The organism is Citreicella sp. C3M06, assembly GCF_018860705.1.
GTDB lineage: Bacteria > Pseudomonadota > Alphaproteobacteria > Rhodobacterales > Rhodobacteraceae > Salipiger.
This window is the reverse complement of sequence record NZ_JAHKQA010000073.1, coordinates 109,784-154,382: the sequence shown is the minus strand read 5'-3', so window position 1 is coordinate 154,382 and position 44,599 is coordinate 109,784. Positions and strand designations below refer to the sequence as shown.

General features: G+C 65.6%; 40 protein-coding genes and 1 pseudogene (1 of these 41 only partly in view). 23 read left to right on the top strand and 18 right to left on the bottom strand.

Features of this window, described 5'->3' with window-relative positions:
• Positions 1–72 precede the first annotated feature (72 nt).
• Positions 73–740, bottom strand: a pseudogene (locus KO516_RS24350) (transposase); the annotation flags it as partial.
• 243 nt (positions 741–983) lie between these two features.
• Between KO516_RS24350 and KO516_RS17595 the strand changes: the two are divergent.
• Complete coding sequence (locus KO516_RS17595; protein ID WP_216005097.1) at positions 984–1,343, top strand: hypothetical protein; 360 nt, start codon at positions 984–986, stop codon at positions 1,341–1,343.
• A gap of 1,024 nt (positions 1,344–2,367) precedes the next feature.
• Positions 2,368–3,552 carry a LamG domain-containing protein gene (locus tag KO516_RS17590; RefSeq protein ID WP_216005096.1) on the top strand — a complete coding sequence of 395 codons (1,185 nt, stop codon included), beginning with the start codon at positions 2,368–2,370 and terminating at the stop codon, positions 3,550–3,552.
• A gap of 49 nt (positions 3,553–3,601) precedes the next feature.
• On the opposite strand, the gene KO516_RS17585 is transcribed toward KO516_RS17590, so the two are convergent.
• The gene (locus tag KO516_RS17585; protein WP_216005095.1) at positions 3,602–3,916 is read right to left on the bottom strand and encodes a DUF6476 family protein; all 315 of its coding nucleotides are present in this window, start codon (positions 3,914–3,916) and stop codon (positions 3,602–3,604) included.
• On the opposite strand from KO516_RS17585, the gene KO516_RS17580 reads away from it, so the two are divergent.
• The 3 genes from KO516_RS17580 to KO516_RS17570 all read left to right on the top strand — a co-directional run bounded on the left by KO516_RS17580 (position 3,915) and on the right by KO516_RS17570 (position 6,858).
• Positions 3,915–4,946, top strand: a complete 1,032-nt coding sequence (locus tag KO516_RS17580) for an RluA family pseudouridine synthase (RefSeq protein ID WP_216005094.1) — start codon at positions 3,915–3,917, stop codon at positions 4,944–4,946. The genes KO516_RS17585 and KO516_RS17580 overlap by 2 nt on opposite strands.
• 260 nt (positions 4,947–5,206) lie before the next feature.
• Positions 5,207–6,103 (top strand): RNA polymerase sigma factor RpoH, encoded by an 897-nt coding sequence (gene rpoH / locus KO516_RS17575; RefSeq protein ID WP_216005104.1) that lies wholly within the window; start codon positions 5,207–5,209, stop codon positions 6,101–6,103.
• A gap of 59 nt (positions 6,104–6,162) precedes the next feature.
• Complete coding sequence (locus KO516_RS17570; RefSeq protein ID WP_216005093.1) at positions 6,163–6,858, top strand: SDR family NAD(P)-dependent oxidoreductase; 696 nt, start codon at positions 6,163–6,165, stop codon at positions 6,856–6,858.
• 42 nt (positions 6,859–6,900) lie between these two features.
• On the opposite strand, the gene ilvD is transcribed toward KO516_RS17570, so the two are convergent.
• Positions 6,901–8,730, bottom strand: a complete 1,830-nt coding sequence (gene ilvD / locus KO516_RS17565) for a dihydroxy-acid dehydratase (protein WP_216005092.1) — start codon at positions 8,728–8,730, stop codon at positions 6,901–6,903.
• Between the two features lie 199 nt (positions 8,731–8,929).
• Positions 8,930–10,336, bottom strand: coding sequence for a 30S ribosomal protein S6--L-glutamate ligase (rimK, locus tag KO516_RS17560; protein ID WP_216005091.1), 1,407 nt, complete (start codon positions 10,334–10,336; stop codon positions 8,930–8,932).
• A 272-nt stretch (positions 10,337–10,608) separates the two neighbouring features.
• Here rimK and KO516_RS17555 point away from each other — a divergent pair, with 272 nt between their 5' ends.
• Positions 10,609–11,967: a dicarboxylate/amino acid:cation symporter gene (locus KO516_RS17555; RefSeq protein WP_216005090.1), complete on the top strand. Its 1,359-nt coding sequence runs from the start codon at positions 10,609–10,611 to the stop codon at positions 11,965–11,967.
• 37 nt (positions 11,968–12,004) lie between these two features.
• On the opposite strand, the gene KO516_RS17550 is transcribed toward KO516_RS17555, so the two are convergent.
• From KO516_RS17550 to KO516_RS17540, 3 genes are all read right to left on the bottom strand, one after another.
• Positions 12,005–12,415: a DUF6636 domain-containing protein gene (locus KO516_RS17550; protein ID WP_216005089.1), complete on the bottom strand. Its 411-nt coding sequence runs from the start codon at positions 12,413–12,415 to the stop codon at positions 12,005–12,007.
• 66 nt (positions 12,416–12,481) lie between these two features.
• Entirely contained in the window at positions 12,482–12,886 is a 405-nt protein-coding gene (locus KO516_RS17545; RefSeq protein WP_216005088.1) for a DUF6636 domain-containing protein, read from the bottom strand.
• 101 nt (positions 12,887–12,987) lie between these two features.
• Positions 12,988–13,947: an L-malyl-CoA/beta-methylmalyl-CoA lyase gene (locus KO516_RS17540; RefSeq protein ID WP_216005087.1), complete on the bottom strand. Its 960-nt coding sequence runs from the start codon at positions 13,945–13,947 to the stop codon at positions 12,988–12,990.
• Positions 13,948–14,233: 286 nt separating this feature from the next.
• Between KO516_RS17540 and KO516_RS17535 the strand changes: the two genes are divergently transcribed.
• From KO516_RS17535 to dgcA, 3 genes are all read left to right on the top strand, one after another.
• Positions 14,234–14,683 (top strand): GFA family protein, encoded by a 450-nt coding sequence (locus tag KO516_RS17535; protein ID WP_216005086.1) that lies wholly within the window; start codon positions 14,234–14,236, stop codon positions 14,681–14,683.
• Positions 14,684–14,952: 269 nt separating this feature from the next.
• A complete protein-coding gene (dgcN, locus tag KO516_RS17530; protein WP_216005085.1) occupies positions 14,953–15,954 on the top strand; it encodes an N-acetyltransferase DgcN in 1,002 nt (333 codons plus the stop codon).
• A 93-nt stretch (positions 15,955–16,047) separates the two neighbouring features.
• On the top strand, positions 16,048–17,010 hold the full coding sequence (gene dgcA, locus KO516_RS17525; RefSeq protein ID WP_216005084.1) for an N-acetyl-D-Glu racemase DgcA: 963 nt from the start codon (positions 16,048–16,050) through the stop codon (positions 17,008–17,010).
• A gap of 6 nt (positions 17,011–17,016) precedes the next feature.
• On the opposite strand, the gene KO516_RS17520 is transcribed toward dgcA, so the two are convergent.
• Entirely contained in the window at positions 17,017–18,003 is a 987-nt protein-coding gene (locus tag KO516_RS17520) for a DUF5671 domain-containing protein (protein ID WP_216005083.1), read from the bottom strand.
• Between the two features lie 137 nt (positions 18,004–18,140).
• Here KO516_RS17520 and KO516_RS17515 point away from each other — a divergent pair, with 137 nt between their 5' ends.
• Entirely contained in the window at positions 18,141–19,004 is an 864-nt protein-coding gene (locus KO516_RS17515; RefSeq protein WP_216005082.1) for a D-amino-acid transaminase, read from the top strand.
• A gap of 104 nt (positions 19,005–19,108) precedes the next feature.
• Here the strand turns inward: KO516_RS17515 and KO516_RS17510 are convergent, their stop codons facing one another.
• Positions 19,109–20,296 (bottom strand): TIGR03862 family flavoprotein, encoded by a 1,188-nt coding sequence (locus KO516_RS17510; RefSeq protein WP_216005081.1) that lies wholly within the window; start codon positions 20,294–20,296, stop codon positions 19,109–19,111.
• Positions 20,297–20,370: 74 nt separating this feature from the next.
• On the opposite strand from KO516_RS17510, the gene KO516_RS17505 reads away from it, so the two are divergent.
• Together KO516_RS17505 and KO516_RS17500 are read left to right on the top strand one after the other, a co-directional pair.
• On the top strand, positions 20,371–20,673 hold the full coding sequence (locus KO516_RS17505; RefSeq protein WP_216005080.1) for an HNH endonuclease: 303 nt from the start codon (positions 20,371–20,373) through the stop codon (positions 20,671–20,673).
• A gap of 120 nt (positions 20,674–20,793) precedes the next feature.
• Positions 20,794–21,660: a hypothetical protein gene (locus tag KO516_RS17500; RefSeq protein WP_216005079.1), complete on the top strand. Its 867-nt coding sequence runs from the start codon at positions 20,794–20,796 to the stop codon at positions 21,658–21,660.
• 8 nt (positions 21,661–21,668) lie between these two features.
• On the opposite strand, the gene KO516_RS17495 is transcribed toward KO516_RS17500, so the two are convergent.
• Positions 21,669–22,928 (bottom strand): glycosyltransferase, encoded by a 1,260-nt coding sequence (locus KO516_RS17495; protein WP_216005078.1) that lies wholly within the window; start codon positions 22,926–22,928, stop codon positions 21,669–21,671.
• A gap of 264 nt (positions 22,929–23,192) precedes the next feature.
• On the opposite strand from KO516_RS17495, the gene KO516_RS17490 reads away from it, so the two are divergent.
• The 5 genes from KO516_RS17490 (at position 23,193) to KO516_RS17470 (ending at position 28,092) form a co-directional block, all read left to right on the top strand.
• Complete coding sequence (locus KO516_RS17490; protein WP_252737680.1) at positions 23,193–24,365, top strand: Xaa-Pro peptidase family protein; 1,173 nt, start codon at positions 23,193–23,195, stop codon at positions 24,363–24,365.
• Entirely contained in the window at positions 24,362–26,146 is a 1,785-nt protein-coding gene (locus tag KO516_RS17485) for a gamma-glutamyltransferase family protein (RefSeq protein WP_216005076.1), read from the top strand. Before KO516_RS17490 ends, KO516_RS17485 begins: the two co-directional genes overlap by 4 nt.
• A gap of 9 nt (positions 26,147–26,155) precedes the next feature.
• Positions 26,156–26,506 (top strand): RidA family protein, encoded by a 351-nt coding sequence (locus tag KO516_RS17480; RefSeq protein ID WP_216005075.1) that lies wholly within the window; start codon positions 26,156–26,158, stop codon positions 26,504–26,506.
• 59 nt (positions 26,507–26,565) lie between these two features.
• Entirely contained in the window at positions 26,566–27,627 is a 1,062-nt protein-coding gene (locus KO516_RS17475; protein WP_216005074.1) for a methylglyoxal synthase, read from the top strand.
• 105 nt (positions 27,628–27,732) lie between these two features.
• Positions 27,733–28,092 (top strand): hypothetical protein, encoded by a 360-nt coding sequence (locus tag KO516_RS17470; RefSeq protein ID WP_216005073.1) that lies wholly within the window; start codon positions 27,733–27,735, stop codon positions 28,090–28,092.
• Between the two features lies 1 nt (position 28,093).
• Here KO516_RS17470 and KO516_RS17465 read toward each other — a convergent pair whose 3' ends face one another.
• From KO516_RS17465 to KO516_RS17455, 3 genes are read right to left on the bottom strand one after another with little or no spacing between them, the layout of a single operon-like run.
• On the bottom strand, positions 28,094–28,753 hold the full coding sequence (locus tag KO516_RS17465) for an SOS response-associated peptidase (protein WP_216005072.1): 660 nt from the start codon (positions 28,751–28,753) through the stop codon (positions 28,094–28,096).
• A gap of 1 nt (position 28,754) precedes the next feature.
• Complete coding sequence (locus tag KO516_RS17460) at positions 28,755–29,363, bottom strand: enoyl-CoA hydratase/isomerase family protein (protein WP_216005071.1); 609 nt, start codon at positions 29,361–29,363, stop codon at positions 28,755–28,757.
• Positions 29,360–30,109 carry an SDR family oxidoreductase gene (locus KO516_RS17455; RefSeq protein WP_216005070.1) on the bottom strand — a complete coding sequence of 250 codons (750 nt, stop codon included), beginning with the start codon at positions 30,107–30,109 and terminating at the stop codon, positions 29,360–29,362. The genes KO516_RS17460 and KO516_RS17455 overlap by 4 nt, the downstream gene beginning before the upstream one ends.
• A gap of 128 nt (positions 30,110–30,237) precedes the next feature.
• Between KO516_RS17455 and KO516_RS17450 the strand changes: the two genes are divergently transcribed.
• Positions 30,238–31,767, top strand: a complete 1,530-nt coding sequence (locus tag KO516_RS17450) for a DUF2125 domain-containing protein (RefSeq protein WP_216005069.1) — start codon at positions 30,238–30,240, stop codon at positions 31,765–31,767.
• A gap of 3 nt (positions 31,768–31,770) precedes the next feature.
• Here the strand turns inward: KO516_RS17450 and KO516_RS17445 are convergent, their stop codons facing one another.
• Both KO516_RS17445 and KO516_RS17440 read right to left on the bottom strand, forming a co-directional pair.
• Entirely contained in the window at positions 31,771–32,526 is a 756-nt protein-coding gene (locus tag KO516_RS17445; RefSeq protein WP_216005068.1) for an SDR family NAD(P)-dependent oxidoreductase, read from the bottom strand.
• A 227-nt stretch (positions 32,527–32,753) separates the two neighbouring features.
• On the bottom strand, positions 32,754–34,007 hold the full coding sequence (locus KO516_RS17440; protein ID WP_252737679.1) for a UbiH/UbiF/VisC/COQ6 family ubiquinone biosynthesis hydroxylase: 1,254 nt from the start codon (positions 34,005–34,007) through the stop codon (positions 32,754–32,756).
• Positions 34,008–34,054: 47 nt separating this feature from the next.
• On the opposite strand from KO516_RS17440, the gene KO516_RS17435 reads away from it, so the two are divergent.
• The 3 genes from KO516_RS17435 (at position 34,055) to KO516_RS17425 (ending at position 40,428) form a co-directional block, all read left to right on the top strand.
• Positions 34,055–35,404, top strand: a complete 1,350-nt coding sequence (locus tag KO516_RS17435; RefSeq protein WP_216005067.1) for an amidase — start codon at positions 34,055–34,057, stop codon at positions 35,402–35,404.
• A 241-nt stretch (positions 35,405–35,645) separates the two neighbouring features.
• Entirely contained in the window at positions 35,646–36,824 is a 1,179-nt protein-coding gene (locus KO516_RS17430) for an aminotransferase class I/II-fold pyridoxal phosphate-dependent enzyme (protein WP_216005066.1), read from the top strand.
• 67 nt (positions 36,825–36,891) lie between these two features.
• Positions 36,892–40,428 (top strand): DNA translocase FtsK 4TM domain-containing protein, encoded by a 3,537-nt coding sequence (locus KO516_RS17425; protein ID WP_252737678.1) that lies wholly within the window; start codon positions 36,892–36,894, stop codon positions 40,426–40,428.
• A gap of 66 nt (positions 40,429–40,494) precedes the next feature.
• Here KO516_RS17425 and ald read toward each other — a convergent pair whose 3' ends face one another.
• Entirely contained in the window at positions 40,495–41,607 is a 1,113-nt protein-coding gene (ald, locus tag KO516_RS17420; RefSeq protein ID WP_216005064.1) for an alanine dehydrogenase, read from the bottom strand.
• 129 nt (positions 41,608–41,736) lie between these two features.
• Here ald and KO516_RS17415 point away from each other — a divergent pair, with 129 nt between their 5' ends.
• Positions 41,737–42,195 (top strand): Lrp/AsnC family transcriptional regulator, encoded by a 459-nt coding sequence (locus tag KO516_RS17415; RefSeq protein WP_216005063.1) that lies wholly within the window; start codon positions 41,737–41,739, stop codon positions 42,193–42,195.
• Between the two features lie 70 nt (positions 42,196–42,265).
• A complete protein-coding gene (locus KO516_RS17410; RefSeq protein ID WP_216005062.1) occupies positions 42,266–43,846 on the top strand; it encodes a GMC family oxidoreductase in 1,581 nt (526 codons plus the stop codon).
• Between the two features lie 178 nt (positions 43,847–44,024).
• On the opposite strand, the gene ccoS is transcribed toward KO516_RS17410, so the two are convergent.
• Together ccoS and KO516_RS17400 are read right to left on the bottom strand one after the other, a co-directional pair.
• Positions 44,025–44,186 (bottom strand): cbb3-type cytochrome oxidase assembly protein CcoS, encoded by a 162-nt coding sequence (gene ccoS, locus KO516_RS17405; RefSeq protein WP_216005061.1) that lies wholly within the window; start codon positions 44,184–44,186, stop codon positions 44,025–44,027.
• 17 nt (positions 44,187–44,203) lie between these two features.
• Positions 44,204–44,599 carry the final stretch of a heavy metal translocating P-type ATPase gene (locus KO516_RS17400; RefSeq protein ID WP_216005060.1) on the bottom strand. It continues 1,785 nt past the right edge of the window, so the window shows 396 of its 2,181 coding nt (coding positions 1,786–2,181); its start codon lies beyond the right edge, outside the window — the gene reads right to left on this strand; it ends in the stop codon at positions 44,204–44,206.

The window sequence follows — 44,599 nt, the reverse complement described above, 5'->3', positions numbered from 1 at the left end:
CTGCCAAACATGATCTCGATCACTGCACGGCCAGGACGAAGGCCGCGCATTGCCAGCAATGTCACAAGGGTGATATTTCACGGTTGTCTTGCGTTTCTTTCTGACATGACTGCAGGCGTGTAACCCTTTGTTTTGAAAGGCGTCACGGAGCCAGTCGGCGTCGCAGCCCTGGTCCTCGAGCAGCCAGTCGACATTCGGGAGACTGCCGAGAAGTGCCCGTGCCCCGATGTAATGCCCGGCAGAGGCGAACACGTTGGTCGGGCGGCCTTTGCTCTCACAGATGGCATATTGCGACGTGTTCATGCCGCCTTTGGCGCGACCAATCAGGCCCCCCTTTTGACGCCTAGGCTGGATACGGTGCCCCTCTCACACATGCTTTGCATGTGCTGCCGGGCAGTGGATGGACCTTCAATTTCGTTGCGTCGATAATCACGGTCGTCTCCTCACCGTTCTCGGCCACCAAACCCGCCATGATCCGCGCGAAGACCCCCGTTCATGGCCGCATTCGAACCAATGGCGCTTGGCCATTCACCTCCACCGTTTCCAGCGGGGTGCGAGCGACTTGTGTGGACCATATTCGTTCGGCGCATTACGTCACCGCAAGCCATTGCAATTGATGAATATAATTCTGCTCAGCACGCGCCGGTCATCAAGTCGAGGCTTGCCGTGAGACTTGGGAAAGTAGGGCTCCAGACGTGCCACTGCGCATCGTTCAACCAGAAGAGATCTAACGTGTTCACCGCTCGTTTTCGAACGGTGAATCACGCTCGACCAACCATAATAATGATCCTGAGCCTTCTGCACCCCGGCGCTGCTATTTTACCCCCGTCCCCTTTCTCGGCCGAGGTAGGTGACGAGGGGGTGTATGGGGTCTGGGCCTTGTGGCCTGACCACGTCTTCTAGCGCGCCGGCGCCGTCTCTCTTTCATCATCCCGAACAGTTGGATACGCCCGACATGGATCGCGGAGCAGAAAGAGGAGAGCATGAGCGCGCTATCATCCGAACAGGCCATCGGCATAGACGTCTCGCGCGACTGGCTGGATATCCATTGCCTGCCCGATGCGACGCGCCTTCGGTTGCCGAACACATCGGAGGGCCATGCCCGGGTGGCGTCTCTCGCGCTGCGGCGTGGCGCCCTAGTCTGCTTCGAAGCTACCAGCGGGCAGAAGTGGCGGTTACGGGCTTCGCTCGACGCGCTGCGGATCGTCGCGCGTCAATTGCCGCCAGCCGTGGTACCCGGGCCAAGACGGATCGATGCGGAACTCATCGCCTGCGTCATGGTGTGCGCCTCGAGGCGGGAGGTAGCCATCCGGCCGGAAAGTTGTGCGGGATCAGAGCTTTGACATCGAAGCGAGCGCAACTTGTCGAAATGCGAAAGCGGCTACCTACCCAGATCAATTCACACGAAACCGCGCGAGCGCTGGACTGTTCACCGGCATGGAGTTGAAGGCTCCGCTCGAACCCAGGATCTCGGAGCTGGAAGCGTGCATCGAGCAAGCCGTCGCGGCCGACTGAACACTGGTCGAAACCGCCGGTACCCTGCGCTCCATTCCCGGGGGTGGGCCCGTTGTCAGCGCTATGCTGATCGCCGACCCGAGCTCGGGGCCATATCCGCAGAACAGCCGCAGCCCTGACGGGGCTCGCCTCCCATAGCGCACGACGGCGGTGCGTTGAGGGGCAAACGAGCCATCGCCGAAGGACAGCGCGCCCTGCGGCATGTCTTGTGCCAAGCCGCCCTCGTCGCTGCCCGCCCCTGAAAGCCTGCGCGCAGCGACTGCGCGACGCCGGAAATTCGCACAAGGTCATCATCACTGCGGTCGCACGAAAACTCGTCAATATCGCTAACGCTCTATGCAAAGCGCGCAAACTACGGGGCCTTCAAGGCATCTGACGGAAACAGTTGCTAGCAAGACGTCCGATTGTCGGGGCCCCCTTGATGCCTTGCGGCGCGATGGATGCAGGTTGGGTTTGTCGAATGCTGCAAGATCCGGCCGTGGGAGGAGTGGCCGAGCGAGCAGCTGTCCGCCAAGCTGCGCCATGCCAGCGAGCAGGTAGACGCCAACAATCGCCGCCCCGGCACCAGACCCGGCGGGCGTACCCATCAGCGGAATCATCAGCGGTTTATTCAGGACCAGTCCCTGAACACACCGAACCTATAGCTGCGGACTCGCCGGGCAGTGCCTCAAGCCCAAAGGATTGCCGCACCGCGGCGTTGCACAGGGGCCGGCCGATGCTCGCAGGAAGCCTTAATCACCCCGTCGGAGAATTTGCCCCGTAACGCTATGTCATTCCGCAGCGAGGTGAAGCATGTTCGGACTAGGTATCAGCACTTTCAGCTTCGTGGCTGGTTGGGGTGTCGGAGTGGGGATGGCGACCCGTGCCACAGGTCTGCTGACCGGGGGCGACAGTCTCATGGCGGGCGCGTCTGGCGTATCGCTCTGGGAAACGCTCGATGCCGCCAGCGGGCTGAGCATCAACAACATCGCGGTGGGCGGCAATAACATCACCGCGGTCCGATCCGAGTTCACGGAGCTGACAAACACCGATCTGCTGGCCTATCCGGTTGTGATCTGGGATGGATCCTACAACGGCTATGACGATCTGGAGGGGGACAAAACCGTCGCCTATGTCGACCTGATTGCCGAGGCCATCGCCGAAATCCCGCATGATCGCTGGCTGGTTGTTCCACCGATCAATCCTTATGGTTCGAGCTATGCTGGCTCCATACAGGAGGCGATCTGGCTTGAGATGCAGTCGCGCTGGCCCGGGCATGTCTTTCACTGGTCAAATGGGCTGAACCATGACGCCTTCTCGATCGCGACCGATCAATTCGTCGATCCTCCGGCCGATGTCTTTCACCTGTCGCAACTTGGCGCGGACAACATGTCTGCGGCGCTGCTTGCCGAGCTGCGCGCGCGCGGCTGGATCGTGACGCAGCGGTTTCACCCGACCGATCTGGCTGGGCTGGTGGCGCTGTACTTGCCGACGGCGGATGCGTCGATCCTTGCTGACAGCAGCGGCGGCAGCGCCGATCTGACGGCGGTGAACGCAGCGAGCTACAGCGCCGGAATGCTGAGTTTCGACGGCTCAGACGACCATTACGCCGGCGGTCCTGTGCATGGCGCCGAGCGCACCATTGGCGTCGGTTTCCGAAAGCAGGACAGTCAAATGCGCATCCTTTACGGAGGCCGGTCGTCGACCGATGCGCGATCCTATATCAGCTACAGGGCGACGGGTACGGCGATGTCGGTCGGATCGAATTCGCAGGCGGTGCTGGTGCCGGTGATCAACAGCAATTGGCAGGCCGCGGTCGGCACGCATGACGGCAGCGAGGTCAGGATGCTGATCAACGGCTCGAAGATCTACAAAGCGGCACAGGCCGGTGTGACCACGCCGGGGGTGCCTGCGATGCTGGGAACACTGAATGACAACGGCGCGCCACTGAATGCCTATCACCGTGGGGATCTGTCGGTTGCGGTGGAATATGACAGGGCGCTGAGCGACGAAGAGATGCGCAGCCTGTGCAGCTGGATCCGGCGACAGCACAGCTGAGGCCACGCCGCGTCTCCGGCTTTGCCCCGGAGACGCGGGCAACGCTGCCTCAGGGGTGCGGCTCGATCAGGATGGTTTGGCGAAGTTTTCCACTGGTGCGATCAAAGATCAGGATGCGGTTTTCATCGGTCACGACGGCGTACCAGTTGGGGCCTTGCGTATAGGCGGTGGCCGTCGCGCCGTCCGGCAGGGTGATGACATCGGGCAGCGGCGCACGCGTTGTCGTGTTCCGGATGACAACCAGCCCGAGGAGCGTTATCAGCCCGAGGATCATCACGCCCGTCAGCACCGTAACCAGAAGACGCAGGAAGCGCAGGTTTGGCGGCTCGGGCAGCTGTTCTTCGGGGTCGGGAGCCTGTGACATGGAAAATCCTCTGCGCATCGTCATCGGGGAGGCCCCGCCTGCGCGTCTTGATAAGGCGCTCGCCCGCGATGTGCCAGAGGAGGCGGCACTCTCGCGGACGCGGCTTGCAAAGCTTATCGCCGATGGCGCGGTGATGCGCCGGGGCGAGGTGCTGAGCGATCCCAAGGCAAAGGTCGTCGAGGGCGACGAGATCGCCATCATCCTGCCCAAGGCCGAGGAAAGCCATATTGGCCCCGAGGACATCCCGCTCGACATCGTCTGGGAAGATGCCGACCTTGTGGTCGTCAACAAGCCGGTCGGCATGGTGGTGCACCCTGCGCCCGGCACGCCGAAGGGCACGCTGGTCAACGCCTTGCTGCATCATTTCGGCGGCGCGCTGTCGGGGGTGGGTGGCATCGCCCGTCCCGGCATCGTGCACCGTATCGACAAGGACACATCCGGCCTGCTGGTGGTGGCGAAATCCGACCGGGCCCATCACGGGCTTGCCGCGCAATTCGAAGCGCATAGCGCCGATCGGGCCTATCTGGCGCTGTGCCATGGCGCACCCAATGCGGGCGATCCGCGTTTGCTGGGCACGCGGGGCGTTTCGATGGAATCGGGCAATGTGATCCGCATCCAGTCCGGGCTCGCCCGCCACAAGACCGACCGGCAACGTCAGGCAGTGTATTTCGACGGGCAGGGCCGACATGCGGTGACCCGGGCGCGGGTGCTTGAAAGCTTTGGCACGCCAGCGTCGCTGGCGCTGGTGGAATGCCGGCTCGAAACCGGGCGCACGCACCAGATCCGCGTCCACATGGCCCATGCCGGGCATGGGCTGGTCGGCGATCAGACCTATGGCGGGCGGCGCAAGCCCTCGCCAGCCGCCTTGGGCGAAGCCGCCGCCGCAGCGGTCACCGGGTTTCCCCGCCAAGCGCTGCACGCCGCCGAGCTGGGGTTCGACCATCCCGTGAGCGGCGAACAATTGCTGTTCGAGGCACCTTTGCCCGAAGATATGGCCAGACTTCTATCCGTGCTTCGCGGTGAAGTCTGAGCGCATACGCACATATGGGCTGCATTATTTCCGAATTCCGCTCCGTGCGCACAACTGACATAGTATTCCCGATACCGTGAGTCAGGAAATAATGCGAACCCGGCGACGGAGTTTCGCGTTACCCTCGTAACACTCAAAGATGGTCCTGTTCGGTGGCGGCATCGCGCTACCGCCGGGCGGACCCTTGAAAAACGATCCGGGCCTTCCCATCTGGGATGTTAAGCCCCATAACATTGGAGGTAACAGGGCACGTGAGCAATATGAGCAAATACGCCAATCTTCCGGCTCCGTCGCCGGAAGCAGGCCTAAGCCGCTACCTGTCCGAGATCCGGAAGTTTCCGCTTCTGGAACCCGAAGAAGAATACATGCTGGCCAAGCGCTGGGTCGAGGATGGCGATTCCGCCTCGGCGCACCGGATGGTCACCTCGCATCTGCGGCTGGCCGCCAAGATCGCCATGGGCTATCGCGGCTACGGTCTGCCGCAGGCCGAGGTGATCTCCGAAGCCAATGTCGGCCTGATGCAGGCGGTGAAACGCTTTGACCCGGAAAAAGGCTTCCGCCTTGCCACCTATGCGATGTGGTGGATCCGGGCGTCGATCCAGGAATACATCCTGCGGTCGTGGTCGCTGGTCAAGCTGGGCACCACATCGGCGCAAAAGAAGCTGTTCTTCAACCTGCGCAAGGCCAAGTCGCGCATCGGCGCGCTTGAAGAGGGCGATCTGCGCCCCGAGCATGTCGAGAAGATTGCCACGGATCTGGGCGTGACCGAGGCCGAAGTCATCTCGATGAACCGGCGTCTGTCGGGGGGCGATGCCTCGCTAAACGCCACGGTCGGCAGCGACGACGATGGTTCGATGCAATGGCAGGACTGGCTGGAAGACGAAAGCGCCGATCAGGCCACCGATTACGCCGAGCGCAACGAGCTCGACGCGCGGCGCGCCCTGTTGGCAGAGGCGATGGACGTGCTGAACGAGCGTGAACGCGATATCCTGACCCAGCGCCGTCTGGCGGAACAGCCGGTGACGCTCGAGGATCTGTCGGGCGTCTACGATGTCAGCCGCGAACGCATTCGCCAAATCGAAGTGCGGGCGTTCGAAAAGCTGCAAAAGCGCATGCGCGAACTGGCGCGCGAGCAAGGCATGATGGCCACGGCCTGATCTGATGACACGGCCCTCCGGAAACGGGGGGCCTTTTTTCATCCACAGCGAGGCGCAGTATGCCAAGGGTTGTTCTGGTCACCGGCGGTGCGCGTGGCATCGGCCATGCCATCGCCGCAGAGTTCGCCCGCGATCATGCGGTCGCCATCACATGGGCCACCACTGTTCCAAAAGGCCTGCCGGACAAAACGCTGGCAATTCGCGCCGATCTGCTGGCGCAAAGCGCCGCCGAGGCAATTGTGTCGCAGGTTTTGAACCGGTTCGGTGCACTTGATGTGATCGTCAACAATGCCGGGCAGATCGGCATGTCGCCAGCGCAGGACTTCGATGCTGCGGCCCTGCAAGACATGCTTGGCGTCAATCTTCTGGCGCCGCAGGCGCTGCTTGCGGCGGCTTTGCCACATCTGAAGCCGGGCGCGGCCATCGTGAATATCTCGTCGGTGAATGCCGTGCTGCCGCCGTACGGCGCGTCGATCTATGGCGCCAGCAAGGCGGCGCTGAACCTGTGGACCCGCGCCATGGCCAAGGAATTGGGCCCGCAGGGGATTCGCGTCAACGCGGTTGCACCGGGAGCCATCGACACGCCGGAATCCCCGCGCTCCGATGATCTCAAAGGGCTGTTCGTGAAGGACACCGCGCTTGGGCGGATCGGACAGCCACAGGATGTCGCGCGCGCGGTGCGCTTCCTTGCCAGCGAAGAGGCCGGGTTCATCACCGGCGAAATCCTCACCGTCTCGGGCGGCTATCGACTGTAGCGAAGACACCCCGCCGCCGGTTCGCGGCGGCGGGGCATTGGCTCAGATCTGGCGAACAGCGCCCTTTGCGGCGCTGGTGGTTAGCGCGGCATAGGCCTTGAGCGCTTTGGACACCTTGCGCTTGCGCTTTTCCTCGGGCTGCCAGCCGGCTTCGTCGCGCTTGAGGCGGCGCTCGGCGATCACCGCATCATCGACGGCAAGATGGATCTTGCGGGCCGGGATGTCGATCTCGATCAGATCGCCTTCCTCGACAAGGCCGATGGCGCCGCCCTCGGCCGCCTCGGGCGAGACATGGCCGATGGACAGGCCCGAAGAGCCGCCGGAGAACCGCCCGTCGGTGACCAGCGCGCAATCCTTGCCCAGCCCCTTCGATTTCAGGTAGCTCGTCGGATACAGCATTTCCTGCATCCCCGGCCCGCCGCGCGGCCCCTCATAGCGGATCAGCACCACGTCGCCGCGATGGATCTTGCCGGTCAGGATCGCGCTGACAGCCGTGTCCTGCGATTCAAAGATCCGTGCCGGGCCGGAGAAAACGAGGATCGATTCGTCGACCCCGGCGGTCTTCACGATGCAGCCATCCTCGGCGAGGTTGCCGTACAGTACCGCAAGCCCGCCATCCTTGGAAAAGGCGTGCTCTGCATCGCGGATGACGCCGTTCTGGCGGTCGAGATCCAGCGTTTCGAAACGCCGATCCGTCGAAAACGCCTGCGTGGTGCGCACGCCGCCGGGCGCGGCGCGGAAGAAGTCATGCACCGTTTCGGAATTGGTGCGCGACACATCCCAGCGATCCAGCGCATGGGCCATGGTTTCGGCATGCACGGTGGGCACCGAGCTGTCGATCAGGCCCGCCCGGTCGAGCTGGCCGAGGATCGCCATGATGCCGCCGGCGCGATGCACGTCTTCCATGTGCACGTCGTCCTTGGCCGGTGCGACCTTGCACAGCACCGGAACATTGCGCGACAGCTTGTCGATGTCGGTCATATCAAAAGCGACCTCGCCCTCGCTGGCGGCGGCCAGCAGGTGCAGCACCGTGTTGGTCGATCCGCCCATGGCGATATCCAGCGTCATCGCGTTCTTGAACGCCTCGAAAGTGGCGATGGAGCGCGGCAACACCGACGCGTCGTCCTGCTCGTAGTAGCGCTTGGCAAGATCCACGATCAGATGACCGGCTTCGACGAACAGGCGCTGGCGGTCGGCATGGGTGGCAAGGGTCGACCCGTTGCCCGGCAATGACAGGCCAAGCGCTTCGGTCAGGCAGTTCATAGAGTTGGCGGTGAACATCCCCGAGCAGGACCCGCAGGTCGGGCAGGCGGCTTCCTCGATCGCCTGCACCTGTGCGTCGGTGTACTTGTCGTCGGCGGCAGCGACCATGGCGTCGACGAGATCGAGCGCCTTTTCCTCGTCGTCCCAGACCACCTTGCCCGCTTCCATCGGCCCGCCGGACACGAACACCACCGGGATGTTCAGCCGCATCGCCGCCATCAGCATGCCCGGCGTGATCTTGTCACAGTTCGAGATGCAGACCATGGCGTCGGCGCAGTGGGCGTTGACCATGTATTCCACGCTGTCGGCGATGATCTCGCGCGAGGGCAGGGAATAGAGCATGCCGTCATGGCCCATGGCGATGCCATCATCGACCGCGATGGTGTTGAATTCCTTGGCGACACCGCCAGCCTTCTCGACCTCGCGCGCGACCATCTGGCCGAGGTCCTTCAGGTGCACATGGCCGGGCACGAATTGGGTGAAGCTGTTGACGATGGCGATGATCGGCTTGTTCCAGTCGCCGTCGGTCATGCCTGTGGCACGCCACAGGCCGCGGGCGCCGGCCATGTTGCGGCCGTGGGTGGTGGTGCGGGAACGGTAGGCGGGCATGGGTCTCCCCCTTCTTGGCTGTATCGGCGTTGTGTAACGCCCGGCGACCGTTGCGGCAAGGGTGCCGCCGAAAGGGGGGCCAGCCCCCCTCGGCCTTGCGGCCTCACCCCCTGGGATATTTCCTGCCAGAAGAAGCTGGGCGCCGCGCTCTGGTTTCTTCTGGCCTAAAAATATCCCCGCCGGAGGCTGGCCGTCGCTCTCAGCTCGCGGGGCTGTCCGGAACGGTGCGCCGCGCCCGCGCGCGGGAGGGCCGGGGGGCGACCTTTGCTTCGATGTGGTCGATCACCATTCCGGCGATGTCCTTGCCGGATGTGCGCTCGATGCCTTCGAGCCCCGGAGAACTGTTGACCTCGAGTACCTTCGGTCCGTCATCACCGCGCAGCAGGTCGACTCCGGCCACGTCGAGTTTCATCGCGCGGGCGGCGCGGATCGCTATCTCGCGTTCTTGTTTCGAGATCTTCGCCGACTCTGCCGTGCCGCCCTGGTGAAGGTTGGAGCGGAAATCGTCGGGCTTGCCGATGCGGCGCATTGCGGCGACCACCTTGCCGCCAACGACAAAGCAGCGGATGTCTTCGCCCGCCGCTTCCTTGACGAAGCTCTGCACGAGGAAGTCCGCGCGCAGGCCCTGAAAGGCCGAGATCACCGATTCCGCCGCCTTCTTGGTTTCCGCCAGAACCACGCCCTTGCCTTGCGTGCTTTCCAGCAGCTTGAGCACCAGCGGCGCCCCGCCGACAAGGCTGATGACATTGGCCGAATCCTTGGGGCTGCGCGCAAAGGCCGTGGTCGGCATGCCGATGCGGTGGCGTGCCAGCACCTGATGGGCGTGCAGCTTGTCGCGGGAGGTGGTGATGCCTTCGGAGCCGGCAAGGCAATAGGTGCCGATGGTCTCGAACTGGCGCACCACCGCCGTGCCGTAGGAGGTGATCGACGCCCCGATGCGGGGGATGACCGCATCGTAATGGGGCAGCTTGCGCCCGTCGTAATGCACTTCGCCGCCGACCGAATGGATGTTCATGTAGCAGCGCGAAGTGTCGATGACCTCCATCGTATGGCCACGCATCTCGGCGGCGGCGATCAGCTTGCGGGTCGAATAATTGTCTGGCTCGCGGGACAGGATTGCAAGGCGCAGCGCGCGGCGGTGGCGTTCGTTGCGCGGAATGCCGTGGTAGGCATCGAAGGAAAGTTCCGGCTGGCAGAAGCTTTGCGTCGGCTGCACCACCATGTCTTCATCCAGCGCGGTGCGGCCCAGCAGCATCCGATAGGCCATCGATCCGCGGTCGGTCAGCGTAACCTCGATCGGCCATGACCGATCGCCCATGGTCACCGTGGTCTCGATCACGAAGCGCAGTTCGGTCTCGCCGTTCGACGAGGTGACCTCGCGCCGGTCCTTCATCGGGGCCGAGCAGATCATCTCCAGCAGCGGATCGCCCGGATCGGGGTGGATCGCAAAGCGCACCATCGGCTTTCGTGCCGAGCCGAAGGGTTCGATGGCGAAGGCATGCAGCGCCGAGGTGCGCGCGCCGGTGTCCACCTTGGCGCGCACCGCTGGCAGGCCGAGGTCGGGCATCGAAAGCCATTCTTCCCATCCAAGCGTGAACTGCGTCATGAGGTTTCCTTTCAGACGGTCGGTTGCGCGCTTTAGCGCTGCTGTGTGACGGGGACAATACGAAGGCTGCAAGAGGCAATCTACCGCCCTTTGCGTGGCTTTCCGGGCGCAGCTTTGGCAAAATTTTCCGGTGAACTGATCAAGCGTCATGCATGTTTTGGGGATCGCTGCGACATGCGGCGAGAAAACCGCAGGGATTGCGGGAATAATCATCGGTGTTCGGACATTTCGCGGGCACACTGGCCGCAGGATTTAACAAACAGGAGGCTGCCATGGCGGCGACACTTCGGGATGGCGACGGAAAACTGTCGCTGACGACGCGGATCATGATCGCGATGTGCGCCGGACTGGTGCTTGGAGTGATCCTCAATATTGCCCAGATCGGGTTCATCAACACCCATGTCGTGGGCGGGCTGTTCTACATGATCGGCCGGATGTTCGTGAACGCGCTACAGATGCTGGTGGTGCCGCTGGTGTTTTTCTCGCTGATCTGCGGTGTGGCGGGCATTGGCGATGTGCGCATCCTCGGGCGGGTCGGCGGCAAGAGCTTTGCGCTGTACCTCGCGACCACCGCCACGGCGATCGCGGTGGCGATCCTGATCGCACTGGTGGTGGCGCCCGGCAACGGCTTTGTCATGGATGGCATCGACACCTCGGGCGTGTCGGGCAGGGAGGCCCCCAGCGTCTGGGACACCTTTGCCAACATCGTGCCACGCAACCCGGTCGCGGCCTTTGCCAATGGCGAGATGCTGCAGATCATCTTCTACACCATCACCCTTGGCGTGGCCGTGCTGATGCTGGCAGAGCGCTCGAAGCCGTTCGTCGAAGCCTGCGAGTACATGAATGAGGTGATGATGAAGATCGTGCAGATCGTCATGGCCTTTGCGCCCTATGGCGTGTTCTGCCTGATCGCAAAAACCTTTACTGAGCAGGGCATCGGGCTGTTCCTGCCGGTGCTGTCCTATGTTCTGGTGCTGGTCGGGGCGTTGCTGTTGCATCTGTTCGTGACGCTGATGCTGTTCCTCAAGCTGTTCTCGGGGCTGAACCCGTTCATCTTCCTCAAGAAGATCCGCCCGGCGCAGATCTTTGCCTTTTCGACGGCTTCGTCGAACGCGACCATCCCGATCACCCTGCGCTGTGTCACCGAACGCATGGGGGTGAAAAACGGTGTGGCGTCCTTTACCGTGCCGTTCGGGGCGACGATCAACATGGATGGCACCGCGATCATGCAGGGCGTGGCGACGGTGTTCCTTGCCAATGTCTACGGCATCGACCTTGGCCTTGGCGGCTATATCACGGTGATCGCGATGGCGGTTCTGGCGTCGATCGGCACCGCCGGTGTGCCGGGGGTCGGTCTTGTGATGCTGACCATGGTGCTGGGGCAGGTGGGGCTGCCGATCGAGGGAATCGCGTTGATCCTTGGCGTCGACCGGCTGATGGACATGATCCGCACCGCGGTGAACATCACCGGCGATGCGGTGGTGTCGACCATCGTGGCCAAGGGCGAGGGGCAGATCGACATGGCGGTTTACGGCGATCCGCTCGCTGGCGAACAGCGCGAGGACGATCTGCACATCGACGAAGAGGCCGAGGTGGTACTGGCGCGCGCGGCGCAAAAGCCCGGCGAATGAGGTTTGCGGATGGCCGGGGCGATCCCGGCCATCCGGCTCAGAACACGCTTTGCCGGGCTCTCGACAGAAAGAAGCCATGGCCACTGTCGTTGCGGCATTCGAGCCCCTGCCGGCTCGAGCTGCACAGGATCCCCCCGATATCCCAGCGCTGACCGTATTGCAGAACCTGCGAGCCGGGGTCGCTCGGGCGGGCATAGGATTTACCCGGCTGGTCGCATTCGAGGGTGACCGGGCCGCGGTTCAGCATCGACACGGTGTGCCCGGCGCTGCGGCAGTTGCCGGGGCGCGGCAGGGTCGGCGTGCGCTCGTAGATGGTGCAGAAAATGTCGGAGCCGTTGGCTTCGATTCCCACCGAGCAGTGAATATTCCCGGACGGGGTGCTGAAGAAATCCACGTCGGCGACGGCGGGGCTGGCAAAAAGGCAAAGGATAAGGGTGGGTCTGAACATGGGATCACCTGAAACCAAGGGGCACTATGCCAACAAGGGTTCCGCAGTCCTGCCGCTGCGTCAAGTTCAGAACACGCCCACCGCATCGCGGGCCAGCACAAACCCGTGCCCATCGGCATTGTGGCACATCAGCCCGCCCGGGTCCGAGGTGCAGCGGATCGGCCCCCAGTTGGCCGAGATGCCATAGGGCGCGATGTCCTGCCGCGCGGCGCGCCCTGCCGGGCCGCCGCAGATCAGGTGGACCGGGCCTTCGGACAGCAGCACGTAGCGGTGGCCCCAGTCGCTGCCGCACTCGTGCGGCCCATTGCCAGACAGCGGCACCGCAAGGTCGAACACCGAACAATCCAGTGATCCCGATGTGGGGCGGCATTCGACATCGCCCGAGGGGGTGGCGAAGGGCATGGGTTCGGCGTGTGCGGGCAGGGTGGGCAGGGCGGCAAACAGGGCCAGAGCGGCAAGGCGATACGACATGGACAGGCCTTCAGACGAAAACGAGGCAGGTCCTCCCTGCCTCGAACCCTGCGCCTGTCGCGGTTTCGGATCAATGAACGCCGCCTGCGCGGCATCGGCAATCAGCCCGCAGCGATCAGTTCCGCCTGTTTGACAATCACTTCGGCCTGCTTGATCGAGGCAATGTCGACAAGGCGGCCCTTGTAGACCGTCGCGCCCTCGCCCTTGGCCTTGGCGGCATCCATCGCGGCGAGAATCTCGCGCGCTTCGCTGACGGCCTTGTCCGACGGGGTAAAGACCTCGTTGGCCAGCGTCACCTGCTTGGGGTGGATCGCCCATTTGCCCACCATGCCCAGCGTGGCCGAGCGCAGCGCCTGCGCGCGGAACCCCTCGTCGTCAGAGAAATCGCCGAACGGGCCATCGACCGGCAGCACGCCATGGGTGCGGCAGGCGGCGACGATGGCGGCCTGCGCCCAATGCCACGGGTCCGACCAGTGCTTGGCCCCTTCGTGCAGCATATAGTAATTTTCCTGCGTGCCGCCGATGCCGGTGGTCGACATGCCCATGCTTGCCGCGAAATCGGCAGCGCCAAGGCTCATGGCCTCAAGGCGGGGCGAGGCGGCGGCGATCTCCTCGACATGGGCGATGCCGGCGGCGGATTCGATGATCACCTCGAACTTGATCGGCTTGCTGCGGCCCTTGGCGCGTTCCACCGCCGTTACCAGCGCATCGACGGCATAGATGTCGCCCGCGCAGCCGACCTTGGGGATCATGATCTGGTCGATCCGCTCGCTGGCCTGTTCCAGCAGGTCGACCACGTCGCGATACCAGTACGGCGTGTCCAGCCCGTTGATCCGCACCGACAGGGTCTTCTTGCCCCAGTCGATATCGCCGATCGCCTGAATGATGTTGGCGCGCGCGCTGTCCTTGTCGGACGGGGCGACGCTGTCTTCCAGATCGAGGTTGATCACGTCCGCCGCCGAGCCGGCCATCTTTTCAAAGATCGCGGGACGCGAGCCCGGTCCGAAAAGCTGGCAGCGGTTCGGGCGGGCCGGGGGGGCGGGCTGAATGCGGAAGCTCATGAGGTCTCCTCGGGGCTGAGTGGCGGTGAAAGGATGTTTCGTTTTGTGCTTCCTATGGGTTATTAAATTGCGGATCGCCAAGCAAGTGGATTTTGCTGCAGGTGCGACATGTCTTGGAATTCCGCTTTGCGCGGGCAGTGCTGATCGCGGGCAGCGCCATGGTTTCAGTTGTTGCGGTCGGTCCGATGCTGTCGCTACGGTCCCGGTGGAACACTGCCAGAGATGAGACATCCACGTTATGACTGAATTGACCGGGGCATGCCTGTGCGGGGCCGTTGCCTATTCAATGGCCCATCCCCCAGCAAGAACGACGATCTGCTACTGCAACTTCTGCCAGCGCGCGACCGGGGGCGCGCAGGGCATTCTGCCAATCGCGCCGCTGGCCGATCTTGCCGTGACCCACGGGGCGCCGGAAACCTATGCGCATGTCTCCGAGGGCAGCGGCAAACAGGTTGTCCTGCATTTCTGCGCGTCCTGTGGAACAAAGCTCTACATGACCTACGAGCGCTGGCCGGATATGGTTGGTCTTTATGCCGGTACGCTTGACGATCCGGCGGCGGTAACGCTCGATCCGGCGAAGACCAAGCAGATCTTTGTCGCCTCCGCCCGGCCGGGAACGGTTGTGCACGCCGGAATTCCGGCCTTCTGGGAACACGCAGCGACAGCGGATGGCCAGCCCGAACCGTCGTTTATGCTTGAGACTCCCACAGCGGTCGAAGACCTGAAACGAGGGTGATGCCCTGCGCCCGGCGCGACCTGCATGGCGACCGGCGGGGGCAGTCAGGGCGGGCGTTCTGATGTGCTTTCCGCATCGGGCGCGGCCTGACGCCCGGCTGTCGCAGGCGAATGGTGAAATTTTTGTGCAGATCGCCCCATTGCGAAAGATTCTTCGCAAGCATCCCTGCTGCAAGTGCGAAAACGACATCGCTTTGCGCAGGGCGCACGCTAGGTTCGGCCCAATCGCATGACGAGGCCGCGCGGCCCCGAACGAACAAGGAGACTGCCATGATCGAGACCCCCTATCTGCTATTCCTCGGCGACGCGCCCGATCCGCTCGCTGCCAAGGTCGCCCAGGGGATCAAGGACTGGCGTCCGGAAAACTGCGTTGGCCAGCTGCGTCTTGAGGGCTGCAAGGCCGACATGAAGCTGCCCGACATGACGCTGGCCGAAGCCAAGGCCGCCGGTGCCAAGACGCTGGTGATCGGCGTGGCAAACCGCGGCGGGATGATCTCGCAGACTTGGAAAAAGGTGCTTGTCGAGGCGCTTGAAGAGGGCTTCGATCTGGCTTCCGGCCTGCACAACCTGCTGCGCGAGGAAGAAGACCTTGCCGCCGTCGCCAAGGCCACCGGCCAGAACCTTTGGGACGTGCGCATCCCGCAGGTGAAATACCCCATCGCCAACGGCGAGCCGCGCAAGGGCAAGCGCCTGCTGGCTGTCGGCACCGATTGTTCGGTCGGCAAGATGTACACCGCGCTGGCGATGGATGCCTGCATGCGCGAAAAGGGCATGAAATCGACTTTCCGCGCCACCGGACAGACCGGCATTCTGATCACCGGCGACGGTGTGCCGCTGGATGCGGTCATCGCCGATTTCATGGCCGGCTCGATCGAATACCTGACCCCCGACAACGATGATGACCACTGGGACATCATCGAAGGGCAGGGCAGCCTGTTCCACGTGTCCTATTCTGGCGTGACCATGGCGCTGGTGCATGGCGGTCAGCCCGACGCGCTGGTGCTGTGTCACGAGCCGACCCGCACCCATATGCGCGGTCTGCCGGGTTATCAGCTGCCGACGCTCGAAGCGGTGCGCGATGTCGCGCTGACGCTGGCGCAGGTGGCGAATCCGGCGTGCAAGGTGATCGGCGTGTCGATCAACACCCAGCACATGGGCGACGACGAGGCACTGGCCTATTGCGCCGAGGTCGAGGCGCGCCTTGGCCTGCCGACCGTCGATCCGTTCCGCCACGGCGCTGATCGCCTTGTCGAGGCGCTTGCCGCCTATTGATCCCTTTGACAGGGGTTTGAACATCACGGGCGGCGGCGCTTTCGGGTGCCGCCGGGCCGTGTGTATCTATTGGAAAGATGAAAGGGCAAGCGCATGATCGAAGTGACGCGGGACACGTTCAAACTGGCGCAGGTCTTTACCATTTCGCGCGGCAGCCGGACCGAGTCCAAGGTGCTGACGGTCAAGGTGACGCGGAACGGCGTGACCGGCTGGGGCGAATGCGTGCCCTACGCGCGCTATGACGAGACGCTGGACAGCGTCGAAGCCGAAATCATGGGGCTGCCGGGCGATGTGAGCCGCGAGGCGCTGCAATCGCTGCTGCCCGCCGGGGCTGCCCGCAATGCCGTCGATTGCGCGCTGTGGGATCTCGAAGCCAAGACCTCTGGCAAACGGGTGTGGGAGCTGCTCGGGATGCCCAAGCCCGGCCCCGAGATCACCGCCTATACCCTGTCGCTCGACACGCCCGAAGCGATGCGCGCGCAAGCGCAGAAAAACGCCTTCCGCCCGCTGCTCAAGATCAAGCTGGGCACGCCCGACGACATGGCCCGGCTTGAAGCCGTGCGCGAGGGCGCGCCGAAATCCACCATCATCGTCGATGCCAACGAAGGCTGGTCGGCGCAGGTATACGCCGATCTGGCGCCGCATCTGGTGCGGCTGGGCGTGGCGATGGTCGAGCAGCCGCTGCCTGCCGGAGAGGACGAGGCGCTGATCGGCATGGATCGCCCGGTGCCGGTCTGCGCCGATGAATCCGCCCATGACCGGGCCTCGCTGCCGGGGCTCAAGGGCAAGTACGACATCGTCAACATCAAGCTCGACAAGACCGGCGGGCTGACCGAGGCGCTGGCCCTGCGCGAGGCCGCGCTGGCCGAGGGTTACGGCATCTTTGTCGGCTGCATGGTCGGCTCGTCGCTGGCCATGGCACCCGCCGTGCTGCTGGCGCAGGGAGCCGGGTTCACCGATCTGGATGGCCCGCTGCTGCTGGGCGAGGATCGCGCCGTGCCGCTGCAATTCGACGAGGCCGGGGTGCACCCGTCCTCGCCGGAGCTCTGGGGGTGAGCGGTGTCAGTCGACGCTCAGCGACATGCAGGCTTCGTTGCCGCTCAGCGTGACGGAGTCGCGCCGGGTGGTTTTCGGGTCTTCGACGCTGACGCAAAGGCTGAACTCCTTGTCCGACAGGCGCTGGTAGCGGATGTCGCTGGCCATTGCGGTCAGGGTTTCGGGGTGATCGGCGCAACTCAGCGGGTCGATGGTTTCGGGCAGGGCGGGCTTGTCGCGCAGGCAGGTCCGCAGATCCCAGGACAGCGCGTTCAGGTCACTCAGGCGGGCGGCGTCGCGCGCCTCCAACCGGCCCCGCGCCGGGCCGCCGATACTGGCGTATGTGGCGCCGAGCACCAGCACCACAAGCCCGAGCAGCCCTGCCGCAGCGGGCAGCCGGCCCCGGTCCTGACGGAAATAGCCCAGCACCAGCGCGGCCATGGCCGCGACCGCCAGCGATTTGCCCAGAAACCGCGATGTCACCATGCCCTCGAGGAACGTGTAGATCAGCCACAAAGCGTCGCTCAGCAATGTGATGGCCGCGATCAGCAGCGCCAGCGAGCTGAGCCAGCGACGCACGGTGCCGTGCCGCCGCGCCGGGTCGGCGTCAAGGCTGCGCCGGTCGGCCCGGTCGAGCAGCCAGAACGTCGGGGCAAAGACGATCAGCGCCGCCATCGACCAGCGCGCCCCGCCGCTGCTGCCGCCGCTGCGGCTGGCCGGATCGGCAAGGTGACTGTCGATCTGTGCGAACAGCAGCGCGATGACATGGCCCGCCACCATGCCGAAAGCCACGAACAGCAGCGCGTAGAACAGCGCATCGCGCGCCGCCGCGCTGCGCACCGGGCGGGGGATCGCACCCGCCGGGCCGGTGCTGTCGGACCAGCCCGCCAGCGCGGCGTCGGTTTCGCGCGCCGTCCAGCCCTCGGCCTGCAACTGGCTGCGCAGGGCCTGCTTGGATACGCCCTGCGCCATTGCCCGGCCGATATAGGCCGCAAGCCTGTCGTCTTCTGCCATGTCTGCCCCTCTTGTATTGGTTGTTCTGCGCATAGATGGGCATTCGGCATTTGTCATCCAACCGCGTGCGGGCTAACGCTTTCCCGCCGCGACGCCATATGCGGCACTGCCGCCCCCCAAGCCAAGGAGCTTTGTTCATGACCCGGACCGTCTATCTCAACGGTGAGTATCTTCCCGAGACCGAGGCGAAAGTGTCGATCTTCGACCGCGCCTTCCTGATGGCGGATGGCGTCTACGAGGTGACCTCGGTGCTGGGCGGCAAGCTGATCGACTTCGAAGGCCATCTCAAGCGGCTGGAACGCTCGCTGAACGAGCTGGAGATGAAGAAGCCCGCAGCCTTTGACGATCTGCTCGAGATCCACCGCAAGCTGGTGGAGCTGAACGGCATCGACGAGGGGCTGATCTATCTGCAGGTGACGCGCGGCGCGCCCGGCGATCGCGATTTCGCCTTTCCCGACCCCGAGACCACCGAGCCGACGCTGGTGCTGTTCACCCAAAGCAAGCCGGGGCTGGCCGACAACCCGACCGCGAAAAAGGGCATCAAGGTCATTTCGATCGATGATATCCGCTGGGGCCGCCGCGACATCAAGACGGTGCAGCTGCTCTACCCGTCGATGGGCAAGATGATGGCCAAGAAGGCTGGGGCCGACGATGCCTGGATGGTCGAGGACGGCTTTGTCACCGAGGGCACGTCGAACAATGCCTATATCGTCAAGGACGGCAAGATCATCACCCGCAACCTGTCGACCGACATCCTGCACGGCATCACCCGCGCTGCGGTTCTGGCCTTTGCCCGCGAGGCGCAGATGGCGGTCGAAGAGCGGCCCTTTACCATCGATGAGGTCAAGGCAGCGGACGAGGCGTTTTACACCTCGGCGTCGTCCTTCGTGATGCCGGTGGTCGAGATGGATGGCGCGGCCATCGGAACGGGCACGCCCGGCCCGGTCGCGGCGCGGCTGCGCGAGATCTATCTGGCGGAAAGCCTCAAGGTCGCGATCTGACCTTTCGAAAGGTTTGACAGGCGGCGCCCGGTTTTCGGGCGCCGTTTTGCGTTGTGGGCTGCCTCCGGCGGGAGTTTATCTGGCAAGATGAAGCTGCGGGCGCGTCAGGAGACGAAGCGTGCTGCGGCTTGTCCGGCCCAAAGCCCGGTGGCAAGGCAGGCATTCAGCAGGTAGCCGCCGGTGGGAGCTTCCCAATCCAGCATCTCTCCGGCGCAGAAAGTGCCGGGGCGGGCGGTCAGCATCAGATTTTGATCGAGGGCCGCAAAGGGCAGGCCTCCGGCGGTCGAGATCGCCTCGTCGAGCGGGCGCAGCCCGGCATAGGGGATGGGCAGCGCCTTGAGCAGCTTCGCCAGCGCCTGCGGATCGCTTGGCAAGGGGCGGGCGCATTCCATCAGCAGGGCGCGGGTTTGCGCATCGAGGGGCAGCTGTTTGCGCAGGTGGTTGGACAGGCTCTGCTTGCCGCGCGGCTTGCTTAGCTTGGCGATGAGCGCGTTGGGGGGCAGGTCGGGGGCAAGGTCGGCGCTCAGCGGTGCGCCGTCGCGCAGCGCCGGGGTCAGCGGGTAGAGCCCGCCGCCTTCGAGCCCACGGGCCGAGATCACCGCTTCGCCGCGCGAGGTCAGCGCGCCTGCGTGCCAAGCGATGCCTTTCAGCGGTGCGCCTAGATGCTGGGTCATATGGGCGGACCAGCGCATCAGCAGCCCGGCATTGGCGGGTGAAAACGGGGCGAGGGCGATGCCGTCGCGACCAAGGATCTGCGCCCAGCCGCCATCCGAGCCAAGGCGCGCCCAACTTGCGCCTCCAAGCGCCAGCACGGTGACTTTGGGCGTCAGTGCGCGGGCGCCTTCCGGCGTGTCGAATGTGCAGGCGGCGCCGTCCCAGCCCGTCCAGCGCCAGCGGGTGCGGGTCATCACGCCCATCGCTCCCAGCCGCGCCGCCCAGGCGCGCAGCAGTGGCGAGGCCTTCATCGCGACCGGAAACACCCGCCCGGTGGAGCCGGTAAAGCAGGGCTGGCCCAGCCCTTCGGCCCAGCCGCGAACGGCGCTGGGCGGGAAGCTTTCCAGCATCGGGCGCAGATCGGCGGCGGCGGGCCCGTAGGCGGCAACGAAGGTTTCGAACGGTTCGTCCTTGGTCAGGTTCAGCCCGGATTTCCCCGCCATGAGGAATTTGCGCGCCACCGAGGGTTTGTGATCGGCGATCAGCACCGACAGCCCGGCTGCGGCCAGCGCATCCGCCGCTATCAGCCCGGCGGGGCCTGCGCCGACAATCAGCGCGTCTGGGCTGTCTTGATCCATATCGCCTCTTGATTGCAGCGGGTCAGGGGCCAGTCTGTAGCCCTGCGCGCCCCTGCGGCGCAAGAGGTGCCCGATTGACCGACGAGAACGCCCCCATCTGCCCGCTATGCCTGCGCCCGATCCCGCGCGAGGCCCGGCAAAGCCTGCACCATCTGGTGCCGAAGCTGAAAGGCGGCAAAGGCGGGCCGACCGTGCTGTTGCACCAGATCTGCCACAACGAGATCCACGCCAGCTTTACCGAAGCCGAACTGGCGCGGGAATTCAACACCCCCGAGGCGCTGCGGGCGCATCCCCGGATGGAGCGTTTCCTGAAATGGGTGGCGAAACGCCCACCGAGCTTTCATGCAAGATCGAGCGGTGGACGGCGCAAGCGGTAAGCCACGAGCGGGGGCGCGACGGTTGGGCGCCGCGGCGGCCACGGGGACTTGACGGATTTGCACTGTCGATGAAACTCGGACCCAGGTTGCAGTTTTGCGTTTTCCATCATGAGGTGCCCGATGTCTCGGTGTCTTTCCCTTGCCCTTCTCCTCGCGGCAGGGCTGTGCAGTGTCCGGCTTGCAAACGCGCAGCAGAGGCTGGACACCGTGCCCGAGCCGATGCGGGGGATCTGGGTGCAGTCCGAGCACGCAGCGGATTGTTCGAGCGGGCGTCACAATTTCTGGATCCTGGGCCCGGCGTCGGACCTGTACTATATCGGCCCGGCCGAAACCTACACGATGACCTACACGGACATCCCCGCCTATGACGGCGATCGCATCCACCTTGTCTTCGAGGACGATACCAGCGAGATCGTGCAGCTTGAGGGCGAACGGCTTGCAACCTATTTCATCGAAGACCCGAAGCCGATTCCGGCCGAGAAGATCGACGCGGCGATGAACGCGGCCAAGCGAGTCGCCTACACGCGCTGTGAGGGCTTGTCGGTAGAGGGCGGGGCGTTGTTGCTGGCGGAACTGGCCGCGCTACACCTGAGCGATGTGGTGCCGGTCTGCCTCGCTGGTTCCGCAGGCTGCGGGGTTGCGGTGTTCGGGTTTCTCGACCTGTCGGGGGATGGCGCCCTGTCTGCCGCCGAACTGGCACGCGGCCTGCGCGTGGCAACACTGGCCAGCGTCACCGCAGAGGACATGGAGCCGCGTACGCCCCTTCCTTCGAAATTCCGGAGCTTTCAGACACTTCCGGAGACCGCCGCCCGGATCGTCGCGCAGCTTGATTACGACGGGTCGGGCACGATCGGGCGCGACGAGCTGGATGCCGATCTTGGCCGCTTTGGCGGGAACGAGATCTGGCAGTTGATCTTTGCGTTGCTGACCGGCGAGGCAGATCCCGACGATATCGCAAAGATCCGAGCCGCGTTCGCGGTGCGCTGAGCCGCTGCTCAGTCCTGCACTGGCCTCGGCGCCAGCGTTGCCAGCTGTTCGACCCACTCGATGTGGCGCGGCAGGCAGCGGGTCTGCAGATCGTAATGCTCGCGCACGAAGGCGCGGGCCGCCTTGCCCATGCGGGCGCGGGCCTGCGGATCGTCAAGCAGGGCGCAGGTTTTTTCGATGATGCCGTCGACGTCGAAGAAATCGACCATCACGCCGGTCTCGCCCTCGCTCAGCACCTCGCGCACCGGCTTGGTGCCCGAGGCGACGATGGCGCATTCCGCGCTCATCGCTTCAAGCAGCGACCAGCTGAGCACGAAGGGATAGGTCAGGTAGACATGCACCCGGCTGATCTGCATCATCGCCAGAAAGCGCTCATAGGGCACCCGGCCAAGGAAATGCACCCGCGCCCAGTCTTCGGGGGTCATGCGCTCGGCGATCTCGTCGATGAAGATCTGCTTCCATGTCTTGCCGTCAGGGGCTTTGGAGCCATAGCTGACCTCGTCGCCGCCGATCAGCACCACCTGCACGTTCGGGCGCCGCTTCAGCAGTTCGGGCAGGGCGCGCATGAAGATGTGATAGCCCCGGTAGGGTTCCAGATTGCGGTTGATGAAGGTGATGACCTCGTCATCGCGGCTGAGCACACGGCCTCCCGTCACCTCGAGCGTCGCGTCCGGCTTTGGCACCACGAGATCGGTGTTCACGCCGTCATGGGCGACGGTGATGCGGTCTTGCCAGTGGTCCGGAAAGGTTTCGGCCTGAAACGCGGTGGGCGAGATGCCCGCATCCATGATTTCCTCGTGCAGGCGGTTGTTGAGGTTCTTCAGCCGCAGCCGCAGCGGGTCGGACTGGGTCTGGGCGCGCTGGAATTCGGGATCGAATGCGGTGAAGTCGGGCAGGCTCTGGTGGTAGAGCTCGCAATACAGCCCCATGCGGGCACCCGGCCAGACATCCTTGAGGAACAGGCTCTCGCCCCAGCCGTGATGGGCAAGGATCACATCGGGGGTGAAGCCGCGCTCGCGCAGCGCCAGCGCGCCGTTGCAGCACGAGGTGGCGCGGATCAGCTTGGTTTCGAAATCCTGAAGCCATGGGTGGATGTCGGGGGCCGACTTGCCGCGGATCGCATAGGGCAGGATGCTGACCCCCTGCCATTTCGTCGGCTTCTTGACCTTGAGTGTCAGGGCCACGACCTCGTGCCCGCGGGCGGCCAGCGCCGGGGCGAGATGCTTGTACTGTCCGGGGAAGTTCTGGTGGATGCAGAGGATCTTCATGGCGGCCCGCGCTTGCTTGTGCTTCGACTGGTTGTCGCATGGGCAAGGCGATCGGCCAATGCGCGACTATGCGGATGGCGGCGGGGCGTTGCGGGAATGTCGCCCGCAGGCGGGGGGCCTGTGTGAGGGCGGGTCGGCCCTGTGGTGCAAGATCGGGCGGTCGCCACAAAGCTGCCCTGTCGCCCGCGAAACGGCAAGCTTGAGGCTGGACTTTGCGCGGGGATGGGGTTCCCTTCCTGTGCGAACGATCAGAAAGGACCCCCGATGCAGCTGCTTTTCGAACACGACGAATACCGCGCCCGCGTGGCAAAGGTGCAGGCGGCGATGCGGGGGCGGGGGATTGACGTCTTGCTGGTGTCGAACCCGGCAAACCAGTTCTGGCTAACCGGCTATGACGGCTGGTCGTTCTATACGCCGCAAATGGTGGTGGTGCATGTCGATGCCGCCGAGCCGTTCTGGTTCGGGCGCAAGATGGATGCAGTGGGGGCGAAGTTCACCGCTTATCTGGCGGAAGAAAATGTCATCCCCTATCCGGACAAATACGTTGGCAGCGACACGCTGCACCCGATGCAATACCTTGTGGACCTGCTGAAGCAAAAGGGCTGGGACAAGGGCCGCATCGCCGCCGAGCAGGATGATTATTATTACACCGCCAAGTGGAATCGCATCCTTGTGGCGGGGCTGGGGCAGGGGGAATTCGATGACGGGTTTCTGCTGGTCAACCGCTGCCGCATGGTGAAATCCGAGCGCGAATTGATCTACATGCGGCAGGCCGGACAGATCGCCGCGCTGGCGCAGGACGCGGCGCGGCAGATGTGCAAACCCGGCGTGCGGCAATGCGATGTGATGGCAGAGCTTTACCGCGTGACCACATCGGGCACGCCGGAATTTGGCGGCACCTTTCCGTGCAAGCCGCCCAACGCCATGGTGGGCGAGCGCGCCTCGGCGCCGCACCTGAGCTGGACCGATGCGCCGCTGGAAGAGGGTGAGATCTTTTACATCGAGATGGGCGGCATCCGGCACCGCTATCACGCACCACTGTCGCGCTGCGTCTACGTTGGAACGCCCCCGGCAGAGCTGGTCGAGACGACGAAGATCATCCGCGAGGGGCTGGAGGCCGCGCTGGACGTGGTCAGGCCGGGCGTCGCCTGTCAGGACATGGCAGCGGCGTGGGACGCGGTGATCCGCAAACATGGCATCGAGAAGGACAGCCGCATCGGCTATCCGGTCGGCATCGGCTTTCCGCCGACATGGGGCGAGTTGACCTGTTCGCTGCGCGCCGGAGACACCACGGTGATGGAAGAGAACATGACATTCCACTGCATTCCGGCGCTCTGGAGCGACACATATGGGCTGGTGGTCTCCGAGACCTTTGCCGTCACGCCGCAGGGGGCAGAGTGCTTTGCCGACTGCCCGCGCGAATTGCTGGTGGCATGATGGGGTTCACGACACGGCCCGAGATCCGCGGCACGTTTGGCGTGGTGACATCGACCCACTGGATCGCGTCTGCGGTCGGTATGGCGGTGCTGGAAAAGGGCGGCAATGCGTTTGATGCCGCCGTCGCCACGGGATTTGTCCTGCAGGTGGTGGAGCCGCATCTGAACGGCCCGGCGGGCGATCTGCCGGTGATCTTCAAAACGGCGTCTGAAGCGCCGCTTGTGCTATGTGCGCAGGGCACCGCGCCGATGGCGGCCACGCCCGAGCGGATGGCGCAGGAAGGCATCGAGGGGCTGATCCCCGGCTCGGGCCTGCTGGCGACGGTGGTGCCCGGGGCGTGGGATGGCTGGCTGTTGCTGCTGCGCGATCATGGCACCATGGAGCTGGCCGAGGTGCTGACCCCCGCCATCGGCTATGCGCGCGATGGCCACCCGATGCTGCCCTCGGTGTCGGGGGCGATTGGCGGGCTGGCTGGCTTCTTTGCCGCGCATTGGCCATCGAGCGCCGATCTCTGGACGCCGGGCGGCGAGATCCCGCAGCCGCAGGCGCTGTTCCGCAACCCCGAACTTGCCGCAACATGGGAACGTCTGGCGCAAAGCCCCGGCGACAGCCGCGAAGCCCGGATCGACGCCGCCCGTGCCGCGTGGCGCAGCGGTTTTGTCGCCGATGCGATCTGCGACTACCTGTCCGAGGCAAAGGTGATGGATGTCACCGGCGCGCGGCATGCTGCGCTGCTGTCGCGCGAGGATCTGACAGCCTGGCAGGCGCGATACGAGCCCCCGGCAAGCATCGACTATCACGGCTGGGCCCTGCACAAGACCGGCCCGTGGGGGCAGGGGCCGGTGCTGCTTCAGGCGTTGCAGATCCTCAAGGCGGTCGATCTTGGCGCGATGGATCCGCTGGGCGCAGAGTTCACCCATACCGTCATCGAGGCGATCAAGCTCGCCTATGCCGACCGCGAGGCCTATTACGGCGATCCCGATTTCAGCGACATTCCGATGGACGTGCTGCTGTCCGAATCCTATGGCCGCGAGCGGGCAAAGCTGATCGGCCCTCAGGCCAGCCTCGAACAGCGGCCCGGCCGTATTCCCGGCTATGAGCATTGGGCCGATGCCGCCATCGCCCGCGCCGCGCGGCACATCGAGGTTGCCACCGACCCCGCCACCGGCGAGCCGACCATGGCGCATCTGACCGACCGCAAGGGCGACACGGTGCATCTGGACATCATTGATCGCTGGGGCAACGCGGTGTCGGCCACGCCGTCGGGGGGCTGGCTGCAATCCAATCCGGTTGTCCCCGGCCTTGGCTTTGCGCTCAATTCGCGCGCGCAGATGTTCTGGCTTGATCCGGGGCTGGCCTCGACCCTGCGGCCCGGATCGCGCCCGCGCACCACGCTGACCCCGACCATCGCCACCAAGGGCGACGATCTGCTGGCTTTTGGCACCCCCGGCGGCGATCAGCAGGACCAGTGGCAGCTGGTCTGGTTCCTGCGCTTCGTGCATCACGGCATGGATCTGCAACAGGGCATCGACGCGCCGCTGTTCCATTCCCAGCACTTTCAGGGCTCGTTCTATCCGCGCAGCGCGCAACCGGGCCGCCTGATGATCGAAGCGAGCATCGGCCAGCCGGTCATCGACGCGCTGCGCGCAAAGGGGCATGAGGTGATCGTGGCCGCGCCCAACACCGTCGGTCGCCTGACGGCGGCGCGGCGCCACCCGGACGGGATGCTACAGGCGGCGGCGACCCCGCGCCTGATGCAGGCCTATGCCATCGGACGATAGGAGCAACACATGGACATCACCCGCATTCGCGGCCCCTATACCGGGCGCAATTCCGGCACCAGCTACAACGGCATGGGCTGGGCCGTTGCGACCACGCAGATCGACACGGACGATGTGTTCGAGCAGACCGCCAGCACGCTTGCGCGCCTTGACGAGATCCTTGGGCAGATGGGCACCGACAAGACCCGCCTGCTGAGCGCGACCATCTACCTGACCGACATCGCGCAGAAAGACGCGATGGACCGGGCGTGGACCACATGGATCGGCGATGATCCGGCGCATTGGCCGCAACGCGCCTGCGTGCAGAGCGGCCTTGCGGCGGGCCATCTGGTCGAGATCGTGGTGCTGGCCGCGGTCTGACATTGCCCCGGCGCGCTGCGCGCCCTACCGTTTGCGGGCAACCGTGACGGGAGACGCGCATGGCCTTCGATTTCATCCTGATGCTGACCGAGAACGACCGCACCATCCCGGATGCGCGGGCGCGGATCGACGAGGCGCTTGAGGGCGGCGTGCGGCACATCGGCTTCAAGGACGTGGGCCTGCCGCTGGGCGAACTCAAGGGCCTTGCCGAGGCGATCCGCGCGGCGGGTGGGCGCAGCTATCTCGAAGTGGTGAGCCTTGACGAGGCCAGTGAACTGGCCTCGGCCCGCGCGGCGGTCGAGCTGGATGTGGATTGCCTGCTGGGCGGCACGCGGCCAAAAGCGGTCAGCCGGGTCACCCGCGACCACCCGCTGCGCTATTATCCGTTTGCGGGCGAGATCACCGGCCATCCCAGCGTGTTGCAGGGACCGATCGAGGCGATCACCGACAGCGCGCGGCAACTGGTGGATCTGGAACATGTGCACGGGCTTGACCTGCTGGCCTATCGCTTTGCCGGCGATGTGCCGGCGCTGATGCGCAGCGTCTGCGTGGGGGTGGGCAAGCCGGTGATCATGGCGGGCAGCATCGACAGCGACGCGCGCATCATGGCGGCGGCCGAATCCGGCGCGGCGGGCTTTACCGTCGGCACCGCTGCGCTGGCCGGGGCGTTTCCCGCCGAAGGGCCGGGATTTGCCGCGCAGGTGCGCGCCATCCTCGCGCTGACGCAGGCGGGGCAGGCGCGCTCGACCGCGCCGCGCAACATCGCGCTGGCCGCGCATGATACCCGCAAGGCGCATTTGCGCGCATGGGTGCTGCGCCATGCCGGCGCGCTGGAAGGTCACCGGCTGATCTGCACCGGCGGCACCGGGCGAATGATCGCCGAGGCCGCGCCGCAGCTGACCTTGCGCCGCCTGTCGCGGGGCTCGCGCGGGGGGGATCAGCAGCTTGGCGCGCTGATCGCCACCGGAGAGCTGGACGCGGTGATCTTTTTCGCCGATCCCACCGTGCCGCACGGCGGCGAGGCCGATCTTCAGGCGCTGACCCGGCTTGCGGTTCTGCACGACACGCCGCTGGCGCTGGGCCCGTCTGCCGCCGACATGATCCGCGGCGCGCTGCTGTAACGGCAGGGTGAAATTCCGGCGCCGGGTCCAACTTTCGCCCAAATCAGAGCTTATGGATCACAGTCGCAACGGTGGGGGCCGTTCGTGCTGCTGAAGGAGCGTCCGATGCGTCGCAAAACCGGGTTTCTGACCCTGTCGCTGGGTCTGCTTGCCGCCCCCGCCATGGCCGAGGTGCATTATGTGCTGATGATGGGAAGCGGCTATTTCCCCGATGCGGTCTACCCCGCGATCGGGGATCAGGTGAAATTCGTCAACCAATCCGATATCGCCATGGCGGCCACCGCCACCGATGCCAGCTGGACCACCGGCATCATGCTTCCTGCCGCCGAGGTGCTGCTGGATGTGAGTGAGGGCATGACCCAGACCTTCACCGATACTGTCAATATCGACAGCATCGCCGAAGGCACCATCGATTACGTCAATCCGCCGCCGCTGGATCTTGCGGCCAACGCGCAAAGCAACTGAGCTAAAGCAGGCGGATCAGCTGCGGGCCGCTGGCGCGGTTGGAGTTGACCTCGCTCGCAACGCGGTGCCAGCGCAGGCGGCCTTCGGGCGCGGGTTGCATCAGCCGCGCCGCGCCGTGGCCGGTTTCGCCCAGCCAGAGCGGCCAGTCCTCGGGGCGCAGGATCACCGGCATCCGGTGGTGGATCTTGGCCATGGCGCCTTGCGCCTGCGTGGTGACGATGGCGCAGGTCCGTAGCTGCGCGCCGTCAACCTCCCAGTCCTGCCAGATTGCGGCAAAGACCAGCGCAGTCTCGTCGGCTGGCTGGATGTACCACGGCAGGCGCTTGCCGTCGGCATCCTTGGTCCATTCGTAATAGCCGCTGGCCGGGATCAGGCAGCGCCGGGCGCGGGCGGCGGCGCGAAAGGCGGGCTTTTCCGCGAGGGTCTCGGCGCGGGCATTGATCAGCAGCGGGCCATCCGACAACGTCTTGTACCAATGCGGCACAAAGCCCCAGCGCATCGGCGCAAGGCTGCGCACCCCGTCCGCGCTGCGCACCGTAGCCACCTGCACCGTCGGGCAGACGTTGAAATTCGGTACCGGGGGCAGGTCGTTGGCGGGGGCGGCGTCGAACATCTGCGCCATGGCCTCGGGGGCGAGGGTGATGGCGTAGCGCCCGCACATGTCAGCGGATCATCGCCTTGATCGCAGCGGCATGGGCCGGGCTTGCGCCCAGCGTGTCGGCGCAAAGCGCCCGCGCCTCGGCCAGCAGCGAATCTGGCGGGGCGAGGCGGTCGATCAGGCCCCAAAGCTGCGCTTCTTCGACGGGAATCTTCTGCCCCGCCATCAGGATCATTTTCGCGCGCGCCGGGCCGATCAGCGCCGTCAGCCGCACCGGATCGGAGGGCTGCGGCAGAAAGCCCAGCTTCATCACCGGGTAGAACAGCTTGGCCTCCGGCACCGCGAGGCGCAGATCGCAGGCCAGCACCATCCCCAGCGCGCCGCCCGCCGCCGTTCCGTTCAGCGCGGCGACGGTCAGCCCCGGCAGACGCGCGATTGCCCCGGACAGCCGCTCCCACAGCGGCGAGGTTGCAAGCCCGGCGCGGGCGGCCTCAAGATCGGCACCGGCGGAAAACACACGGCCCGCGCCGGTGAGGATCAGCGCCTGCGCCTCGCGCGCGGATTCGGCGATCTCGCACAGCTGTTCAAGCATCTGCGGCGTCAGCGAATTGGCCTTGTCCTGCCGGTCGATGGTCACGATCCACAGACCGGCATCTTTTTCCAGAGAGATCACGCCACGCCGACCTTGCTGCGGATGTCCGGATCGCGCAGCGAGACCTCGTCGCCGCACCAACCGTCTGCCTCGGGCGAACACATCCAGACCAGCGCCTCGGCCACCCATTCGGGCGGAATATGGTCGGACCAGTCAAGCTGGCTGACCGGGTTGATGCCGCTGGCCTTGATGGTCTTTTGCATCTGGGTCGCCACGGTGCCCGGCGACAGAGATATCGCCCGGATGCCGCTTTGGCTGTATTCCTCATGCGCGGCGCGGGTCAGCATCAGCGCGGCGGCCTTGCTCGAGCAATAGGCCGACCACCCCGATAGCGGGCGATGCGCCGCCCCCGACCCGATGGTCAGGATGCTGCCGCCCCCCGCCGCCAGCATCACCGGAAGCGCCGCGCGGATGCCGTGGAACACCCCCTTGGTGTTGATGTCCAGCGCCGCGCCCCAAGCGTCGGGGTCGGCTTCGGCCAGCGGCGCGATCGGGTCGATCACCCCGGCGTTGTTGACCAGCACATCCAGCGATCCAAAGGCGGTGAGGCAGTTTTGCACCGCCTGCTCGACCTCCCAGTAGCGCGACACCTCGCAGGGGATCGCCGCGGCGTCAGGGCCGATTTCCCCGGCGATTTCGGCGATGGCGTCCTTGCTGCGCGCCACAAGGGCGACCTTGGCCCCGGCTGCGGCAAAGCGGCGGGCAGCGGCGGCGCCGATGCCGCGGCTTGCCCCGGTGATCATCACTGTCTTGCCTGTCAGATCCACGTGAACCCCCCTTTGTCTGCGACTCGCTTCTTGGTAATGGCTGGCCCTGCGGCGGTCCACCCTCTTGACCCGAGGGGGCTGCGCGCCAACGTTAGTTACAGGTAGACGCAGAGCGGGAGAGGGTGATCATGCTCGTATCAAAACAGGGGCTCGCGGTTGCGGCCATGGCGCTTTGCCTCGGCCATCCGGCGCTGGCCGAGGTATCGCCCGAACAGGTCTGGCAGGAGCTCGAGGCCTATGTCACCGACATGGGCTACGATCTGCGCGCCAGCCAAAGCCGTGCCGGGGGCGCGCTGCGTCTGTCGGATGTGGCGATACACATGCCCTTTCCCGAGGGCGACGGCGAGATGACCGCCCAGATCGGCGAGATGCTGCTGACGCCCGATGGCGGGGCGGTCAAGGTGGCGCTGCCCGCGCGCTTTCCGATCACGCTGACCGCGACGCCGAAGCCCGAGGAAGATATCGAGGCCGTCGACATGACCATTGAGGTCTCGCTCGATGCCCCCGAGATGACGGTGTCGGGCGATCCGGGCGACACCACGTGGGACTATGCTTTCCAGCGCATCGGCATGGCGCTGAGCGAGCTGATCGTCGATGACGCGACGGTCGGTCGCGATGCCGCCCGCGCTCAGGCTTCTGCCGGGCCGGTCAGCGGCACCAGCCGCATGGCGCTGGCCGACGGCTTGCGCAAGATCGACCAGCAGGTCAGCTTTGGCGATCTGACATGGGATCTGCTTGGCAACGATCCCGACAGCGCGAATGGCGGCACCCTTGCCGGGGCGCTGACCGGGTTGCGCTCGCAAACCCGCGCCAGCCTGCCGCAGGGCGACGCACAGAACATGTCGGCGTTGCTCGGCGATGGGTTCGACGTGGCGGCGACGCTGAACTGGGACAGCAGCCAGACCGCCTTTGCCGTGACCGAGACCGGGAGCGAGACCACCGGCAGCACCCGCAGCGGCGTTGGTGCAGTTGAGGTGGCGATGGGGCCGCAAGGGCTGCGCTACGACCTGCAAAGCGCGGACATGTCGATCGAACTGTCGCCGCCGGGAATGCCCTTCCCGTTGTCCGCGGCGATGCAGAGTTTCGAGATGAAGCTGGAAGGCCCGGTTGGCCCGGCCGAGGCCCCGCAGGACATCGCCATCGGCCTGACGCTCGGCGAACTGACCCTGTCAGAGATGATCTGGGCGATGATTGATCCGCAGGCAGTGCTGCCGCGTGATCCGGCGACGCTGGCGCTGGACATCACCGGCAAGGTCACGCCCTACATGGAGATGTTCGACCCGGCGAAGCTGGCCGAGCTGGACAGCGGCAACGTCAAGCCCGGAGAGCTGAACGCGCTGACCCTGAACGGTCTGACGCTGGAGGCGGCGGGGGCAAGGCTGAGCGGCACCGGTGCGTTTACCTTCGACAACAACGATCTTGAAAGCTTCGATGGCTTCCCCGCGCCCGAAGGCACGCTCGTTCTGGCCCTGAGCGGGGCGAACGGGCTGCTCGACAAGCTGATGGCGCTGGGGCTTGTCGATGAGACACAGGCAATGGGCACGCGGATGATGCTGGGAATGTTCGCCGTCCCCGGCAATGCCGAGGACAGCCTGACCTCGACCATCGAGATCAATGGCCGCGGGCAGATCCTTGCCAACGGCCAGCGCATCAAGTGACCCTCAGGCCTGACGCAGCGCCGGAAGCCCGACGCCGGTGGAGTCAAACCCGCCATCCACCGCCAGCACCTGCCCGGTAATATAGGATGCCTTGTCCGAGGCGAGAAAGACAACCGCCTCGGCCAGCTCGCGTTCCGAGCCGTAGCGGTTCAGCGGCAACGCATCGTGATAGGCTGCGATGATCTCGGGGCTGTGCACGGCCATGGCAAGCTTGGTGCGCACCGGGCCGGGGGCCACGCAATTGACGCGCACGCCATGCTCGCCAAATTCGGCGGCGTATTGCTTGGTCAGCTGGATCACGGCGGCCTTCGACGTGCCATAGGCCACCCGCAGCGTCGACGCCCGTAGCCCACTGATCGAGGCGATGTTGACAATGCTGCCCCGGCTTTGCTTCAGCGCGGGGGTCGCGGCCTGACTGCACAGGAACACGCCGTCGAGGTTGGTCGCCATGACACGGCGCCACGCGGTGAAATCACAATCGGCGATGGGGCCGAATTCGGCCACGCCGGCATTGTTCACCAGCGAATCGATGCGCCCGGCCCATTCGAGGGTTTTGGCGATGATGGCGTCGACCTGTTCGGGAATCGACACGTCGAGCGGCAGCGCCAGCATCTCGGGCCGCTCGGCGGCGGCCTGCGCCAGTTCGCTCTGGTCCCGGTCAACCAGCGCAACCTTCCAGCCGTTTTCGGCAAGCAGATCCGCCGTGGCCAGCCCGATCCCGCGAGCCGCCCCCGTGACGATGGCGCATTTCGAAGTCATGTCCGTCTCCTCCCGTCGTGACAGTCGGGCAGGTTGTGGCACGGACGGCGCGACAGGGAAAGATCAGCCTGCATCTGCGAGGGCAGAGGGGGGTCAGCCCCCCGCCTTCGGCTCCCCCCGGAGTTTATCTTGCAAGATGAAGATGGGGCGCGGCGCCTCGGCTTCATCTTGCTGGTTAAACTCCCGCCGGAGGCAGGCGCGGGATCGCGGCCGGGCGGTGCGCTTGGTCAGTGGCGCATCAGTTCGGGCAGATCTCCGGTGATCCCGGCGGCTTCGCGCATAAAATTCCGGCGCAGGCCGGGCAGGGCGTTTACCGCTGCCATGCCAAGATCCCTGCCCAAGCGCAGAAGGGGGTTGTCGTTCGAAAAAAGGCGGTTGAACAGGTCGGTCGCTGCGGCCAGAGATGCGGTGTCAAAACGTCGCCATTGCTGATAGCGCTCCAGAACCAATGGCGAGGCGATGTCTTCTCCGCGGGCTTTGGCCTGTGTCAGCACGTCGGCCAGCGCGGCGACATCGCGCAGCCCGGCGTTCAGCCCTTGGCCCGCGATGGGGTGCATGCCGTGCGCCGCGTCACCGACCAATGCGAGGCGCTCGGCGACAAAGGCATTCGCCAAGGTCAGGCCGAGCGGGTAAGTGAACCGCTGGCCTGCAAGTGAAATCTCGCCAAGGAAATCGCCGAAGCGGGGGCACAGCACCTTCAGGTAGTCTTCGTCGGACAGTGCGTGGATGGCGCGGGCGCGCTGATCGCTTTCGCTCCAGACGATGGAGCTACGGTTGCCCGGAAGCGGCAAGATCGCCAGCGGCCCCGCCGGCATGAAGAACTGGTGCGCCACGCCGCCATGGGATCGCTCGTGTGCGATGGCGCAGACCAGCGCGGTTTGCCCATAGCGCCAGCCAGTGCGCCTGATGCCAGCGCGAGCCGCAGTGCCGCTTTGCCGCCCGTCGGCGCCGATCAGCAGTCTGGCGCTCAGCGTCTTGCCGTTGTCGAGCGTTACCGTCACGCTGTCCTGCGTCATCTGTTGGGCGATCACTGTCGAGCTGGCGTGATGTGTCACCAGCGGCGCGGCGTCCATCGCGTCTAGCAGCGCGCGGCGCAGGTGGCGATCTTCGAGCATCTGGCCCATCGGGCCTTCCTCGATCTCGGCGCTGTCGAAATGCAGGCCGAGGAAGACCTTCGCCTCGCCCACCCGCCCGTCGGTGACCTTGATCTCGCGCATGGCTTGCGCGTTGGGCTCCAGCGTCTCCCACAGTCCGAGTCTGGCCAGCATCCGCACCGAAGACAGCGCCAGCGCATAGCTGCGCCCGTCGAAATCGCCGGCCTGCCGCGCCGCCTCGGGCAGCGCATCGACGACGATGCTGGAAAGTCCTGCCTTGGCGCAGGCAAGCGCAAGCGCGGGGCCATTCAGCCCGCCGCCCACGATGAGGATGTCGCAATCATGTTCCATGACGGCAAATATGCGCCCCGCGGCGGGATTGTCCATGCGCTGCTCTGCCGCTACCAATGCCGCGAAGACAGGAAAGGGCGACGATGAGCGACGTGACGGAAATGAGCGCAACCGCGCTGGGGCAGGGGATCGGACGGGGAGAAATAGACCCGGTGGCGCTGACGCAGGCGTTCCTCGACAAGATCGCGGCGCATCCGATGGCGAATCGCATCTACGCCCGCGTCACGCCGGACCGGGCCCTCGCCGAGGCCGCCGCCGCCAAAGCGCGCGCCGACGCCGGGCAGCGCCGCTCGCCGCTCGACGGGGTGCCGGTCAGCTGGAAAGACCTCTTCGATACTGCCGGCATCGCCACCGAGGCCGGCTCGAAGCTGCTCGAGGGGCGCGTGCCGGACGCCGACGCCCCGGTACTGCGCACCGCCACCGCGATGGGGCTGGTCTGCCTTGGCAAGACGCATATGTCGGAACTGGCATTTTCGGGGCTGGGGCTGAACCCGATGACGGCAACCTCGCCTTGCATCAACGATCACGATGCCGTGGCCGGAGGCTCATCCTCGGGCGCGGCCGCCTCCGTGGCCTTCGGGCTGGCCGCCGCTGCCATCGGGTCCGACACCGGCGGATCGGTGCGCATCCCGTCGTGCTGGAACGACCTTGTCGGGCTCAAGACCACCTCGGGGCGGATCTCGCTCGACGGCGCCGTGCCGCTGGCGGCGGGCTTCGATACCGTCGGCCCGCTGTGCCAAAGCGTCGATGACGCCGCGCAGGTGTTCGCCGCGCTCGAAGGCCGCGCCGCCCCCGATCTGCAAGGTGCCAGCCTCAAGGGCCGCCGCGTCGCCCGGCTCACCACCATCGTGCTCGACGATCTGCGCCCCGAACCGGCCCGCGCCTTCGCCGAGGCGCTGGACAAGCTTGCTGCCGCCGGGGCCGAGATCGTCGATCTCGAGGTGCCGGAAATCGCCATCCCGATGGCCGACGCGGGCATCCTGTTCACCACCGAAGCCTGGGCGACCTGGGGCGAGGCCATCGACGCCAATCCCGACGCGATGTTCGCACCGATCCGCGAGCGGTTCGAGGCCGGGCGCAGCACAAGCGGCGCCGATTACATTCGCGCGAAAAACCGCATGGCCGCCGCGCGCAAGGCCTATGCAATGGCGAGCGTAGGCTTTGACGCGGTGCTCTGCCCGACGGCGCCGATCCTGCCGCCCAACGCCGAGAAATTGCTCGAAGGCGGCAGCTACTACGTCACCGAAAACCTGCTCGCCCTGCGCAACACCCGCGTTGGCAATGTCATGGGCCTGTGCGCGTTGACCCTGCCCACCGGCGTGCCCTCCTGCGGGCTGACGCTGATGGGGGCGCCAAATACCGAAGACCGGCTTTTGCGTCTGGGCAAGGCCGCCGAAGAGGCGCTGCGCCAGCCCCTTCATCTTGCCCAATAAACTCCGGGGGGGCGCGTAGCGCGGGGGGGCTGGCCCCCCTGCGGCCTCCCGGCAACACCATGGGGCGGGGACGGCGCGCGGCATTTTTCAAAGGCCCTGCGACTTTCCCGCCACATCCCCCACCCAACCCCTGATGGTGCTGGACGAAACGCCCCCCCATCCCGTATCGTGCCGGGCAAGAGGGGCGGAAAACGACCCCCTGAATAACAGCAGTACGTCAGGCAGCCCGAGGCAGAGCCCAATGTTCCCAGAGCGGTTTTCGAACCTGCCGCCCTATGCGTTTCCGCGCCTGCGGGCGCTTCTCGACGCACACGCGCCGGGCGGCGATGTTACGCATATGTCAATCGGCGAGCCCAAACATGCCTTCCCGGCATGGGTGGGCGATGTGCTGGCCGCCCATGTCGCTGAATTCGCGAAATATCCGCCCAACGACGGCACGCCCGAACTGCAAGCGGCGATCACCGACTGGATCGACCGGCGCTATGGCGTGCGGCTCGACACCGCGCAGGTCATGCCGCTGAACGGCACCCGCGAGGGGCTCTACAACGCTGGCATGGCGCTGTGTCCGGAAACCAAGGGCGGCCAGCGCCCCGCCGTGCTGATGCCCAACCCGTTCTATCAGGTTTACGCGATCTCGGCGGCGTCGGTGGCGGCGGAGCCGGTCTTCGTCAACGCGAACCGCGAAACCGGCCATCTGCCGGATTACGAAAGCCTGCCGGCCGAGATCCTGAACCGCACCGCGCTGTGCTACATCTGTTCGCCGGCCAATCCGCAGGGCGCGGTGGCGGACGAAGCCTATTGGCAGCGCCTCATCGCGCTGGCCGAACGGCATGATTTCCAGATCCTCGCCGATGAATGCTACTCCGAGCTTTACCGCGACACCCCGCCCCCCGGCGCGTTGCAGGTGGCGCAGGCGATGGGCGCCGATCCCGAGCGGGTGGTGATCTTTCACTCGCTCAGCAAGCGCTCGAACCTGCCGGGGCTGCGCTCGGGTTTTGTCGCGGGCGGGCCGGAAACCATGAAACGCATCCGCCTGCTGCGCGCCTATGCCGGCACGCCTTTGCCGCTGCCGATCCAGCGGGTCAGCGAAAAGGTCTGGGCAGATGAAGAGCACGTCATCGAGAACCGCGCGCTGTACCGGCGCAAGTTCGATATGGCCGATCGCATCTTCGGCAATGTGCCGGGATACACGCCGCCGCAGGCCGGGTTCTTTTTGTGGCTGCCGGTGGAGGATGGCGAACAGGCGACGCTGAAACTGTGGCAAGAGACTGGCGTGCGGGTTCTGCCCGGCGCCTACCTGTCACGTGATACTGATCAAGGAAACCCTGGGAAGGGATATATCAGGGTGGCTCTCGTGGCACCCGAAGCACAGACCGAAAAGGGACTCATGGCAATCCGTGACTGTCTCTATGGCCCATAAGAAAAAAACGACGAGGCAAGCGATGGCATATCAGGCACGGGGGAGGGACCCCCTCTTCGACAGGAACATGCAGGCCGCGATCGAGCGGCGGGGCAAGGAACTGGCGGGCCTTGGCCTGGTGATCCTCGGGCTGATGGCCGCCGCGACCATCGGCAGCTACACGCCGGAAGACCCGAGCTGGCTGTCGGCCACCGATGCGCCAGTGCAGAACTGGATGGGCCGGATCGGTGCCTCCATCGCGGCGCCGCTGTTCATGATCGTCGGGCAGGGCGCGTGGGGGCTTGCGCTGGTTCTGCTGGTCTGGGGAGTGCGCCTCGCCCTTCATGCCGGTGAAGACCGGGCTTTTTCGCGCATCGTCTTTGCTCCGATCTGGATCGCGCTGTCCGCCGTCTATGCCGCCGGTCAGACCGTGGGGCCGGAATGGACCCACAGCTTTGGCCTTGGCGGGCTGTTCGGCGACATGATGATGGGCACCGTTCTGGGCGTGTTGCCGATCGACGCAGGGCTGGGTCTCAAGCTGGTGATGATCGTGCTGGCCGTGGGGCTGCTGGCGCTGGGGGCCTTTGTGCTTGGCTTCACCCGCGAAGAGCTGAAGGCCATCGCGCGCTTTCTCTTGCTGGGCATGGTCATGGCCTATGCCTCGGTGCTGCAGCTGCTGGGGCGCGGGGCCGGTGCCTCGCTCGCCGCCGCGCGCCAGTTGCAGGCGGCGCAGGCCGATCGCCGTGATCGCCGCCGCGCCGAAGAGGCCGAGGCTGCCGCATGGGCCGCCGCGCAGGAAGCCATCCCGGCGCCGCCGCGCGCTGTGCCCGCCGCCCCAGCGGCGCAGACCCGCGTGCACCGCGTTGCTGCCGAGCCTGCCGGTGTCGGCCATCCCGAAGCCGCGCCGCGTCGGCCAATGCCGCAAGCTGCGCCCCAGCCCGTGCCTCAGCCCATGTCTGCACAGGCGCCCGCGCCGCAGCCGACGCTTGTTGCGCCCCGCCGTGCAGCCCCGGCGCCGCAGCCAGAGCTTGACGAGCCGCCGGTGATCGACGCGCAGGATCCCGCCCCGTGGCAGGATCTGCCCGAGCCGAAAAAGCCCGGCCTGCTGGCCCGCGTCATCAAGCATATCGAACCTAGCCCCGAACCCGATCCTCAGGATGATTTCGACACCGAAGCCTGGGGCGAGGAAGAATTCGACATGGGCGACGAGCGCATCCGCAGCAAGATCGCCGATGTGATCCGCAATCGCCGCAACGGCCCGCGCCCCGCGCCAAGCTTTGTCGCCGACCCCAGCAAGCCGCTGACCAAGGGGCGCGGCGTACGCCCGGCGCCGCTGATCATCCAGACCGGCCCGAAGCTGCGCCGCGAGCCGCCGATCACCGCCGCCCACACCCCGCCGACACTGCCGCCCGAACCGCCGGTGACAGCGCCCAAGCGGTCCGCCGCGATGATGGCCGCGCCCGCCACCGTGCGGGCCGCCGTGCCGCGCGCTCCGGCGGCGATCCCCCCGGCGCCTGACCTTCCCGCCGCCCGCGCCGTGCCGCCGGCACCTCGCGCCGAGCCGGAAGCCTTCCGCCCCCTGCCGGAAACCGAACTGCCCGAGGATGATTTCGCCGACGTCTATGACGAGCCGTGGGTCCAAGAGCCGCCGGTTGCCGCCGCGCCTGTCGCCCGTCCGCGCGCCCGCCAGCGCCCTGCCGATGATCTGGGCTACGATGAATTCACCCCGACCGAACATGTTCCCGCCCGCTACACCGCCGCGCCCGCGGCGCAGGATGAGTACGACGACCTGCGCGATTTCGACGATTACGGCGAAGATGACGCAGAGACCGGCGAAGACGGGTCCGGCGTCAATATCTTCCGCGAAAACGACGACGACACCCCGCGCGCATGGGACGACACGGACGAGGATGACGCCAGCTTCAACCCCGAGGATTACGCTCCGCCGCCCATCCTGCGCGGTGGCGTGGAACCCTCCGAGCGCATGACGACGCCGGTTGCCGAGCCCAAAAAGCTCGTGCAGCCCGACATCCGCAAGCCGATCCAGCCGTCCAGACGCGCTCAGGCGGAATCGCAATCCGCGCTTGGCCCGAAGGATCAGGACAGCGGCTACGAGCTGCCGCCGCTCAGCCTGCTTGGCAGCCCCGATGCGATCGAGCGTCACCACCTGTCGGACGAGGCGTTGGAAGAAAACGCCCGGATGCTGGAAACGGTGCTCGACGATTATGGCGTCAAGGGCGAGATCGTCTCGGTCCGCCCCGGCCCGGTGGTCACCATGTATGAGCTCGAACCGGCGCCGGGTCTCAAGGCCAGCCGGGTGATCGGCCTGTCCGATGACATCGCGCGCAGCATGTCGGCGCTGTCGGCCCGCGTGTCGACGGTTCCGGGGCGCAGCGTCATCGGCATCGAACTGCCCAATGAAAACCGCGAGATGGTGTCTTTCCGCGAGATCCTGTCGAGCCGCGATTACGGCGATGGCAACCAGAAGCTGCCGCTGGCGCTGGGCAAGGACATCGGCGGCGACGCCATGGTCGCGAACCTTGCCAAGATGCCCCACCTGCTGATCGCGGGCACCACCGGTTCGGGTAAATCCGTCGCGATCAACACCATGATCCTGTCGCTGCTCTACAAGCTGACGCCGGACGATCTGCGCCTTGTGATGATCGACCCCAAGATGCTGGAACTGTCGGTCTATGACGGCATTCCGCACCTGCTCTCGCCGGTTGTGACCGACCCGAAAAAGGCGGTCGTTGCGCTGAAATGGGTCGTGGGCGAGATGGAAGACCGCTACCGCAAGATGTCCAAGATGGGCGTGCGCAACATCGATGGTTACAATGGCCGCGTCGCTGAAGCGCTGAAAAAGGGCGAGATGTTCAGCCGCACCGTTCAGACCGGCTTTGACGACGAGACCGGCGAGCCGGTGTTCGAGACCGAGGAGATCGAGCCCAAGAAAATGCCCTATATCGTCGTCATCGTCGACGAGATGGCCGACCTGATGATGGTCGCGGGCAAGGAAATCGAAGCCTGCATCCAGCGCCTTGCGCAGATGGCGCGGGCCTCTGGCATTCACCTCATCATGGCGACGCAGCGCCCCTCGGTCGATGTCATCACCGGCACGATCAAGGCGAACTTCCCGACCCGGATCTCGTTTCAGGTCACGTCCAAGATCGACAGCCGCACCATTCTGGGCGAGATGGGCGCCGAGCAGCTGCTTGGCATGGGCGACATGCTGTACATGGCGGGCGGCGCCAAGATCACCCGCTGCCACGGCCCGTTCGTATCGGATGAAGAGGTCGAAGAGGTGGTCAACCATCTCAAGGCCTTCGGTCCGCCGGAATATGTCGGCGGCGTGGTGCAGGGCCCGGATGACGAAAAGGCCGACAACATCGACGCGGTGCTGGGGCTGAACACCGGCGGCAACACCGGCGGCGAGGATGCGCTGTACGATCAGGCGGTGGCGATCGTCATCAAGGACCGCAAGTGCTCGACCTCCTACATCCAGCGCAAGCTGGGCATCGGTTACAACAAGGCCGCGCGTCTGGTCGAGCAGATGGAAGACGAACAGGTGGTCTCGCCCGCCAACCACGTCGGCAAGCGCGAAATTCTGGTGCCCGAACAGGCCTGATCTGTGATCACAAGGAAAAAGGCCCCTCCCCCGCTGCGGGGAGGGGCCTTTTTCATGGCTGCAAACTCATAGAACCGAGGCGGGCGTCACGGCATCGCGCCCCAGCGCCGCGCCCACGGCAAGGTTGGTCAGCTTGCCCGCGTGCACGTTCAGACCTTCGGCCAGATGCGGATCATCCTTGCAGGCCTGCCGCCAGCCCTTGCCCGCCAGCGCCAGCACAAAGGGCAGCGTCGCGTTGCCCAAGGCAATCGTCGAGGTGCGCGGCACCGCGCCGGGCATGTTGGCGACGCAGTAATGCCGGATGCCGTCCACCTCGTAGACCGGATCGTCATGGGTGGTCGCCTTCGAGGTTTCGAAACAGCCGCCCTGATCAATGGCCACGTCGACCAGTACGGACCCCGGCTTCATGTCGGCCAACATTGCGCGGCTGATCAGCTTGGGCGCGGCGGCACCGGGGATCAGCACAGCGCCGATCACCATATCCGCCTCGCACAGCAATTCAGCCAGCGCACCGGCAGTGGAATAGCGATTGCGGAAGCTGCCGGAGAACACGTCATCGAGATAGCGCAGCCGGGGCAGGGACCGGTCCAGAACCGTGACATCGGCTCCCATGCCGCCAGCGATCCGCGCCGCATGGGTGCCGACCACGCCGCCGCCCAGCACCAGCACCTTGGCCGGGCCGACGCCCGGAACACCGCCCATCAGGACGCCGCGCCCGCCATTGGCCTTTTGCAAGGCCCATGCCCCCATCTGCGGCGCAAGGCGGCCCGCCACCTCGGACATCGGCGCCAGCAGCGGCAGCCCGCCGCCCGGCGCCGTCACCGTCTCGTAGGCGATGCAGGTCGCGCCCGAGGCCAGCAGATCGTCGGTCTGCGCCGGATCGGGCGCAAGATGCAGATAGGTGAACAGCAGCTGGCCCTCGCGCAGCATGGCGCGCTCACCGGCTTGCGGCTCCTTGACCTTGACGATCATCTCGGCGTCGGCGAACAGCTCTGCCGCGGTGTCGACGATCTGCGCGCCTTGTGCGGTGTAATCGGCATCGGCAAAGCCCGCGCCATCGCCCGCGCCGGCCTCGATCAGCACCTCATGGCCCGCCGTCACCGCGTCGCGCACCGCATAAGGCGTCAGCCCGACCCGGTATTCCTGCGGCTTGATTTCCTTCGGACATCCGATCTTCATGATAAATCCTCCTCTTCCCCCGTCATCTTGCGCGCCTTGGCTTGCAATTTCCGCGCGGATTTGATGCGTAGCGCAACAGGTTCTTCGCAGGGCCTTCGAAAAAATTCGCATCCGACGAAAGAATCCGCCATGGAGCTTGATGACATCGACCGCCGCATCCTGCGGGTGCTGCAAAAACAGGGGCGGATCTCGAACGCCGATCTGTCCGAGCAGGTCAACCTGTCGGCCTCGGCCTGCCACCGCCGCGTGCAGCGGCTGGAAAGCGATGGCTTCATCCGCGATTATGTCGCCCTGCTGAACGCGCGGAAGATGAACGTGCCGACCACGGTGTTCGTGGAAATCACCCTCAGCGCGCAGGCGGACGAGGTGCTCGACGCCTTCGAAAAGGCGGTGGCGCGCATTCCCGATGTGCTGGAATGTCACCTGATGGCGGGGTCGGCGGATTACATCCTCAAGGTCGTCGCCGAGGATACCGAGGATTTCGCCCGCATCCACCGCCAGCACCTGACGCGCCTGCCGGGGGTGGCACAGATGCAATCGAGCTTTGCGCTCAAGACCGTGTTCAAGACCACTGCCCTGCCGGTCTGAGCGCGCCAAGGTTGCGTCCCTTGATTGCCTGACCTAAGAATTGTCCGACATTTAAGGGGGAGGGGCGCCAATGTCTTGGGACCACGTCATCATCGGCGCGGGCAGTGCGGGTTGCGTTCTGGCCAATCGGCTGTCCGAGGCGGGCCGCCGGGTGCTGCTGCTCGAGGCGGGCGGGCGCGACAGCTACCACTGGATCCACATTCCGATGGGGTATCTTTACTGCATCGACAATCCGCGCACCGACTGGTGCTACCGCACCGCGCCCGATCCGGGGCTGAACGGGCGGGCGCTGATCTATCCGCGCGGCAAGGTGCTGGGAGGGAGCAGCTCGATCAACGGTATGCTCTATGTGCGGGGGCAGGCGGCGGATTATGACGGCTGGCGGCAGATGGGACTGACAGGCTGGGGCTGGGACGACGTGCTGCCGTATTTCCGCAAATCCGAGGATTTCGTCGAAGGGCAAAGCGAATTTCACGGCGCGGGCGGCGAGTGGCGGGTGGAAAACCAGCGCCTGCACTGGCCGGTGCTCGACGATTGGATGGAGGCCGCCACGCAGGCCGGTATCCCCAAGGTCTCCGACTTCAACACAGGCGACAACGAAGGCGTCAGCTATTTTCGGGTCAACCAGCGCGGCGGTTGGCGGATGAACACCGCCAAGGCGTTTCTGCGCACCAGCAAGGCCGACACCCTGCGCGTTGAAACCGGCGCCCATGTGTTGGGCCTGATCTTCGAGGGCCGCAAGGTCGTGGGCGTGCGCTACGAGCAGGGCGGCACCACGCATGAGGCTCGCTGCGGCAACGACGTGATCCTGTCGGCGGGCGCGGTGAACTCGCCGCAGATCCTGCAATTGTCGGGCATCGGTCCCGGCGCGCTGCTGCGCGAGCACGGCATCGAGGTCATGCATGAAGCCCCCGGCGTTGGCGAAAACCTGCAGGACCACCTGCAACTGCGCTGCGCATGGCGGCTGAGCGGGGCGAGAACGCTCAACCAGCTGGCCAATTCGCTGATGGGCAAACTGGCAATCGGGCTGGAATACGTGGCGCGGCGCTCCGGCCCGATGTCGATGGCGCCCTCGCAGCTCGGCGCCTTCGCAAAATCCCGCGAAGGGCTCGCCACCGCCGACGTGGAATTTCACGTGCAGCCGCTCTCGCTCGACGCCTTCGGCTCGCCGCTGCACAGCTACCCGGCCATCACCGCCAGCGTCTGCAACCTGCGCCCTGAAAGCCGCGGCAGCATCCGCATCGCCTCCAGCGATCCCCGCATGGCCCCGGTGATCGCACCCAATTACCTCTCGACAGACGCCGACCGCCGCACCGCCATCGACAGCATCAAGCTCTCGCGCCGCGTCATGGCGCAAGGCGCGATGTCGAAATACACCCCTGAAGAGATCAAGCCGGGCCCAGCCTACCAGAGCGACGAAGACCTCGCCCGCGCCGCTGCAGATATTGGTACCACCATCTTCCACCCGGTCGGCACGGTCCGCATGGGGAGCGACTCCGCCGCCCCGCTGGACGCAAAATGCCGCGTCAACGGCATCGAAGGGCTGCGGGTTGTCGATGCGTCGATCATGCCGCGCATCGTCAGCGGCAACACCAATTCCCCGACGATCATGATTGCCGAAAAGGCCGCCGACATGATCCTGCGCGCCTGACAAACGGGCACAAGGCTGCGATGCCAGACGTCTCCAGTCCAAGAAAAACCGGGCGCCGCGCCGCGTCTTCATCTTGCCAAGTAAACTCCGGGGGGCCCGAAGGGCGGGGGCAGCGCCCCCTCCGGGCCATCCGCCGCGCGAACCGCCAGCTCCTCAGTCAGACCGCAGCGCGCGAGGATCAGTCCTGCTTGGGCGCGTCATCATACTGGCCCGACAGGATACGCGCGGCGTTGCCCTCGGGGTCGTCATATTGCCGGGTGCGCACGGTGATGACAAAGAACACCAGCCCTGCGCCGCCCAGAAACAGCGAAATCGGGATGAGATACAGCAGGATGGTCATGACCGGTCCTTCCGGGGTTACTTCAGTCTCAGCGCGTTCAGCGACACGGTAATCGACGAGGCCGACATCGCCAAGGCCGCGATCAGGGGCGAGCACAATCCCGCGATCGCCAAAGGCACGGCGATGAGATTGTACCATGTGGCGATGGCGAAATTCTGTCGGATGCGCCGGGTGGCGCGGGTTGCGGTGGCCAGCGCCTCCGGGATCGGGGCCAGCGTGGTGCCAAGCAGCACGATGTCCGATGCGACCCGCGCCGCATCCAGCGCCGAGGCGGGCGAGATCGACACATGCGCCGAGGCCAGCGCCGCCGTATCGTTCAGCCCATCCCCGACCATCAGCACCTTCGCGCCCGCGTCCGACAGGGCCTTGACCCGTGCGGCCTTGTCCTGCGGCAGGGCCTCGCCGCTCCATTG

Coding starts and splice junctions, on each gene's coding strand:
- KO516_RS17465 (WP_216005072.1), bottom strand. CDS start 28,753: ATGTGCGGGCGCTACGCCATCACCCTCGCCCCCGAGGCCATGGCGCAG.
- KO516_RS17450 (WP_216005069.1), top strand. CDS start 30,238: ATGCTCGTATCAAAACAGGGGCTCGCGGTTGCGGCCATGGCGCTTTGC.
- KO516_RS17570 (WP_216005093.1), top strand. CDS start 6,163: ATGCCAAGGGTTGTTCTGGTCACCGGCGGTGCGCGTGGCATCGGCCAT.
- KO516_RS17430 (WP_216005066.1), top strand. CDS start 35,646: ATGTTCCCAGAGCGGTTTTCGAACCTGCCGCCCTATGCGTTTCCGCGC.
- KO516_RS17555 (WP_216005090.1), top strand. CDS start 10,609: ATGGCGGCGACACTTCGGGATGGCGACGGAAAACTGTCGCTGACGACG.
- KO516_RS17475 (WP_216005074.1), top strand. CDS start 26,566: ATGGCCTTCGATTTCATCCTGATGCTGACCGAGAACGACCGCACCATC.
- rimK (WP_216005091.1), bottom strand. CDS start 10,336: ATGACGCAGTTCACGCTTGGATGGGAAGAATGGCTTTCGATGCCCGAC.
- ccoS (WP_216005061.1), bottom strand. CDS start 44,186: ATGACCATCCTGCTGTATCTCATCCCGATTTCGCTGTTTCTGGGCGGC.
- KO516_RS17515 (WP_216005082.1), top strand. CDS start 18,141: ATGACCCGGACCGTCTATCTCAACGGTGAGTATCTTCCCGAGACCGAG.
- ald (WP_216005064.1), bottom strand. CDS start 41,607: ATGAAGATCGGATGTCCGAAGGAAATCAAGCCGCAGGAATACCGGGTC.
- dgcN (WP_216005085.1), top strand. CDS start 14,953: ATGATCGAGACCCCCTATCTGCTATTCCTCGGCGACGCGCCCGATCCG.
- KO516_RS17435 (WP_216005067.1), top strand. CDS start 34,055: ATGAGCGACGTGACGGAAATGAGCGCAACCGCGCTGGGGCAGGGGATC.
- KO516_RS17545 (WP_216005088.1), bottom strand. CDS start 12,886: ATGTCGTATCGCCTTGCCGCTCTGGCCCTGTTTGCCGCCCTGCCCACC.
- KO516_RS17500 (WP_216005079.1), top strand. CDS start 20,794: ATGTCTCGGTGTCTTTCCCTTGCCCTTCTCCTCGCGGCAGGGCTGTGC.
- KO516_RS17490 (WP_252737680.1), top strand. CDS start 23,193: ATGCAGCTGCTTTTCGAACACGACGAATACCGCGCCCGCGTGGCAAAG.
- KO516_RS17495 (WP_216005078.1), bottom strand. CDS start 22,928: ATGAAGATCCTCTGCATCCACCAGAACTTCCCCGGACAGTACAAGCAT.
- KO516_RS17445 (WP_216005068.1), bottom strand. CDS start 32,526: ATGACTTCGAAATGCGCCATCGTCACGGGGGCGGCTCGCGGGATCGGG.
- KO516_RS17425 (WP_252737678.1), top strand. CDS start 36,892: ATGCAGGCCGCGATCGAGCGGCGGGGCAAGGAACTGGCGGGCCTTGGC.
- KO516_RS17540 (WP_216005087.1), bottom strand. CDS start 13,947: ATGAGCTTCCGCATTCAGCCCGCCCCCCCGGCCCGCCCGAACCGCTGC.
- KO516_RS17485 (WP_216005076.1), top strand. CDS start 24,362: ATGATGGGGTTCACGACACGGCCCGAGATCCGCGGCACGTTTGGCGTG.
- KO516_RS17410 (WP_216005062.1), top strand. CDS start 42,266: ATGTCTTGGGACCACGTCATCATCGGCGCGGGCAGTGCGGGTTGCGTT.
- KO516_RS17550 (WP_216005089.1), bottom strand. CDS start 12,415: ATGTTCAGACCCACCCTTATCCTTTGCCTTTTTGCCAGCCCCGCCGTC.
- KO516_RS17595 (WP_216005097.1), top strand. CDS start 984: ATGAGCGCGCTATCATCCGAACAGGCCATCGGCATAGACGTCTCGCGC.
- KO516_RS17590 (WP_216005096.1), top strand. CDS start 2,368: ATGGCGACCCGTGCCACAGGTCTGCTGACCGGGGGCGACAGTCTCATG.
- KO516_RS17535 (WP_216005086.1), top strand. CDS start 14,234: ATGGCCCATCCCCCAGCAAGAACGACGATCTGCTACTGCAACTTCTGC.
- KO516_RS17510 (WP_216005081.1), bottom strand. CDS start 20,296: ATGGATCAAGACAGCCCAGACGCGCTGATTGTCGGCGCAGGCCCCGCC.
- KO516_RS17580 (WP_216005094.1), top strand. CDS start 3,915: ATGGAAAATCCTCTGCGCATCGTCATCGGGGAGGCCCCGCCTGCGCGT.
- dgcA (WP_216005084.1), top strand. CDS start 16,048: ATGATCGAAGTGACGCGGGACACGTTCAAACTGGCGCAGGTCTTTACC.
- KO516_RS17440 (WP_252737679.1), bottom strand. CDS start 34,007: ATGGACAATCCCGCCGCGGGGCGCATATTTGCCGTCATGGAACATGAT.
- KO516_RS17480 (WP_216005075.1), top strand. CDS start 26,156: ATGGACATCACCCGCATTCGCGGCCCCTATACCGGGCGCAATTCCGGC.
- KO516_RS17585 (WP_216005095.1), bottom strand. CDS start 3,916: ATGTCACAGGCTCCCGACCCCGAAGAACAGCTGCCCGAGCCGCCAAAC.
- KO516_RS17520 (WP_216005083.1), bottom strand. CDS start 18,003: ATGGCAGAAGACGACAGGCTTGCGGCCTATATCGGCCGGGCAATGGCG.
- ilvD (WP_216005092.1), bottom strand. CDS start 8,730: ATGCCCGCCTACCGTTCCCGCACCACCACCCACGGCCGCAACATGGCC.
- rpoH (WP_216005104.1), top strand. CDS start 5,207: ATGAGCAAATACGCCAATCTTCCGGCTCCGTCGCCGGAAGCAGGCCTA.
- KO516_RS17415 (WP_216005063.1), top strand. CDS start 41,737: ATGGAGCTTGATGACATCGACCGCCGCATCCTGCGGGTGCTGCAAAAA.
- KO516_RS17470 (WP_216005073.1), top strand. CDS start 27,733: ATGCGTCGCAAAACCGGGTTTCTGACCCTGTCGCTGGGTCTGCTTGCC.